This window comes from Candidatus Methanoprimaticola sp. MG2 (assembly GCF_047501175.1).
Lineage (GTDB): Archaea > Thermoplasmatota > Thermoplasmata > Methanomassiliicoccales > Methanomethylophilaceae > Methanoprimaticola.
On the sequence record NZ_JBEQWH010000003.1, the window covers coordinates 172,728 to 230,398 of the forward strand.

A 57,671-nucleotide genomic window follows, 5' to 3' on the forward strand; every position below is an offset into this window, starting at 1 on the left:
GACAGTATCATCAGCACTTGCACCGACATCCTTGGTATAGGACACGGTGGTGGAAGCAGAACCGCTGACATCCATCTTGTTCGTGTACTGGGTCGCCTTCTCTCCTCCGATGGTGATGGTCTTCGAAGAGATGGACTCGGTAATCACAAGCTTCCCTGTGAATGCCGCACTATCGAGTGTTGCAGCACCGGTAACCTCGAGGGACGCTCCGTCAATCACGAAGTAATTGGCATTCTCGTCCTTGATCTTCATGGCAGTGTTCCCATCTCCGGATTTGCCGGCCTTAAGGATCGCCCCCTTATCCGTGACCTGAATGTAATTCCAGTCAGGACTGACTTCAGTTCCAGAGTTAACGAACTTGAAGGAATCGATGTTCAGGACCGCGCCATTGGCATACATCCCGATCTGGACCTCTCCGTTCCCAGCTGCCTCGGCCTTGGAATTGTCGATAGTGATTACTCCCTTGTTGACGATCACTGCGTCATCGAAGGATCCGTTGACGGTGAGATCGCCGTAAACGGTCATGATTCCCTCGTCCTTGAAGATCGCTCCGGTCTTGGAGACGGTCATCGATCCTACGACCGCGAAGCCGTCCACATAGTTGCCGTACAGACCATCGATAGGTGTGCAGACGAGATCGAGCTTCCCATCGAGGTTGAAGGTCCCGTCGATGGTGGCGGATGCCTTGTAATTCTTGGAATTAGCGATCTTCCCGATCTGAAGGGTCGCGTCCTTGGCAACGGTGACGGTTCCATCGACATCGAGGATCGCATCGTTGGATCCGTCTCCGGCTCCGGCAATGATGAGGGTTCCCTCGACGACGAGGGTTCCGTAGACCGTCAGCTTTCCGTTGATCGTGATCTCATTGGCCTTGGAGATGGTCCAGGTCTTCCCCTCGGGAATGACGAGCTCCTGGAGTGCTCCGTAGGTCCTGCTTCCGGAGGTCTTTCCGGAGATCTCCTCGACGCTCATCGTCCCGGTGATCGTCGCGGTGGACACCTTACATCCGACATCTCCGTTGGTGTTGACGAAGGATCCTCCTCCGATAATCTCAGCGTTCTCCCCATAAATAGCTCCAGTGTTCTCGAAAGTTGCATTGGGAGCAATGACATAATTTCCAGCAGCACCAGTCGTGGTGGTTTCTGCAGTGAGGTAGAGCTCTCCCGCATTGGTGAACTCAGTAATCCTCTTACTTGAAACATCTTCCACGGTCAGAGCACTGAGGTACATGACGCCATTATTGATGACGTAGTTTCTTATCGCGTCATCAGAGGAACCAACAACAGTGATTTCATCGTTGATGGAGGTAGATTTTCCGAAGGTTCCGTTGTTCTCGAAAATCCCTGAAACCACGATAATCCCGCCATAAACGGTTCCCTCGTTCGTGAATTTGGATCCTGCATTGACAGTAATAGTCTTCTCATTCAGATTCAGTTCCACTCCCTCTGGAAGAGTGAAGTTTTCTGCGATATCGAAATCAACCCCTGCGGTGAACTCGGTCACCCCCATTGCAAGTAGATTCTTTATCTGAGCGATCGAACTGACCCCTGTAGCCACATCCGTCGGCATTGAAGGGACATTTGCAGGCGTGGTGATTGAACCAACACTCACATTCGTGTCTCCAGAGAGCTTCTCTCCTGCAACAACGGAAGTTTGAGGTCCATTTGTTATGGTTGTGCTAGAACCTGAATTGACAACGACAGCTCCAACATTCGAGGACGTAAGAGTACCAACTGTCACAGTTCCATTGTTGACGAGACCTGCAGACCCTCCGACAACAACAGTTGCAGAAGTCGCATCAAGATTGGCCCCAGCTGCAACTACAACAACCCCTTTGATGCTAAGGCTCCCCTCGACAGAAATGGATCCACCAATTGTAAGCTCTCCGGACTCAACAGTCACGTCTTTAAGCTTAGCTGTTCCAGCAACCTGCTTGATTGCACTCGCAACCTCGGTCGCTGATCCAGACCCGGAGATGGTCTTAAGATTTCCATCGATAACGATGGATCCTTCGGAAATCGTGAACTTGTTGTTCTCTACTGCAATCCCATTGATATGAACTTCATTTTCCGAACCAATGGAGACATTCGTATTATTCAGAACAAGATTCATCTTGGTATTGTTATCAGTGGATGTGAGAATTGCTTTCCCAGAATTCGCATCGATGGTGCATCCTGTCATGGTCAGTGATGCGACCCCAGCATATCCTCCTGCGTTATCTCCAACAAGGACTGCACTCATGGGGGCCTCGTTTCCCTGAGACCAGTTCGCATTGTCATAACTACTGGCAGTAGATCCAGTGTACCCATTGGTGAAAGTGATATCAGTGTCCGTTACAGTCGCAGTTCCACAACGAACGTAAAGAGACTGCCTCTCTCCTTTGATCGTAGAATCAGTGATATTGAGTTTCGCATTGGGAATATTGATGATGACAGTACAGTTGTCCTTGTCATTGTTTGTATATCCGGTCCCAGAAAGAGTAGATTTAGTCACATTTATCGTGAGTGTGTTATCTTTGGATTCACCGTTGTTAGTACCGATGGCGTATGTCCCCCCGATGATATTACAATTGGTAATATCAACCCTAGAGGCATCTCCATTGGGGAAAACAGCGGCCCCATTGGTGGTAAAATCCACATCATTCAGAACCAGAGAACCATTTTTCTCAATACTGAATGCAGATATGGTTCCATTTTTAAATCCAGACCAGTTGATAGTCCCGTTAGACAGGGTAAGTACCGCAGTATTCGTAGCCTCAGAAACAATTTTCATAGTGTAACCGCCTGTAGCGGTTACCTTGTACCCAGCAAGGTCAATGCTAACTGTTTGATCGACAACAGCGTTGGTTGTAAAATTCACATTAGCAATGTCATCCGTCAATACATAATTTCCACCATCGCCTGTGAGGGCGTTGATGAATCCACTCGAATCTTTAATCTGTATAAGATTCGAACTATCAGCATCGCTGTCCTCAGCCACCGCCGGGATCGCTGCGAACACCGCGAACGCGATCGCCAGTACGGCAAATGCTGAAAGCAGCTTTGCTTTCTTCATTCCAATTGTTTTCATGCGTATTCCTCCGGATCTCTCCGGTGTCGCACGCAGGCACTCATCCCACTCCGATCGGTTATCTCGTGCAGTACGGCCTACTCCGCACACAGTATATAGCCGGAACATCCGGAGATTCCCCGGACGTGGATGAAAGAACGGTGATTACATCCACACCGTTCGAATCAGACGTCGGATAATGGACAGAAATATCCATCACATACGTACAAGCTCAGGGACGACGACCTCGATCCATCCCCATGTCCGAGACGTACCTCGAGAGCACCCTCCCCGCCACGTCCCTGTCCGCGAACTCCACATCCCCTATGGACGCCACGGGCATCACCCCGAACAGGGAGTTCGTGAGGAAGCACCCCTCGAACCCGCGCAGGTCCTCCATGCGGACCGTCTCCTCGGACACGTCGAACCTCTCCATCACGTACCCCCTCACGGTCCCCGGGAGCAGCCCGCAGGATGCCCTCGGGGTGACGATCCTCCCGTCGCGCACGAAGAACACGTTGGACACCGAGCACTCGCATATCTCCCCGCGGCCGTTCAGGAACAGGACCTCGTCGAACCCGTCCGACCTGGCCGCGGACCTCTCCGAGTCCAGGGTCCCGCGCAGGGTGGTCTTCATCCCCACCACGAGGGAGCCCTCGTCCCTCCTGACGTCGGACACGGCGACCCTGAACCCCCGTACGCGGTCCCCATCGGTGTACGGGATCGGACGGTCCGAGAAGGACACACCCCTCGAGGACACCTCCACCCTGAGGGCACGGCCGTCCAGGCTGCCGTCGGCCACCCTCTCCCGCACATCCTCCGCGCTCACCGTCCGGCTTATCCCCAGCATCCCGGCCGCGGACGTCATCCTCCCGAGATGCTCCTCTAGCATCAGGCAGTCCCCGCCGTGCACGCGCATCGTCTCGAACACGCCGACGTCCGAGAGGTCCTCCCCCAGCGCCCTCATCATCGCCTTCGACTTCAGGGTGGTCTCCTCGTACTCCGACAAGGGGTCGGACTCGTAGGTTATCCCTCCCCCGACGCCGACCATGTACCTCCCGTCCAGATGCACCATGGTGCGTATCGCGATGCTCAAGACCGTCCTGTCCCTGGAGAACCATCCGATCGAGCCGGTGTACACCCCGCGGCCGCTCCTCTCCAGAGCGTCTATCGCGGTCATGCACGCGACCTTCGGGGCCCCGGTCACGGACCCTCCCGGGAACATGCAGGACACGATGTCCCCCAGCCGGACGTCCTCCCTGACGTCCCCGGCTATGTCCGATACCGTGTGGAACACGGTCGGATGCTCCTCCGGGACGCGGAACCCGCGGACCTCCACCGACCCGGGCCTGCAGAAGCGGTTCATGTCGTTCCTCTCCATGTCCGTGACCATCAGCAGCTCGGAGAACTCCTTCCCCGACCCCAGCAGCCCCTCCAGCCCCTCCTTATCCATCTCCGGGTCGCCGGTCCTCGGGCATGTCCCCTTTATCGGACGGGTGACCGCCCTCCCGCCGTCGATGTCCAGGAGGAGCTCCATGGACGATGATATCACCTGTATCCCGCAGAGGTCCAGGTACGCCCCGAACGGGGACGGGCTGAAGCGTCTCAGACGGAGGAACGCGTCGAACGGGTCGGTGTCCGAGGAGACCTCCAGCATGCGGGCGATGTTCACGATGTAGAACTCCCCCTCCCCCATCATGTCCCGGGCCCTCTCCACGGCGTCGATGAACCCTTCCTTCGAGGTGTCGCCGGTGATGCGGTAACCTCTCCCGCAGGGAGCCGGGGGCTCCCCTGCGGGATCCAACAGCATCCTCGCCAGGGACTCCTCCTCCACAACGGGCATGACGCGCCCCTTGCACGTGACGGACACCTCCTCGGAGACCAGGTCCTGCACGATCAGTACGTCGAAGTCCGCCAGCACGAACCCCGGCACCCCGGGCATGCGGCCCTTCAGGGCGATGCCGTTCTCCATGGCCCCCTCGTCGTACGAGATGTATCCCATGAGCGTACCGTCGCCGATCTCATTCAAGCACTCCCTATATGTGCACGAGTCGGGGGTGTGAACCCTGTACGGAACCATGCCTATGACGGACCTCCTGCCGAGGTCGCACTCCATGGACGAGTCCAGGAACACCGTGTCCCTCCTGTCCATCCTCGAGTAGACATCGATCAGGCGCACCTGTCCGCCTCCCTCAGGAAGTTCCCGACGATCCTCTCCCCGTGCTCGGTGAGGAACGACTCCGGATGGAACTGCACGCCGTACACCGGGTGTCCCGGCAATGACACCGCCATGACGTCCCCGCGGCCGTCCCTGGCCTCCACCCTGAGCGGCGACCCCTCCGGGACCATGGCGCATAGCGAGTTGTACCTCACCGCGGAGAATCCCTGGGGCACGCCCTCGAAGAGGCCCCTGCCGCTGTGCTCCACGCTGACGAGCTTGCCGTGCATCGGACCGCCGCCCCTCGCGATCCCCGCCCCGTGGGACGCGCAGATGGTCTGATGTCCCAGGCAGACGCCCAGGACGGGGACGGAGTCCCGGTATGCCGAGTACAGCCCCCAGGACCCGCGTCCCGGGTACGGCCTGCCCGGTCCGGGGGAGAGGACGACGGCCTCCACATCCCGGGGGGACACCTGCAGACACCTGTCCTCCGGAACCGTCAACACATCGTGTCCGGAGGACGCGATCATCGCCGATAGGTTATGGACGAATGAGTCTCCGCAGTCGGCAACGAGTATCATGCCCGGACATCGGCCGTGCGGTATTAATGGATGGGTGCTGGACGTGCCCGGAAATATGTACCAAATTAGTTTCAATAAGATTTTATCGACTTCTCAACATTTCGGCGACGAAAACGGAAGCGACCGTCGCATCCGGTCGCCGATGGTTTCACCCAGCGGCCCGGCCGGGCGGTCGGGTCGCACCCCCATATGGTTCTGCGACCTGTCCGGATCCTCCCGACGGCGTCCGTACGTGTAGCGAAGACGACGGTCAGCTATTGCTGTAGGTGTAGTCTCGCCCGCGTTCAGCTATGTCTATAGGTGTAATGAACAGGATCTTAGCTATTGCCATAGGTGTAATCTCGGTCCGAATCAGCTTTGGAATCGGTGTAATCATATAGCAATCATTTTCATAATAGATATCGTTTCACACGATGTGTCCGACAGACCCGTGTTCAAACGAAAGATCTATTCCCAGATGCTATCCTGGAAATCCGAGTGCAACGGGACACGCGCCCTTCTCATAGAAGGAGCCCATCATGTCGGAAAAACCACTATGGTCCTCGACTTCGCATCCAGGGAGTATGAATCATACCTCTATATCGATTTCACCAAGGCGGACAAGATCACCCGTGACATCTTCATGACCTACAGCGAAGACTACGACGCCCTCTTCCAACGCCTACAGCTGAAATACCGTACCTCCCTCGTCAAACGTGGGAGTGTCATCATATTCGACGAGGTCCAGGCATTCCCCGAGGCCCGCCAGATGATCAAGCACCTGGTCGCCGACGGTCGCTACGACTACATAGAGACGGGATCGCTGATCTCGATCAGACAGAACGTCGACAAGATACTCATACCGTCGGAGGAACGGAGGATACGCATGCACCCCATGGACTTCGAGGAGTTCCTGTGGGCACAGGGCGACGATGTCACCGTACCGCTCCTGAGACAGGCGTTCGAATCTCGCACACCCCTGGGACACGAGCTCCATAAGATGGTCATGTCACGCTATGCCACATACATGCTCGTCGGCGGCATGCCCCAGGCGGTCGAGACGCTGATAGGGACGAACGACTACTCCAAGGTCGAAGCTACGAAGAGGGACATCCTCGACCTGTACGCGGAGGACATGTCGAAGATAGACCGCGATCAGACGGCCAAGGCCCGTAACATATTCCTGAACATACCCGGGATGCTGTCAAAGCACGAGAAGAGCTTCTCCCCCTCGTCCATCAGGACGAACTCCCGGACCCGCGAGTACATGAACGCGGTCACATGGCTCAGGGAGTCCAGGATCGTCAACGTCTGCCTCAGGTGTACGGACCCTGGACCCGCGCTCGGCCTGAGCGTGGACGAGATGTCCTTCAAGCTGTACATGCTGGACACCGGACTCCTGTTCACATCCTCGTTCCAGATCATCGACGAGGACTGGGACGAAGTGTATGAACAGTTCCTCGGAGGCAGGTATGGACTGAACAAGGGGATGTTCATGGAGAACATGGTGGCCCAGACGCTCGTGGCCTCCGGCCATCCGCTCTACTTCTGCAGATTCAGGACCAAGGGCTCGGACAAGTCACATGAGGTGGATTTCCTGATGTCCTCCGCGAGATCCGTCGTCCCGATCGAGTGCAAATCCGGCCAGAACTCCACACAGCATGCCTCGCTGGACCGTTTCATGGAGAAGTACTCGGAATGGGTGGGGCCCGCCTATGTGGTGCACATGAAGGACCTTCGTACGGAAGGGGGCGTGACCTATGTCCCGATATACATGTCGATGTTCCTGTGAGTCCCGAGAGGCAGGGATGCGATGCGTCTCGACCCGTTCAGGATTTTATTGGTGTATTCACCAATGAATTTTTTTATTGGTCTGAATACCAATTATTCATCACAATTAAATACGCACCACCCCATCACGACATCATGAGACGGTTCATCGGAAGGGAGAAGGAGCTCTCCATCCTCGAGGACATATGGTCCAGGGACGGCATCGGAACGTGTGCAGTCTACGGCCGTCGCCAGATCGGGAAGTCCACCCTTCTCGACAGGTTCTCCGAAGGAAAGCGCACCCTGAAGATGCAGTTCAGCAGATCCTCTCCCTACGAGAACCTCGTCCGCATGAGGTTCGACCTGTCGGAGTTCCTCAATCGCGACATACCGGAACTGGACTCCATGACGGAGGCCATGCTCATGATCGCGGACGCATGCAGGATGGAGAGGACACTGCTCATACTCGATGAGTTCCCATATCTGGAGGAGGACTTCCCTCAGACATCCTCGATACTCCAACGCCTGATAGACGTGGACCTTAGAGGGACCGACACGATGGTCGTCATATGCGGCTCGTCGATATCGTCCATGCGCAGCATGACCGAGGACATGTCCAGTCCCCTCTACGGCAGGTTCACGGACCGTCTGAAGGTGGGTCCGCTGTCATTCCCGGAGTGCCGGAAGTTCCACCCCGACATGGACCCGATGGACACCCTCAGGCTCTACATGACCCTAGGCGGCGTCCCGAAGTACCATGAGATGGCGGATCGCGACAGCTACGAGGGGTGCATCAGGGAATGCTTCATCGACCGCATCAGGGACCTGAGTGCCGAGGGGGCATCGATGATAACGAATGAGCTGTCCCCTGGCTCCCATTACACCTCCATAGTCTCGTGCATAGCCGACGGCTCCGTCAAACAGAGCGTGATAGCGGACAAGCTCGGCATAGACAGGGGGGACTGCAAGAGACGCCTGGACAGGCTGGAGTCCATCGACCTGGTCGGGAGGAGGTCCCCCATGCTGAACGCCCCCGCCCAGCCATCATACGCGATACTCGATCCCATGGTGGACTTCCACTACAGCGTACTCCGCAGACATGAGAACGTCCTGAACGGTCCGGCGTCCTCCGACATGAAATACGAGGACATCAGGCAGGACATCGCCACCTTCCTGGGAAGGAGGTTCGAGGCCATATGCGGGGAATGGCTCGACAGGAACATGGAGGTGAAGAGGCGCGGGACGTGGTGGGGACGCGTGAACGGCGAGGATGTCGACATAGACATCGTCGCGACGGTGTACGACGGACCGTCGAGGACCCGCACCGTCCTGGCCGAGTGCAAGTTCCGTAACAGGCCCATGGGGTTCGATGCACTGAACTCCCTGGAGGAAAGGGCGAAAGCGGCCCATGCGGACGAGAACATGAGTTTCGTCCTGTTCTCGGGATCCGGATTCACCGAGAGGCTGTCCGAGTACGCCGAGGACCATGACGTGATGCTGGTCGGCCCGGAGGAGCTGCTGACCGGGCTGGATGGGTCATGATATTACGGTCTTGTAACCGATAAGCAATTTTGTTAAATCGATGACACCGTTCAGGACATATGAGAATCAAGATATCATAATAGGCACCTTGCCGAACCTCGAATTTGCACTGAACGGCTTTGCCATCATCACAGGACAGGGAAGAGCACCCTCCTGAAGGTCCTCCATTCCATGTTCCGACCATCTTGTGATATCAGATTCAGTGAAGAAATGGAATCGACCGATCGATCAGGAAATCGTCCGAACCTATCGCCCGAACACGACAACGTTACCGCCTCCGGGCACTGACTATCTTAATTCAACAAAATCCCCGAAAGGGAGGTCATGTTTGGAATGATACGGATCTCTCCAAATCAGATCATCTGGAGGTATCGGGATCCACAACGTCTTTTATCTGACGGTCTGCGGCCTCGAGCATTTTTGCGATCGCCCTCCCTTTGTCCGTGAGCCACCATGTGATGACCTTGCGCGACTTGGACTTCGGATCCGGCATTGCACATTCTGCCAGGCCATTGTCTGCCAACATTATCAGGATGTCCTTGTAACCATAACCGCGCTTCGTGATCGCACGCAACTCAGACTCGATCACAGACTCCCTCCCGTACATATATATCAGGATATCGATGGTATGCTTCTTCTCCAGAATTCTGACGCCGTAGATCTGGCTTTTTTCGGGATGGACATCTTCGGCGGACACACGGGTATGTTGTCGGATGAATCAATGATAATTTTGTAAAGATAATTTACATTAGTAAGAAAAGATTACTACATATAGTTCTTAAGACCATACTTATTCGATTATGACCATGCGAATGGAATGATCGGAAAGCTAAGCCCACATTGCGGTGTTTCACATGAAAAGGAACATATTGGAATGCTATCCGTGCTCGCGTCACGGGGCTAAGCAGCTCATGGCGGCCTTGACCATGACCGTAGCGGTCTTCGGCTGTCTCGTGTTCGCACCCATTAGTGAAAATGAAGGGGCAAACTCGAGCAGCTTGGTGGAGGTCGACACGGAGGATGAGCTCAAAGCCATTGCAACACGTGTGAATGGAGGCGACACCATGGCCGGAATAACGGTCAGACTGACCGCCGACATAACACTGACCGAGGCCTGGGTGCCGATAGGCAACAATGCCAGAACAATCATTGACAAAGATGCCAAAGGCATCAAGTGTTTCGAGGGTGTATTTGATGGTAATAATAGGACTATCCATAACCTGAAGAATACAGGGTATACTCCCGAGGATAGTTCTTTGAAAGACAAAGAAGAATACTTGTATGGACTATTCGGATTCATCAACAACGCCGTGATAAAGAATGTTCATCTAACAGGCGTTGAGATCGATACAGACACTGAGGACAAATTTGGAGACGGGGTCGGAGGAATTGTCGGATATGCCTTCGGAGATACCGTAATCTCTGGTGTGACTGTGAGCGGTTCCATCAAGGCATCGGATGGTGCTGGAGGAATTGTCGGAAGAGCATACGGAACGTCCATAGCCGTGTACAATTCGACGAATAATGCCGATGTAAGTCACAGCGCCTCGAATGGAAAATGTGGCGGAATTGTTGGGATTGCTTCCCAGGAAGTAAAATCCGTGATAATAGAAAATTCCACCAACACGGGCAACATCACTGGCTACAATGTAGGCGGCATCATAGGGTATCTCGGATCCAATAATAGTACGACTTGTTCAGTATCAATCTCAGACTGTGAGAATACTGGGAAGGTAGAGACTGTCGATAACCCCACTCAATCAGCATATGCGGGAGGACTGATCGGTTATGATCAAGGGAGTGAATCCAAAACAGTAAGGGTCGATAGTTTCACCAACTCAGGCACCATAATCAGCCATGGCTATTCCGCAGGAGGGCTTATCGGGATCGTTGGCAGCAAAGTCGTGATTGTAGACTCCGTGAATTCGGCCGATGTCACTGGAAAGCCCAATGCAGGAGGTATCGTCGGGAGCTCCAATGGGGATGTATCGTTCACGAACTGCTCCGTGGAAGGAACAGTCACCGTCAGTGCCAATGACATCGTGGGCGGAATAATCGGAAATGCAGGCGGAAGCTCCTGTGTGATAACATCCTGTTCAGTCTCACCGGAGATCGGATTGGATACTGAATCGGATAGGTTGGTCTCCACTGATGAGAAGAATACGTCAAACCAGGACACCGTGTGGAATGGAGCCGTACGCGGTATAGCCGTCGGAATGGCAAGGGAGACGAGACTGATCGTCGACAGTATGACGGATGAGGGATTCGAACCTGGGAAATACGAGCTTGTGGCAGACATCTACAGCAACGGAGGAACGAGCGAAAGCTACACCCTGCGCAACTGCACCACTGAAGGCATGATGACCTGGATGAACAACTCAGGGTCCATAAACCTCATACTCATCGGATCCTCGATCGGGGAAATCGTTCAGAATGGGAGAAGTCTCAAGATAACGTCGGATGCAACATCAACAGTGAACAATCTGGTAGCAGGAGCGAAGTATGACCACGATGTCATGATGAGTTCCGACTACAAGACCAAAATAAACAACGCATCCATCAAAATAGCATCGGGATCTGTACTGAATGTCGGATCATACGAGATATTCAATGAAGGAAGCGAGGATTGGAAGTTCTCCGGATCGTTCTGTGGCGAAGATGCCACAGCGTCGATCATCATGACGGAGAATGGTGAGACCATCTTGAAGTCCTGGAACCCGACAAGCAATGAGTGGGGATCGGGATCCACAGGCCTCAATGGAACCGGAGTTGAAGATGACCCCATCATCATAGGTTCGTACGAAGACCTACAAAAACTCCGTGAAAACGTGAACAATGGCTACAGCTACGCAGGACTCTATATCAGACTTGATACGAACATCACGATTACCGACGGAACCTGGACCCCCATAGGGACTGTGGATAAGCCGTTCTCCGGTCGTTTCGATGGTAACGGACATACCATCTCCGGATTGGCCATACCCAGTTCCACCGGGGGGAATGTGGATGTCTACCTCGGCCTCTTCGGATGCGTCAAGGGACAGCCTAACATGTACTATGACAGTACCGAGAAGTTGTACGACGACTCGGGATTCAGAGGGTCGATTTCCGAGGACGACTACTCTGCGGTCATCAAGGATCTGACCCTCAGCGGATTCAAGATCACCGCAAGCGGATCGAAGGTAGGGGCCCTCGCAGGAGAGACCTGGGATGCATACATCTCCAACATCTCCGTCGATGGAGAGTCCTCGATCGTGGGAACGAACTCGATCGGAGGGATCATCGGACGCGGTTACGGAACATACATCACGAATTGCGACACTGCCAAAGATGTCAATGTGTCCACTGGAAATAATGAGACAGATGAGGTGTACAACATAGGAGGTATCGCTGGATCCCTGCGTGCCTCCCCCAAAGAAGGGCCGTATCTGTCCGCGGTGGTCGGATGTACCAACAATGCTGTTGTTGACGCATATCTGAGTGCCGGCGGCATGGCAGGGATTGTCGGACAGATACCATCCGGGGATCCGATCGTCATCTACGACTGTCACAACACAGGAGCAATAACGATCACCGGGCATGGTACCGTAGATGATGCATACACAGCCGTTGCCGGCGGTATAGCCGGACAGAATCCAGGCGATAGGACCAATGTGATCGCCAACTGTAGCAATTCCGGAAAGGTATCCGGAGGGTCAGAAGGGTCACCGGTGGGTGCCCTGGCAGGAATCGCCAACTACTACACAGGATCCGTGATCGACTGCAGCAATTCCGGAGAGATCTCCGGCCATGCACATTTCTCCGCAGGCATTGTAGGGCATGGTGGCAACGTCGAGGTCATCAGCTGTGAGAACTCTGGAGGGATCTCCAACAGCTACAGTGGAGGATTCTGCTCCACACACTGTGCCGGAACGACCACGACGACGTATCGTGACATGGTATTCGAGGACATCAGCGAACTGGAAAGTTCATTGGTAAAGGCTGCAAAGAAGTCAAGTGAGCTGGTGAACCAGGGTGCATCCCTATACCTGGAGAATGTCACTGTCCAGGATGACTCCGGGACCTTGCAACTTCCTCAATTCCTGTCCGTCCTGATATCGGACGAATCCCTATGCGAGAAGTTGACGATCTCCGGAGATCGCTCATCATCGAACAACATCTCCGTGGGGATACCAGAATGCGATGTCACGGTCGCATCGGATGCCGCATTCGGTGACAATGGTAGAGTCACAATCACATCGGATGGGATGGTTCTCAGGAATAACTCCACCATAGGGCAGGTCATCGTGAATGGCGATGATGTCACGGTGTACAATCAGGGAACGGTCACGGGCCTGACGAGCATTGACGGCAGGACCGCCCAGGCCGGGGACAGGCTCGTCGTGTACAACGGGACCGAGTCCTACAGGGATGCGAAGATGAGCTATATCCAGGTACAAGGGATCGACAACAGGATCTACAACTACGGTACCATCGATAGGAGTGGCACAGGCCATGCGCTCAGCTTCGGCTCTGCCAGCCCTGTCGATGGAAGGAACGATACCACGGTGATCTTCGATAACTTCGGGACCGTCATCGGCGGAAGCACCAACGGAAATTACGTGATATACGCTCCAGGCGCCACACACATCGCTCTGACCAACCATGAGGGATCCGTCATGAAGCAAGGACAGGGAGGCAACTGGTACATCTTCTACGGATTGGACGGATACCCTAGAACAACAGGAACCCCATCCGAGAAGGGAGTCTTCGATTTCAGATACCGTCATGGGACGGTACAGGACCCCTCTGGTACTGCCGTGACCCCCATCGAGAATAATTTCGTCGGAGTTGGGGACACCGACCGCAAGATCAACATAATCGCACAGTACGAGGTGGTGTTCAGGGACGGATCCGGAAGGAACATCGACGTGATCGTCGATTCCGGATCGACCGTGCCCTCATCCTCCATACCTACGTTCGCCAAGACCGGATACACGATGACCGGATGGACTTCGAATGGGGGTGTCTGGACTGTCACGACACCTGTGACCGCGAACATGACGATAGATGCGACCTGGAGGATGGATGCACCTACCGTCGAGACGGATAGCTCCTATGGGACCGATATCCCCGAGGGCGGCCATACCACCCTGACCGCGACCGCATCCCATACTCTGAATGCCACATTCTCATACCAATGGTCGAAGGATGGTGTGGAACTACCGAACGCGACCCAGAGCACCTTGGAGGTCTCGTCCTCGGGGTCGTACAGCGTGAGCGTCACGGCAACGTACGGCTCGGATTCCTCGTCCGCGACCGGCCCTGTCATCGCAGTGACCGTGTTCGAACCGGAGAAGCCGTTGCCTACGGACAAGATAGACGAGTCCGGGGATTCGAAGACCCTCGAAGGAGACTCAGAGATCATCATCGAATCCACGGACAAGCATGAGGATGTGACCATAAACGCGGAGATCGGAGAAGTGAAACTGACCGTTCAGGGAAGCTCCGAGAAGGGATATGTACGTTTCAAGGCAGAGGTCTTGACCGACCCCGAGTCCGTACTTCCATCCGCCGAAGCGGGAATCGACATCGAGATCAAGAATTTTGACATAGACGATGAGAAGGGAATGATCGTCTCCATCCCTGTCATCGTATCGTCCAATAAGGATGTTGAAGCGATCCTCGTATACTATCTGGATGAGATCAACGATGAACTCGTCCCCATCGGAAATGGTACCCTCTCCAATGGCGAGATATCGTTCTGGACGAATCACAACACGATATACGTCATCGACATACAGTATGAGGAGACCACATTCATCCCATTGCCCGATCGTGGTGATGGGGGCGTGGAGGTCATCCCGCCCGAGCAGCCCTCGAACGATGATGAGAGCGCCAAGGTCCTCGCATGCGCCGCCGCTGCAGTGTTTGCCGCGATCCTTGCCGTGTACATCATGTACGACTTCAAGAAGAAGTGACCCACCTACATCGGGCGGAGACCACAGAGCCGCCCGATCAAACATCTTCGATATTTTCACATGATTCCAAGCAGCATGGTAATTCAAATACTGACGATAGAGAGGCAATCAAGACTCGAGATCCGGTGTATGGACCGGAGCAGGTGTCCAAAGGACCAGGGCCTGATGTTAACGCAACCATCCCTGATCCTTCGGATTGTCCGACCTATCATCGAACCACTGAAGCAAGACCTATCATGGTCGCCGTCGGCGGTCGGCCTCGTCTGCCGTGACCCTGATGTCCGTGGTGGCGGAGAAGAACACGTCCGCGGACGAGTTCAGGGCGGTCTCCATGGAGTCCTGGATCACACCGATGATGAACCCGATCGCGACCATCTGCATGGCGACGTCCCCGTCGATGCCCAGGAACGAGCATGCCATGGGGATCAGCAGCAGGGACCCTCCGGCGACCCCCGACGCGCCGCATGCCGCGACCGCCGCTATTATGCACAGCGGGGCGGCCATCAGGATCGGGACGTCCATGCCCAGGGAGAACGCGGCGCACAGGGTCATCACGGTTATCGTGATCGCCGCCCCGTTCATATTTATCGTCGCCCCCAGTGGAATCGACACGGAGCAGAAGTCCATGTTGAGCCCGAGCCTCCTGCACAGGTCCAGGTTGACGGGTATGTTGGCCGCGGAGGACCTCGTGAAGAACGCGGTGACCGCACTGGTGCGTAGGCACTCATACAGCAGGGGATAGGGGTTGCGCCTCATGGCCAGCGCCGAGATGACAGGATTGGTGACGAACATCACGACGGCCATGCATGCGACCAGCAGCACGATGAGCATGCCGTAGTCGGCGAACACCTCCAGCCCGTTCGTGGACACCGTCTCGTAGACGAGCCCGAGTATCCCGATGGGAGCGAACTCGATGATCACGACCACCGCCTTGACGACTATGTCCGAGACGTTGGTCATGACCCTCACCGTGGCCTCGTTCGCCACGGTGCGCATGACCATGCCGATCAGGACCGCCCAGAACAGGATGCACAGGTAGTTCCCCTCGATCAGCGCGGTGACCGGGTTGGAGACCATGCCTATCAGGAGCCCGGATATCAGCTCGGCTATCCCCTCGCCGTCGTACTCCCCTCCGGGCGGGATGTCGAGGTCGACCGTCACGGGGAACGCGTACGAGAACACGGTGGCGACGACGGTCGCGACGATGGTGCTCCCCACGTACAGCATGAGGACCATCCTGAACCTCCTGCCGTGACCGCTGACCTGCTTCGACAGCGAGCTCATCACCAGCAGCATGACCAGGATCGGGGCTATGGCCTTCAGCGCCCCGACGAACATGGACCCCAGTGTGGAGAGGAACGGTATCCCCGGCAGGGTAAGCGCGAGAACGGCACCGATCGCCAGTCCCGCGACGATCCTTATCACCAGGTTGACGGATGTCCACCTCTCGTAGAGGTCTCTCAGGCCCATGTCCCGGAGAGATGGGACGGACATAAAAAGGGTCCTGTCCCATCGGCGGTCCGGAACGTGTTTGGTCGGGGGACAGGCCCCCGACATGTGGTTCGGGTCAGCGCTTCCTGAACGCGGAGACCAGGAGCATCGCGCTGAGCAGCATCAGTATGACCGACCCGGCCACCAGGACCGGTCCGGAGTCCGTCTCGGGCTCCGGGACGTACTCGTAGATCATGTATCCGTTGGCGTAGATCAGGAGGTCCTCCGACAGGAGCGAGAAGCTCAGGTCCCTGTCGCAGTACCAGAGGTCCGCACGGTCGCCCTCGCTGAGCTCGGTCTTCAGGAAGAGCACGATGTGCTCGTCGATCTTCTTGAAGGACTCCGGACCGACGACTATGGAGTTCCTGTCCGCACCGGTCAGCGTGATGTGGTCCGGCACCATCGGCCTCCCGGCGGTCACCATGTGGTTGGCCCCGCTGACGCGGGTGTCCTTGTAGCCGGTGACGGGGAGGCTCGGGTTCTTCTCCTCCACGGTGCCGGCCGTCCTGTACGACTCGATCCTGAAGTCCACGGAGTTGTTGGATATCGCGGAGAGCCCGTCGACCTTGACCCACACGGTCCTGTCCTCCGGCTCGGGGTACAGCGTACCGTCGAACGACTCCCACCCGTCTGTGACGCTGCCTACGTACACGCCGAATCCCAGCACGTTGCCGTCGACCGTGTACCAGTTGTTCTGCCACTTGACCTGCAGCCTGTACCCGTCGGCGTTCATGTCCGGGCGATCGTTGAGCCCCGGGAGGGTGACCTGCAGGCATATCGAATCGTTCGTCGGGTTGTAGGGGTCGTCCTCGTCGGTGCCGTCGGGGATGTACACGTCAGGGGTGATGGACGCGAGCTTCGCGGCGGACGTGTGGTTGGTCACCGTGTATCCGACATGGACGTACTCGTTGACGTTCCCGTGCTCGTCCGTGAGCTGGCGCATCTCCGCCCATATGCTCCCGGTCATCGTGTACTGCGAGAGGACGCTCTTGGCCTCGTTGACGTTGCCCAGGTAGTTGACCTGCATGCCGTTGTAGAGGTCGGACGAGAACGCCATCCCGCTGAGGTCCGTGCTGGTCGTTGTCCTGGTCCCTCCGAGCTGCATCGACCCGCCTATATTCACGATGCCGAAGAACAGGCTGGCCTGGATGGAGACGTCGACGTATCCTCCGCCGGCGTACGCCTCCCCGGTGGACTTGCTCAGGTCCACCTCCTGGTGGACTGTCGCGCTGTTCCCCGCGCCCTTGTAGTAGACGTCCCTCTGCTGCAGGGGGTCGGTAGGCTTGCCGGTGTAGGTGGTTACGTCCCCCTCCTCGACGCCGTAGGACGGTATCGTCGGGAGATCGACGAAATCGGAGGACAGGTCGGCCATCAGACCGTTGTAGTTGGTGATGAACTCGTTGTACTCCTCCCTGTCGAACATGGTCTGGACGGGATCGCGGTACGTGGGCACGTACTGGTACGACTCAGTGTATCCCGTGCCGGACGGGACGTACACCTTGTAGAAGTACATGTCAGTCGGGATGACGTACGCGGCCACGGTGTCGTGGGACGAGGTGTACGACGATGAGAACTGCAGCGTGTTCGACGATGAGAACGTCTTGTCATGGCTCATCATGACCGCGGCCTCCGCCTTCACTATCGCATCCAGCCCTCCGGAGGGGCCTATCTCGAAGTGGCAGGTGGAGTCCACCGACTCCGTGTGTGAGTCGTACTTGGTGAAGCTCGTCTTGCCGATCGCGTCGGCGCCTCCGAGCAGTATATCGGCGAGGTCCATGTCGTACGGGACGGCCTCGAGGACGGCGATCACGGTGGGGTCCGTGTAGGTGAAGAGCCTCGCCATGTAGTCCACATAGTAGGTGTCGTTGTCATAGTTCCCGACGAACGCCCTCCCGACGTTGTACAGCCCCCATCCGCGGAGGTCGCGGTACGGCTCCGTCAGGTTCACGCTGTACAGGTGGGCGCACTCGGGGTTGTCCGAGTACGAGTAGACCACGAACACCCACTCGGTGTCCCCGTTGTCGAAGTTGGACTGGAGGTCCGCGGCGTAGAACACCATGAAGTCGTCCCTGGCGCTGTAGTTCTCGGGGTCCTGGTTCAGTATGGACCCGATGTTCACGGCGTGACAGGCGACGTTGTTGTTGTCCATGACCTTGCCCAGCTCGCTGACCTTCTTGTACACCTTGAACGAACCGTCCCTGTACTCGTAGAACCACTTGTCGAAGTAGGCCTGGTCGTGGGTCCTGCCGTTCTCCGGACCGCTCATGCTCCCGCCGTACAGCGGGACGGTCCAGTTGCACCAGTTCGGGGACCTGCAGAGGCCCGACGGGTTGTCGCTGTTGTCCGTGAGGAATATCGACGTGTCGGCCAGGTCGTGGCCGTTCATCGCGTAGTGCTTGCTGAAGTCCTTGTTGTCCTGCAGGTAGCGGGTGGATGCCGTGCCATTGTCGTCGCCCAGGATGGTGAGCCCCCTGGGATTGACCGACGAGGACATCTCGGAGTACTCCAGATAGGTGAGGTAGAGCTCTCCCGCGGAGTGGTTCCAGTTCTTCGTGTAGGAGACGTCGGTGTTGGTGTTGTCCCACAGGAACCCTCCGACGACGATCTCGGTCCTCCCGTCGTTGTCGATGTCGGCGCATGCCACGGATGTCATGACGGAATCGAGCATGGAGCTGCTGTTCTTGGGATCGTGGACGGTCATCCTGACCCACTTGGCGGTAGCGCCCATGCTGTCGCCGTAGTTGACGACCCCTATGTCGGTGAACTCGCTGTTCCCGGCGATCCCGTCCTTGTAGTATCCCCTTGCCACGACCAGCTCGTCGACGCCGTCGTCATCCACGTCCCCGGAGGACATGGACACGGGCGTGAACAGCGTGTTGTGGTATCCGGAGTACGACGGCACGGGCGTGGACGAGCGCAGCTCCAGCTGGAGCGTGCTCTGGTCCAGCGAGAACACGAGGATGTTCGTGATGTGGTGGACCGCGATGTCCTCGTTCCCGTCTCCGTCGAAGTCGCCGACCGCGTAGTCGAGGATGTTCGTCGACTGGATCGACGTCACGATGTTGATCTGGTCCAGGGGATACGGGCCCGTCCCTCCGGCCGCATCGACGGAGACGACCGACGAATCGACGCCGTTCATGACCGCGAGCTTCAGTTCCCCCGTACCGTTGTCGTAGTACAGGTTGCAGTACCAGTCCTGCTTGGCGAACCCGCTCTCGTCCCACCTGGTCCCGGGCGCCCTGTGTGCGTCCGCGTTGTTCTGCGTCAGAGCGGCGGCGAACGAGATGGAGTGGTTGGAATCCGTGTTGATGTTCGTGTGGTCCACACGGATGTTCTCCCCGGAACTGACCTCATGGACCTCGTATGTGGAATCGGCCCCTCCGTACCAGTAGACGAGTTCCAACGGGGATATCCCCACCGGGTTGTTGCCTATCGGATCGTCTATGTCCGAGGGTGCGGCGTCCTTTATGCCGAACACCGATTCGAGATATTCGGACTGCATCGTGTACGACCCGTCGCCATTGTCCACGAGGGCCAATGCCGGTAGGTCACTCCCCTCCACGTCCGCCGCCGTGTATGCGGCCTGCGCAGCATCGGCGGTGGAAATGTCGGAGAGCGGCATGACTGTGACGACCATCATAAGCGCGACGGCCGTCGCCAGTAACATTCTCCCCTTCATGGAAAGAAATCGGTTTATGTTCTTAAATCAACCCTCCTAAAACCGTATGTTCCAGAGGTATCGGAATCCATATGAAGAGACCTTCCAGTCGGATGTCCGAGCGAGGATCGTCGACCATCGGCGGCGGATCCACCCCCAGACATCGCGATCCGGACCGTTCGCATCATGCTCTGACCCGATGGACCTCGGATGCGTCCGCCGCGGACACATACAGGTGCTGAGATATGGAATGGTGGCATCCCCTCCGGGGGATGCCGTTTGTGTCACGCGGAACGGGTGGCCTCCCTGAGCTCCGTCTCCGAGAGACCTGCCATCCCGGCCACCTTCTCCGGGTCCAGGCCCATTGCCTGCGCCAGGCGCGTCCCGTATCCGGGATCGGCCCTGTAGCAGTGTGCGGCGTGGCGATACTTGATGTTCTCCGTCACGGAGGCCATGTTCCTTGCGGTGTTGTCTATGAGCGCGGCCCTTCCCTCGTCGGTCATCAGCCTGTAGAGGTCCCCGGGCTGGCGGAACACATCGTCATCCCTGTCGTCCAGGGGGTCGTAGCGCTGCATGTCGCCGTCGATGCGGAGGGGCGGCTCCTCCTCGCCGTTGTTCGCCCACTCACCGTAGCTGTTGGGGATGTACGCCTTCCTCGACCCGTAGTTGCCGTCGACCCTCATCTGACCGTCGCGGTGGTACGAGTTCACGGGACACTTCGGGGCGTTGACCGGGATGAGGTTGTGGTTCACACCGAGCCTGTACCTCTGTGCATCGCCGTACGCGAACACCCTTCCCTGGAGCAGCTTGTCGGGCGAGAGGCCGAGACCGGGGACGAGGTTGGTCGGTGCAAACGCGGCCTGCTCCACGTCCGCGAAGTAGTTCTCGGGATTGCGGTTGAGCTCCAGCACCCCGACCTCGATGAGCGGGAACTCGCCGTGCGGCCAGACCTTCGTTATGTCGAAGGGGTTCTCGTGATAATCGCGGGCCTGCTCCTCGGTCATCACCTGTATGTACATCGTCCATCTCGGGAACTCGCCCCTCTCGATGGCATCGAACAGGTCGTGCTGGTTGCTCTCCCTGTCCCTCCCGATGACCTCCTCCGCCTCCGCATCCGTCAGGTTCCTGATCCCCTGCTGCGTCCTCAGGGTGTACTTGACCCATGTGCGGACGCCTTCGGAGTTGATCATGCTGTACGTATGGCTCCCGAACCCGTGCATGTGCCTGTACGATGCGGGTATGCCGCGGTCGGACATCACTATGGTGACCTGGTGCAGCGCCTCCGAGATCATCGTCCAGAAGTCCCAGTTGTTCTGCGCGGAGCGCATGTTCGTCCTGGGGTCCCTCTTGACCGCATGGTTGAGGTCGGGGAACCTGAGCGGGTCCCTTATGAAGAACACGGGAGTGTTGTTCCCCACCAGGTCCCAGTTGCCCTCGTCGGTGTAGAACTTCATGGCGAACCCGCGTATGTCCCTCTCGGCGTCGGCGGCTCCCCTCTCCCCCGCGACGGTGGAGAACCTGACGAAGACGTCGGTCTCCTTGCCGACCTCGGAGAAGAGGCTCGCCTTCGTGAAGCGGGTTATGTCGTTGGTGACCGTGAACCTGCCGAACGCCCCGGACCCTTTGGCATGCATGCGCCTCTCCGGGATGACCTCCCTGTCGAAATGGGCCATCTTCTCCAGGAACCATGCATCCTGGAGCATCATCGGACCCCTGGGTCCGGCCGTCAACGAGTTCTCTGCATTGGGCACCGGTGCGCCATTCTTGCTTGTAAGGTTCCTTTGAGAATCCATGGATGGGGACCGTGATACTCGCTTTAAATACTATGTACTCAGGATGGGTTTTTAAACCCCCGATACGGAGAAGGATGAGGGGATGTCCGGGGATGTCCCGGATCCCCCTCGTGATGGTTTGTCAGACCGACAGGACGGGGACCTTGGAGGCCAGCTCCTGGTCCGTCTTCCCGACGATCCACCAGAACGGCACAGCCGCGGACTTGCAGTCGTCCCCGGTCGACGTCGCCGCGAAGTACCTGACGTCCGAGAACACGGACTCCAGGACCCTCACGAACCCTCCCTGTCCGTTGTCCATGAGGAACTTCCTCACGTCCGAGCTCGCAAGGGACGGGGACAGCACGTCGTTGTGGGTGGCGACAACGGCGAACGGTATCCTGGACACGGCCCCGGGACCGACACCGTTGATCTGATTGAACGTACTGTGGAACGATTCGAACACGTCCATGGGCGACGACCCCCTCCCGTTCTCCAGCGCGATGGGATCGAACGCGAACACTATCCCGTCCGAGTACCTGTAGTACTCCTGGAACAGCGTCTTGCCCTCCTTCGGCTCGAACTCGGTGCCGGATATGTCGTTGAAGATCAGCTCGCGGTCGGACATGTCCCTCGACCTGAGAAAGAGGCACTCGGAGTCCAGTTCGCCCGAGGCGGTCCTGGCCACCACGTCCTTGGCCGCGACGGCGTTCCTGTCCACCCCGGAAGTGGCGGCGTCCACGGCGACGTCCCTGGTCCTGGCGACCTGCGATATCGTGCCGACCGCGGCCAGCATCAGGGTGGTCTTCCCGGCGCCCTGGGCGCCCACGAGGGCGATGGATATCGGGACGGCCTCCCTGGTCTCGATCTCCTGCTCGCAGAACGGGCAGACCGTCACCAGCTCCCTCCTCATGCCGTGCGTGCACGGTATGTCGTGCCCGTTCTCGCAGGTGTGGACCTTGTACCCGTACTCGTTGGGGACGGGGTAGTCCAGTATCAGCCCGCACTTGCACCTTACCTTGGGACTCGAGAAGTTCCTCTTGCACTTGGGGCACACGGCGGACCCGGCCCCGCTGTTCTGCTCCCTCCTGGCGGCGGAGCGGACCTTGGAGCCGATGACCGCCTTCATCACGAGGAACGGGAGCAACATAAACACCGTTATCATGACGGACCATACCGCATAGAACGGGAGCAGCACAATCGGGACTATCGCGAGAGGCTTGCTCTTGTCCCAGCATGTGCCGATGAGCCCCCATGGGGCCCCGAGCCCGCGGACGACCGACCCGGGCCTCTTGACCCACAGGTACTCGGCGGGGTTGGTGTCACTCCTGACCGACATGGACCAGGGGGTCATCATGCCGACCGCGGACATGACGAATCCCAGCAGGACGATGACGAGGGATATCATCTTGTCGTCCCCGAAGAGCGCCACGAATCCTGCGTAGAGCTCCACTATCCTGTCGATCCCAGCGACCTGAGACAGGTCTATTCCCAGCTCCCCTCCGTGTGGGGCGAAGAGGTAGATGGAGACCGGACCTCCGTCCAAGATCTCCATAATCGTGAGTACGAGCGAGAGCGCTGCGTACGCGAGTGCAATCCCGAAGACGACTCCCACGGTCGTCTTGTTGGTCCCATTCATTGCGTGCGTATGCACACACGCGGATATAAGGAAAATGCCGACGGCGATAGCAGGACCCGCGGGGCGGGTGTCCCGACGGCGCCCTGTGTTGAATGCGGCTGGCTCTATCCGGCATATGGGCCGTGCCACCTCGCTCAATCACGGAGCGATGTTATCGGGATGACGTGGACGCCGTCCTCACGCCTGTATGCCGCCGGCGCCATGCCGCAGATGACAGCGAGGATGGAAGGGGGCCTCGCCCTCGGCTTCCCCGGGACATGGTTCGCCTCGTCGTCCAGAAGGATGTCGCGCAACCTCGCCAGCTTGGCCGCGGCATCATCGATCTGATTGGTCCCCAGCTTTATCTCGAACGCGCCCCATGACCCGTCGGGCATCTCGACGACCGCATCGATCTCGTTGCCCCTCCCGTCCCTGTAGTGGTACAGCTTTCCCCCGTTGACCGACGCATATATCTGGAGGTCCCGCTCGCATAGCGCCTCGAACATCAGACCGAAGGTCACCAGATCGCCCAGGAGCTCCCTCTTCGAGAGTCTCAGCGCCGCTATGGCGAGGGCCGGGTCCGTGAGATGTCTCTTCGGCATCTTCCCGACCTTCATGGACGACCTCACATTGGGATCGAAGGCGGGCTGGTTCTCCGTCAGGAACATACGGTCGAAGAGCTCTGCATAGTTCGACACGGTTGTGGGGGACATGACCTCGTCGTCATACTCCCTGAGGTCACGTGATATCGTGGTGTTCGACGCGACGGTGCTCTCGTTACGTGCCAGTGACCTCATCAGCATCTTCGCCCGGGTCCTGTCCTTGGAAGGGTCCACCCTCTTCACGTCATCCTCGCAGATGGCATCCGGATACCTCGATACGGCCAGGACCGCATTCTCCACGCTCAGGGACAGGTTTCCGGGCCATCCGCCGCGCATGGTCAGGTCGATCAACCTGTCCATGGAAGGATCGGACATGGGAGTGTTCCTGAACCCCCCCTCGAACAGGGCACTCAGCGATACGGAGCCGTCGGAATCGCCGGACTCGAACAGCGACATGGTCCTCATGCGCACCTTGCAGATCCTGCCGAAACCGGAATGACGGACGATCCCTGCTGCATCCTCCTCTCCCGTGGTCTCGTTGGCCACGGACGACCCGCAGAGGATGTACAGGCCCTTCGCCGTCGTATCATCGACGCTTCTGCGGACACCGTCCCAAATGGAAGGGACCAGCTGCCACTCGTCGATGAGATGCGGCCTCTCCCCGTCCAATGCGTACATCGGGTCCACCCTCGCCATGGTGAGATTGGAGTAGTTGTTCGCCATGTCGTCAAGAGCGAAGATGCTGTTAGCATGGTTTGACGCGGTCCATGTCTTCCCACAGAACTTCGTCCCTTCGATGCATACCGCTCCGTAAGCACCCATAAGCCTCGAAATGCAGGGATCTATCAAGCGTGGAATGTATCCATCCTTCGTCAAAACCATGATCTTCAGGATAGGATCGTTTGGATGATATTTCAATTTTGGGATTTTCTTTATGTCACATAAAGGATTTCCGTAGTCTCACATAAAGGATTTCCGTAATATCATATAGATATATTCCACGGACCACCCCGATCGGAACCAAACGATCCGGGGTCGACTATTGGATAGAACAGACCGTGATGGAAAAATGGGTCTTAGGTTTATATTGTGTATTTCTTATAACATCCAGTGGTGGAATGATTGATTCCAAATGGATTAGAGCGACCCTACTCGTCGCGATCGCACTGACGGCAGTGTGTCTGGGTAGTACCGCGATTGCTTCAGACACAGAAGCAAACACTACGGAGACGAATCCAGGTGAAACTGAGATCCCCGTAGAGAGTGTTAAAATCAGCAAAGATTCTCTGAAACTATATGTCGGTGACTCCGATCAACTGACCGCGGATGTTAGTCCCTATAATGCCAGCAACAGCACTGTAACATGGAGTTCCAGTAAATCATCCGTAGCCACTGTCTCATCAAGCGGCCTTGTAAAAGCAGTAGGCGACGGGACTGCTACAATCACCGCATCCGCGGGAGGAAAATCTGATACATGCACCGTCACTGTCACACAGGTCACCCTGACCCTCGACCGGAGCGAGATCACAACGATCACCGGACATCAACCCGAGGTGAAGATAACGGTGACCCCGAGAGACCTACTAAACGATGTCTCTGTATCCGTCGCATCCTCCGGCATAGCATCGGCATACCTGTATGGCGACACATGCACCATCTCCGGAGACAGGGAGGGACAGACCACGGTCACGTTCAAGCTGAAGAACGTCACGAAGACGTGCAGCATCGATGTGCTCGCCGGATCGTGTTATGCATACGACAACTCCAGCAGCAAACGCGTGAATATCGATATCGAAGAGAAGCTGGGCGTGAATGTCCTGGGCGAATCGGAATACGACAACGGGACGATCAAAGGAAGCGTAAAAGCGACCGTGTCGTCATCCTCCGTGAAGGACGGGACCATAGCCGCAGCTTCCCAGAACCAACTGATCAGATGCATAAATGCCGTGGAGAGCGTTGCAGGCTGGGCACCGACGACGATAGAGATCGACTACGGGACCAGCTCCACAGTGACCGTACCCGCGACACTGATGAAGAGCATCGCCGATGCGGGAATGTCCCTGGAGACATCGTCTACGACGGGAGGTGTGTCCCTTGGCTCCTCGACCATGGGAAAGATGCCCGGTTCCGACTGGTCGTACTCCATAGTCAAGGTCGATAACGATACCGGGCTGGAAGGCGCCACAGTGTATGTGATCACGATGAAGGCCGGGTCCAACACCATGACGTCATTCCCCGGAAGCGCGAAGGTCAGACTGCCCTACGAACTGGGGGACGGGATGACGGCATTCGGGGTGAAGGCATACACGGTGGACGGCAAAGGCACCACGAGTGCGGCTGTCACATCATACGATTCCATCAACGAACTGGTGGAGTTGAGCACAAACTCCGTGACGAAGTTCGCCGTCACCTATGACGGTGAGGAGGGCGGGTCCAACGAGACGTCCTCCCTCGGATACGTGGCGATCGCGGTACTGGCCGTACTGTCCGTGCTGGCCGTGATATTCTCATACAGATATCTGAGGATGTGAATACGTCGAAAACGATTTGATAAACTTCTTGCGGGGCGAAGCAACCCCGCATAATTTTAAGATTGATAGTCTATATAACTCACAATGTCAAGACAGATAGACATGACCTGGGGAAGCAACAGCAGCAACGGGTATCCGCAGGAGCTGTTGAAGAACATAAGACCGGACGATGATGTCGTAGCTTTCATCAGGATCCAGAGCAGCGATGTCGGGTGCCTGAAGAAGAAACCCAAGAAAGGGAGTGCGGTAAACACATACTTCCTGGCCATAACCAGGGAGCGCGTCGTCGGAACGGCGGAGACCAAATCGGATGGAGTGAAGACCGGCCTCTTCTCCAAAGCGAGCAACCTTGGCAGCGTAACTTTCAACATACCGCTCGTGAAGATCACATCTATCGAGACATCCGGACAAACATCCCAGGAGAAGGGATGTCTGTCCAAGAAGAACCATGCAAAATACAAGCTGACCATCAACGCACAGGGTGACGAGATCACGATCTACACCGGCGTCGACAGCAGTGTGAATGACGAATTCGTCAGATCATTCCTCGAGATCAGTGATTACTTTTGATCAGAACGATCCCTGTTCTCGAAGGCATCTCCGATGCGCCCAGCGGCGTGAGGAGAGTGCCCAGGGCCTATTACGGCGAGGAGGTCCGCGTACCGCTACTGAACCGTGTACCGATCGTCCTGATCGAATGGTACCAGAGGCGCACCGTGGATCGCCCCCACATGTGCACATGCTATCCGACATGCTCGGAATACTCGCGCATCGCGTTCATGAGGTACGGGCTGTTCCCGGCGATCTTCATGACGATAGAGCGCCTGAGAGAGTGCACGTACTACGATAACGACTGGCCCAGGGAGAACAGGCCTTGAGGTGATGATATGACAGACATGGTGTTGCTGAAGTGCGAGTACTGCGGAGGCACCCTCGAACACAAGGAGGGTGACCTGTGGTGCTGCCAGAACTGCGGGACCACCACGATGGTCAGCAGGACGCCCGAGACCCGCACCGATAATGGAAGTGCCGCCCCTCAGCAGGGCTTCATGATGACCGTAGGTCACAACGGGGAGAGCTCCGAATATAAGGTCAAGACCAAGGCCGAGTTCGAGATCGGATTCGACCGCAGAGCGACCATGGCCGACCCCAATCCGACCATCGTCACCCTCCACGTCGACGGAAGAAGACGCGCGACGTACGAAGGGCTCGCAAGGACGAGATCCGGAAGGGCGGTGTTCGAGACCGACGACGGCATGGTGATCGCATACACGGAAGGGAAGGCATGCATCGTGAGGTCCGGAGAACAGATCTACGATGAGGACGACGCCTGCGGGGAGTATGTCGTGGGCGGCCTTTCCGTTATGATACAGCCCGGCAACCGTTCGGGAGAATGATAAGATGACTGAAGAACCAGCGATAGAAGCGATAGGCCTTACGAAACAGTACGGCTCCTTCACCGCGATATCCAACGTCTCCCTCCGCGTGGAGAAAGGGGATTACATGGGACTCCTCGGCCCGAACGGGGCGGGGAAGAGCACGACCCTGAAGGTCATGACCGGCCTGATCCTTCCGACATCCGGTACGGTGAAGATAGAGGGTGTCGACATCAAGAACCATCGCAAGGCGATGGCACACGTGGGATGCGTCATCGAGACGCCGGAGCCGTACCCGTCCTGGACCCCCGCGGAGATGCTGGAGTACGTGGGCCGCATCTACGGCCTCGACTCCAGGGAGATCGCCATCCGCTCCAGGGACGTGCTGGAGATCATGAAGATGTGGGAATGGAGGGACAAGAGCGTCGGAGGATTCTCCAAGGGTATGAGACAGAGGGTCGTCCTGGCACAGGCCCTCCTGCCCAACCCGCGCACGATAATATTGGACGAGCCCACCTCAGGGTTGGATCCCAGGGGGATGATCGAGGTGAGACAGGCACTGTCCGCGATGAAGTCCAAGGACAGGTCACTGCTCATCAGCACCCACATCCTGAAGGAGGTGTCAGAGCTCTGCGGGTCCGTCACCATGATAAGGGACGGCCGGGTGATGGCGTCCGGACACGTGTCCGAGCTCATCAACGGCGTCGGAGGGAGCAGGAGCGTCATGCTGAACATAAGGTCCAGGAGACCGTTCACCCCTGACATCGTCAGGGACATCGGCGGATGCAGCGGGGTCGTGTCGGTCGACTGTGCCGGCGAGTGCGAGGTCCATGTGAAGTTCTCCGGGACCTCGGAGGAGCAGGAGCACCTGGTGGGCCTGGTGTACTCGTCCGGACTGGGCATAATGTCGGTCTCCGAGAAGGGGGCGGACCTGGAGTCGCTCTACATGGAGCTCACGAAAGGAGATGATGTCAGATGAGCCTCTTTCGCAAGAAGGGTGACGAGGAGCCGAAGAAGACCTTCGAGGACGACTACTGGGCGTCCGACCGGGATTCCGAGGACGCCCCCATCATCGAACCCCAGACCGCACATGAACCTGCGCGTGCAGAACCCCGCCGCGCCCAGCCCGACAGGCCCAGAAAGGTGTACGACGAGCTGGCCACCCCGGTGAAGGTCAGGAACAGGACGCCCCAGGACGACAGGAACATCGTCACCCCTGTCAGATCGGCTCCGAGACAATCCGCCGCACCGGTCGCAGGTGCCGCAGTGATCGGCGAGAGTAATGCCGGACCCGATACCGAGAGCGGCCCCGAGGAGGAGTGGCGCGGAGGGACATGGGCCGACTCCGACTACAGCATGACCGACGAGGAGGCACACAGGGACAGGGTGTACGAGCCTCCGAGCTTCCTCACCCAGACATTGACCGTGATGTTCGCACAGATGAAGACGTTCTCGAAACGCAGGAACCTGATCACGATCATCATCGCGATAGCTCTGATCCCCGGGATCTGCTTCGTCGTACCGGAGTTCGTGGATTCCATCGCTAAGTCATGGGGACTGTACATGTCCAACGCCTATGTGGGACTTCTACTGGCATTCCTCCCCCTGTCCCTGGCATTCTTCACCGCGATGCAATGCGGGAAACAGGTCCCGGACGAGTTCAAGGAGAGGACCGCCTACATGAGCATACCTCTCCCCATGCACCGCCTCTCGTTCTACTTCGGGAAGTACCTTGCAGGATTCGTATACTGCGTCGCAGTGTACCTGCTGGCCTATGGTGTCGCGATAGCCTGTGCCTCCGTGAAGTTCGATGAGTTCTACACTGACATCATGCTGACATCGATCCTGGCGACGATCGTCGCAGTGCTCGTATACTCGTCCACGGCATTCTGTCTCGGATGCTTCCTCAGGAGGGGATCCGTGTTGCTACCGATAATCCTCAACGTCGTGGTGTTCCCGATGCTGTTCATCTTGATGGCTGTACGCTTCGACTCCCTGGAGTTCCTGGCGATGCCCGTGTTCCTGCCGGACGTGGTCATACAGTCCATGGGGAGCTCCGTATCGATGTCCATGACCGGTATGCTCACCCTATTCTCGGGCGGACAGGTAGGATATGGCGACATCGGGACCATGTGCGTGTATGGGATCATCTGGACTATAGGATTCCTGGCCCTCGGGGCATTCCGTATGACAAGGAGGGAGATGTGATGAATTGCAAGACTATCGGAATATGCACACTTCTAGTGATATCTGTCGCATTAATCTCCCCTGTAATGTATGAAGAATCAGACGCGTATGTCATCGAAAGGCTACACAAACCACTATATGTCGCCGAAATGATGAATGCCGATCCGAACAACATATTCAATTCGGATAATATCGTCGTAGTAGAAGGGAGTGCCAATCACAAGAAAATGCTCGAATACATCCAAGACCCTATGCATACAGACATCGTAGATGATGATTCGGACATCCTTTCTTCCAACATTGGAAAGAAGATATACATCTACAATCACAACCCAAGCATATCGTACAGAGACAGCAACTACCAGTACCATGGTCTGGAAGTAAATCACGTATTGGATGAGAAAACCCTGAAGTTCTTCGTAGAATCTGGAAAAGAATTCAGATTGAACATCCTCAGCATAGACGGTTACGACAGAAGTGATGTACAGATTGTCTGCAATGGGAACGTCGAAAGGGTGAGTGAAGGGAAGTTGATTGAGAAGACCTTTGAGATCAACGTCTCCGTCGTCGTGGAATCCACAAGCTACTACACGGACATCGCATATGACGCAAGCGGATTCAGCGAGCCAAACGGTTCGTCCACCCTGTTCATAGTGGCATGCATCCTGGTGGCAGCCGCCATACTGGCGATAATGATCCTGGCCGGACTCCATCCCAAATGGGAAAAGTGAGACCGTAAACGGGCGGGCCATTCGGCCACGCCCATTTCATCGGCCCCTCCGGGGCCGGGGAAACCGTTTCAGATCTTGTTCAGGGCCTGGTCCAGGTCCGCTATGATGTCCTCGACGTTCTCGCACCCTATGGAGAGGCGGATCGTGGAGGGCTTGATCCCCGATGCGAGGAGCTCCTCCTCGGTCATCTGGGAATGGGTGGTGCTCGCAGGATGGATCACCAGCGACTTCATGTCCGCGACGTTCGCCAGGAGGGAGAACAGCCTGACGGAGTCCGCGAAGCGCTTGGCGCCCTCCCTTCCGCCCACGGTCTCGATTGTGAATATGGATCCGGCCCCAGACGGGAAGTACCTCTCGTACAGCGCATGGTCGGGATTGTCCGGAAGCATCGGATGGTTAACCCTCTCCACCTTCGGGTGGCCCTCGAGGAACTCCACGACCCTCTGCATGTTGTACACATGGCGCTCGACCCTCAGGGACAGGGTCTCGAGGCTCTGCATGAGGGCGAACGAGTTGACCGGCGAGATGCATGCCCCCATGTCCCTCAGTATGATCGCCCTGACGCGGGTGCAGAACGGACAGTCAGGGGCATCCTTGGCGAAGGATATCCCGTGATAGCTCGGGTCCGCCTCGACCATCCACGGGAACCTCCCGGACCCCTCCCAATCGAACCTCCCGTTCTCCGCGATCACGCCGCCGAGCACGATGCCGTGGCCTCCTATGAACTTCGTCGCCGACTCTATGACGAGGTCCGCGCCGTGGTCCAAGGGTCTGAAGAGATAGGGCGTGGCGAACGTGTTGTCCACGACGAGCGGGACACCGTGGGAATGGCACATCTCCGCCAGGGCGTCGATGTCGATCAGGTTGGCGTTCGGATTGCCGATGGTCTCGATGAACACCATCTTCGTGTTCTCGCGTATCGCGTCCTCGAAGTTCCCGACGGTCCCGGGCCTGGTGGGGTCTATGAACGTGCAGTCCACCGCATGGGACTTCAGCGTGTGCTCGAAGTAGTTGAAGGTCCCGCCGTAGATCGTGTTGGATGACACGATGTGGTCCCCCGCCCTGCACAGATTCTCCACCGTGTATGCGATGGCCGCCGCCCCGGAGGCGACGGCGATGGCCGCAGTGGCGCCTTCGAGCGCAGCGATCCTCCTCTCTAAGGCATCCGTGGTAGGGTTCGTCAGACGGGAGTAGATGTTCCCCGGCTTCCTCAGCGCGAAGACGTCCGCCGCCGCATCGCAGTCGTCGAAGACGAAGGAGGTCGTGAGGTACACCGGCGTGGCGCGCGCACCGGTGACCGGGTCGGGCCGCTCCTGGCCCGCGTGGAGCATAACGGTCTCGAACCTCTCGCCCTTGGGGTTGAGGGGTCCTGCAGGGATGTTGGTCTCTTCTCTGAAACCCATCATATCACTGCCACTCAATCCATGGCGCCGTATTTCTACAATTCCATCGGTCGACGCCCATATGCATGTGCCCCGATTAGAAGGACTTTCAAAGTCCTACTAAAAATAGAAGGACTTCCGAAGTCCTACTAATTCTAAGGATAGAAACATTCCCGGATGGGTTTTATTCGGTAACCTTCCTCGATGAATCTGGCCTATCGAAGAGGGGCGGGAGCGGCCCCGCCCCGTGATCACTCGTACTGGAGCTTGATCCCCAGGGTCTTCTCGTAGTATGCCGGGTTCCAGTACCTTCCGCGGTTCACGGTGGCCTCGCCGAACTCGATCGCCCTCTTGGGACACATCTGGATGCACCCCATGCACAGGGAGCACTTCTCCTCGTCCCAGACCGGCCTCCTGTGATAGAACACGATGACCCGCTCCGGGCATATCTCGGCGCATATCTTGCATTCTATGCACCGGTCCGTGAGGGTGAACGGTTCGGTCACACGCACCTCGTCATACTTCTTGTAGAGTTCGCGCCAGTCCATGTCGCTCCTGTGGACGCACCTGTCCCCGACATCCCCTGCCTTCAGCGATGCGATGATGCCTTCCACCTCGGCATCGGATGCCTTGAGGATCTCGGCGGCCTGCTCCTTGGTGGGCATGTCGAACGCGAACACCGCATTGTCGGGCATCAGGACATCGTACGACACATCGACGCTCAGACGCGGCCCCAACTCCTCGCGGAGCATCTCGCAGGCGCCTCCGGACTCCCCTCCGCATGTCGTGATGCAGAAGACCCTGCCCGGGTTAGAGACCTTGACGTTCCTTGCGAACTCGAGAACCATGCGGGGAAGCCCGCCGTAGTATGTCGGGAATATGAAGCCGACATCCTCGCCCTTCGCATCGAAGCCGTAGCGCTTGTACCTGACCGACGACGCCACGTCCACCAGACCGATGCCCATTGCTTCGGACACGCGCAGTGCGACGGAGTATGAGTTTCCCGTTCCCGAGAAGATGAATATCATGCACATTCGTTGGATTCGTGGGATATAAAAGGAATACGTCGAACATTAACAACGTTAATATCCCTTAACCGCTGGACTATTGAGACTTATGTCTTAACTTATGTCTTAACTTATGTCTTAACTTATGTCTTAACTTATGTTTCAACATAAGTTAGAAAATGCATACTGTTCCAGACCAAATCTGGACCCCACATTGGCATGATGTCTCGGCATCCCTTGTGACGATCCATGGATGTCGAACTGTCTGGATCATCGTCCTATGCGTCGGAGGCCGGTGCGGCATCAATCACACTTAATATACGGTCCCGCCAATCACCCGGTCATGAAATCAGTACGTGCATCGCACATCCTGGTACCCAATCAGAAGGACGCCCAGGGCATCATGGACCGCCTGGACAAGGGCGAGGACTTCGCCGCCCTCGCGAAGAGGTTCTCCAAGTGCCCCTCCAAGTCCAAGGGAGGCGACCTCGGATGGTTCGCGAAGGGACAGATGGTCAAGCCCTTCGAGGACGCATGCTTCAACGGGAAGACCGGGGACGTGGTACTCGTCCAGACCGAGTTCGGCTACCACGTGATCAAGATCACAGGCCAGAAATGATGATCGACGGGGTGGGATCCCCACCCCTAAACTGTTTCACGATTCTGTTCAACTGGATATCTTCTTCAGGTTGTACGCACCGTACATCTTGAGAAGTCCCATCACTGCGAGCATGACACCGATGACTATCATGACGACATCGGCAGTGTCATCGAGGTTCAGCAGCGCTAGGATCCCCAGGACCACGAGCACGGCACTGAAGACGATGTTGATCAGCTTGGTACCGGATGCCATCGCGAATCCCGACCCGGAACTGAGAAGGGACACGAGACCGACGATGATCAGGGAAAGTGCCAGGAGGATCATCAGAAGGTCCTCGAAGAAGTTGGGGCAGACTATCAGGGCCAGTCCGAAGACCGCCGCGATAACTCCGATCGCTATGTTGAGCGTGAACTTGGACTTCATTCCCTCGACGATCGCGATGATCCCGTACAGCAGGGTGAACACTCCCGCGATGATCAGGATCCATTTGAGACTCTCATCCTGGAACACTGCCAGAAGTATGCCTACGACCAGCATCAGTGCACCGATGATGAGTGAATCTTTCCAGGGGTTGAACTTTTCAACAACAACCTCCATAAAATCACCTGTGGTCGCGATGATTATCGCAGGACTTAAAGATGTTGATTACAGGGATCTGCTGCCGCGGACGATAGCCGGGACCTGATGGCATAGGTCCTGTCCGTAGAGAACGTCGGCATCCGGGTTGGATGCTACCAGTGACTCGTCTATGTCCCGCCAGTGATCGAACAGTATCACATCGGGATCCTCCGCTACCTCCTCGGGATACAGATAGACCCTGAGTCCCTTGGACCTTGCTATCTCCGCCACCCTGATCACGAGATTCTCCCTGCCGAACCTCCTGGGTCCGGTGAGGGTCCCCAACGAACGGTCGGAGAGGAACGTGTCCGCCCGGTCAGGGAATGTCGAGGGGTCCTCCTTCGGAGTGACGAAACAATCCATGAGGGGTCATCATCAGAATCGGGTAAAAGGTTTGGGAAGATGTTTGTTCCTATTCGATGCAAACGGGCGAGCCCGCTTACATTCCCATGCCCTTCTTGACCTCTCCGTCGAACATGTACAGGAGCATGAACAGGAAGACGACTGCGTAGCAGACAGAGGTAATGAAGGATATGATGATGGTCAGTGCCTCTCCAGAGCCGAAGGATCCGAAGATTCCAACGAAGTTGAGGACAAAGAGAACCAGGAAGACGATGGTCAGGATGATCCAGAGGATCTTGTCGATGGTGGTCTCCTTTCCGTCGGTGATCTTCTTTCCGGCCCAGATGACGATGATTCCGAGAATCACCATGATGAGACTGTCCCAGAAGGAGATCTCTCCGATGATTCCGCCGATGGCGGCGAAGATGTTGACGATGACGGTGGTAACTCCAACAACGAGGACGTATGATCCGAGGATGTTGAGTTTTCCAGTGAGCTCTTCCTTACGAACGCTGTTTCCATACTTGAAGTAGAGAATAGCGGCCAGAATAGCTCCGATGGCGGCGATGACAGCTCCCACTATGTTGGTCCAACCCTCTTCGGAGAAGGCTCCAACAAGCTGCACCAGAGCCGCGATGATGAACAGAATTCCGATAACGGTGAACGCTGTTCCCACGAGTTTCTGATTGTCTACAAAGGACATGGTATATTCACCTCACATACGGATTTGGTTGCCAGTACTTAAAGGTTGAGCGCGTACCATCAGGTTTATACGATGTGTATGGATTCAGTATTTAAAACTTGTTGCGTACACTCGAAAAATGCATAATCTGGCATTTTTATGCTCAAATCAGCGAGTTACACCCATTATATACCCTGTACTTGGTCACGATATCATGATGAACATTACCTCGTGCCCCGCGGAAGCGGACCCGCGCGACCGTGTGGCAGGATTCGTCTCCGACAGGGGCGTAGGGTCCATCGGAGGACTCCGCACCGACGGACTGGATTTCCTCAAGGACATCGTCATCAAGGAGATCTCCGAACAGGAACCGGACTCCGTCATGATATACCTGGACAGGGACTTCCTCTGCGACCACGGCATAGACTTCGGGAGAGACCTGACCAAGGTCATGGACTCCATGACGTCCGAAGGGAAGAGGGTGAACTGGATCGTGATGCAGGACCTCCCCGTGATGGACTGGCAGAAGAGCCTGGATGTTCTGAAGGGCAGGGACACGCAGGTGTACTTCTTCACGACCGCCTGCAGACAGGTCCCCTGCTGCTTCAAACTCATCGGGTGACGGGAACCTCCCTGAAAGAACAACTGATGGTCGGGGCCGGCGCCTCACAGGCGCCCGTCCCCGACGGAGTTTCACTCAGGGAACTCGGCCCTGATCGCCTTGAGCATGTCGGTGAACGTCGTCTTCTCCGGGACTATGTCCGGAGCGAACCCGAGCTCGGTGAGCCTCTTCTTGGTGGGTATGCCGATGGCCGCCACCTTCACGCTGTGAAGGTACTCGTCGCCCCTCTCCTTCCCGAACTGCTTCTCGACAGCTGCGATGAACATGGATGCGGACATGGGCGAGGTGAACGCCATCACGTCGATCCTTCCGCTCTTGAGCTCCATCATCATGTGGAGCAGGGCGTTCCCCATCCCCGCCTCCTTCAGACGGTACGCGGCGATGTCGACCAGTTCGGCACCCGCGTCCATCATCCCGTCCGAGAGAACGTCCGACCCGCTGTCGGACCTGACGAGGATCACGCGCTTGCCCCCGACCTCGTCGCGCATCATGTCGACGATGCCGTATGACGAGTAGTCCTCGGGCACGGCGGACGGCGTTATCCCGACCGCCTCCAGCTTTCCGGTGGTCGCGGGACCGATCGACACGACCTTCGCATCCCCCACGATCCCGGGAAGACGGTCCCCGTAGCGCGTCTGGCACTCCTCCACCGCGGTGGACGAGCAGAAGACCACTATGCTCTCGGGCGTGACGGACTCCTCGAACCTGGCGAACTGCTGGTCCTCTCCAGGGAGGATCTCCAGGGAGGGTGCGGCATACACCGTGAACCCCATGTCCTCGGCCTCCTTGACGGAGTCCTTCAGCCTCTTGGACGGCCTTGTGAATCCCAGGACGGTCATATCAGATCACCGAGCCTGTCCCTGACAGTAGCGACCTCCCCGATCACCATGATGCCGGGAGGCTCGAGAGCCTTCTCCCTTATCGTCTGCTCGAGCTTCGAGACGGTGGTGGTCTCGACCCTCTGGTCCGGCGTGGATCCCTTGGAGATCACTGCCGCGGGCATGTCCGGGGACATGCCTCCCTCGATGAGCTCCTTGGAGATCTTCCCCGCGTTGCCGAGGCCCATGAGGATCACGAGCGTCCCGTGCCCGTTGACGAGCGACCTCCAGTCGATCCTGTCCTCCTCGCGGTCCGCCTTCTCGTGACCGGTGATGAACGTGACCAGCGAAGCGTAGTCCCTGTGAGTGACCGGGATGCCGGCGAGCTCCGGGACGGATATCGAGGACGACACCCCCGGGACGACATGGACCTCCGCCCCTGCCTTCCTGAGCTCCTCGGCCTCCTCCGCTCCGCGCCCGAACAGGAACGGGTCCCCGCCCTTGAGACGGACGACTAGCTTCCCCTCCGCGGCGTACTTCACCAGCAGCTCGTTGGTCTGCCACTGGCTCAGATGGTGGTCCCTCGCCCTCTTCCCTGCATCGATGAGCTCCGCCCCGTCCTTGCACTCCTTGAGGAGGTCGGGGTTGGACAGCGCGTCGTACATGACGACGTCGGCCTTCCTGAGAAGCTCCATTCCTTTGATCGTGAACAGTCCCGGGTCTCCGGGCCCGGCCCCTACCAGATAGACCTTTCCTGTCATAGTATCGAATCCCTCTTCGCGGTGAGGTACTCGGCGATGTCGAGCAGCTCATCCATCACGTAATCCACGGGGATGTCCTTCGAGACATGCCTCGGTTTCTCGGAATAGCCGTAGGAGACGGCGTCCACATGGATCGTGTCCCCGTTCAGCTTTGCGTTTATGCCCACAGGCGAGGAGCATCCCGCCCCCATGAGCTTCATTATGCCGCGCTCCGCCCCTGCCATGAGACGGGACGCCCTGCTGTCGATCCTCAGGAGCTTCTCCCTCATCTCGCCGTCGTCCTTCCTGCACTCCACGGCGATGATCCCCTGCGCGGGCGCGGGGATGAACACGGAATCGTCCAGTACATGCATCTCGCGCTGTATGCCCATCCTGTCCAGGCCGGCCTTGGCGAGTATGATCGCATCGAAGTCGCCCGCATCCAGACGCGCCAGGCGGGTGTGTATGTTCCCCCTGAGGGGCTCGATCACCAGGTCCGGACGGAGCTCCCTGAGGATGCTCTCCCTCCTGACCGAGGCCGTCCCGACCTTCGCCCCCTTCGGGAGGTCCTCCAGCGGGCACGGGAGTATCACGTCGCGGGGGTCGTCGCGCTCGAACATGGCCCCGATCACGAGGTCCTTGTCCATGTCGATCGGGATGTCCTTGAGGGAGTTGACCGAGCAGTCGATCTCCCCCCTCAGCATCGCATCGTCGAGCTCGCGGACGAACGCGCCCGTCGCCGGGAGCTCGTCGAGCCTCGACTTCAGGTCTATGTCCCCCAGCGCCTTTATCCCTATGACCTCGCACGCGTCGCCGGGATTGGCCTCCGCCATCCTCTGCACGAATATCTCCGTCTGGCGCATGGCCAGCTTCGACTCTCTGGATCCTACCTTCACTGTCTCACCGACTCCATGAACCCTGTGAAAACGGTCTCCAGCCTGGAGATCGCATCGTCATCGTGCGCTATGGACACGAAGCAGTCCTCCAGCGCGGAGGGCGCCAGGTACACTCCGTTGTCCAGGGCGTACCTGAACATCCTGCCGAACATCTGACGGTCGGCCTTCTCCGCATCGGACCCGTTCCTCACCTCGGTAGGTCCGAAGTACACCGCGAACATGGACCCGACCGAGTTCACGCATCCCTGGACGCCGTTGTCCCGCATTGAGTCGCGGATCGCGCCGACGAGACGGTCGCTCCTGTCCTCCAGCTTCCTGTAGTTGTCATCGGACTCCATGAGCCCGATCTGTGCCAGACCGGCCGCCGCGGAGACCGGGTTCCCTGCGAACGTCCCTGCGACGTAGACAGGACCCTGCGGTGCCACGAGCTCCATGATCTCCCTCTTCCCGCAGAACGCCCCGGCCGGGAACCCGCCTCCGATGACCTTCCCGAGGGTGGTCATATCCGGGGTGACCCCGTAGCGCTTCTGGGCGCCTCCGTCCGAGAGGCGGAACCCGTTGATGACCTCGTCGAAGATCAGGACCACATCGTTCTCGGAGGTGATCTTCCTGACCTCCTCCAGGTATCCCTTCTCGGGGGGCACCACTCCGACGTTGCCCAATGCGGGCTCCATGATGACGCATGCGATGTCCCTGTCCTTCTCGAGGAGGTCGCTCATCATCTGCGCATCGTTGTATTCGACGGTGCGGGTGTACTGGGTGGCCCCCTGGGGGACGCCCTTGGAGGAGGGCATCCCCTCGGCGGAACCGGACCCGGCCTTCACCAGGACGGCATCGTGGGCGCCGTGGAACCCTCCGTTCATCTTGACGACGCCGTTCCTCCCGGTGAATCCGCGGGCCGTGCGGATGGCGTGCATCGTCGCCTCCGTACCGGAGCATGACAGGCGAGCCATGTCGGCGGAGGGGAGGTTCGTCGTGAGCTTCCTCAGGAGCTCCAGCTCCGGTTCGGACGGGGCCCCGTACACGGTCCCCTTCGAGAGCTGCTCCCTGACCGCGTCCATGACGACAGGGTGGGAGTGCCCGGTGATGAGGGGGCCGTAGGCCATGCACAGGTCTATGTACTCGTTGCCGTCGACATCCGTGACGATGCATCCCTCCCCCTTCGATATGAACAGGGGGTTTGGCTCGAACTTCCTCACAGGGCTGCTGACCCCGCCCGGCGTGATGCGGGACGATTCTGAGTACAATCTCGCGGATCCGTCCATGGTATCAAAGCATCCTCGCCATGTCCTCGGCGAAATATGTGATTATTATGTCCGCCCCGGCACGCTTGATGCCGACGAGCGATTCCTTCATTATGCGCTCCTCGTCGACCCATCCGTTCGCCGCGGCGGCCTTGATCATCGAGAACTCTCCCGACACCTGGTACGCCGCGAGGGGCAGGTCGAACGTGTTGGCGGCGTCCCTTATGATGTCCAGGTAGGGTCCCGCGGGCTTGACCATGATCATGTCCGCACCCTCGGCGATGTCGAACTCGATCTCGCGCATCGCCTCCTTCCTGTTGCCCCATGCCATCTGGTATCCGGCACGGTCCCCCTGTCCGGGTGCCGACTCGGCGATGTCCCTGAACGGCCCGTAGTACGCGGACTGGTACTTGGCGCTGTACGCCATTATGGGCACTCCCTTGAACCCCGCATCGTCGAGGGCCGTGCGGATGGCGGCGACCTGGCCGTCCATCATCCCGCTGGGTGCGATTATGTCCGCACCGGCCTCCGCCTGGGATACGGCGGTCTTGGCGTAGAGCTCGATGGTCTCGTCGTTCTTGACGCATCCGCATCCGTCCAGGAGTCCGCAGTGACCGTGGTCGGTGTACTCGCACAGGCAGAGGTCGGCGATCACCAGAAGGTCTGAGTTCTCCTTCAGGCCCTCGATGGCCTTCTGGACCACTCCATCCCTCTCGTATGCGCCGGACCCGACCGCATCCTTATGGGAGGGCACGCCGAACACGAGGACGGAGCTGACCCCGCTCTCCTGTATGCCGCTGGCGATCCCGTCGTACCCGCTCAGGGGGTGCGTGGGGATGCCGGGCATCGAATCCGTGTATTTGGTGTCAGATATGTTCGCGTCGAAGAACATCGGCAGAACCAGTTCGTCGGGATGGATGCGGGTCTCGCACACGAGGTTTCTGATCTTCTTGTCCTGCCTCAGCCTCCTGAGGCGCACTTCGGGGTACATCATTGCGAATCCTCCAGTCCGAAAAGCTCGGCCGCGGCGTTGCATGTCTCCATGCGGTCGTCGCGGGAGGCCTCTCTCAAATTCTTGTAAAGTTCGGCGGTGATCTTGCTGACCATCGCCCTTGAAAGGTCATCCAGAAGCTCCGAGGTCTCCGTGGAGCCCATGCGGGAGCGTGCCGTCTCGAGCTCGTGCTCGCGGATCCCCGCGAGCTTCAGGCCGATCTGCCTGATGATCTCGTTCGCGTACTGCTCCTTCTGCTCCGCGGCGATCTTCGCGAGCTCCTCGGTTATTATCTTCTCCGCCGAGGCTATCTCCGTCTTGCGGCGCTCGACGTTCTTCATCGCTATGGACTCGAGGGAGTCCATGTTCTCGAGTTTTACGTTGGGGATGTCCGACACCGCGTCCTCGGTGTTGCGGGGGATGCTGACATCGATGATCAGCAGGGGCCTGTCCGGCCTGGTGGCCATCGCCTCCGATACGTGGGAGCACTTCAGGACCGCATGCGGGGCCCCGGTCGCCACCAGGACGACATCGGAATCGGACACGGCATCGGTCATGCGCGCCATGCTCACGGCCTTCCCCCCGAGCTCGTCGGCGAGCTCGATGGCACGGCTGTACGTACGGTTGGAGACGATGACGGTCCCGAGGTTCTTGCCCACCAGGTTCTTCGCGATGACGGACGCTATGTCGCCCGCACCGAGGATGGTGACCCCTTTGCCTCCGAGGTCCCCTATCCTGCTCTCGGCGAGCTCCACGGCCGCCGATCCCACGGACACGGCACCCTTGTTGAGGGCGGTCTCGGTCCTGACCCTCTTCCCGACGGCCATCGCCTTGTCGAAGAGGCGGGTGAGCATCCCATTGACGTGCCCGGCCGCCTTCGCCGCTATATAGGACTCGCGTACCTGGTGCTGGATCTGGTCCTCGCCCACGATAAGGGAGTCCAATCCGCATACCACACGGAATAGGTGACGGATCGAATCCTTGTCCTCCAGTATGTACGAGATGTTCGTGGAGGGGACGATCGTCCTGATCATGGAATCGAAATAGGATTTGACCGCGACATTGTCCGTCGTGGCGGCGTACACCTCGAAGCGGTTGCAGGTCCTGACCACCACGTACTCCCTGACAACGGTCATCGTGGGCAGACGCCTGGCGGCCTCCTCCTCGAGGCTGGGGACCACGTCGTTCAGGGCCGCGGTTCCTCCCGCGGACGTGTGGGTCACATGCATGCTGACTATCATTCCAATCCGCCCCTCCTCAATGCCAGGCCCCTAGCCTCCACGGACCTCCCCTCCCTGAGGAGATCCCAGATCTCGGCATCGGCCAGGACGTTCGCGAGGAACTCGGCCCTCTTGGGCTGGGTGTCTATCCTGTCGCGGATGTCCTTCCTCAGCTCCACCAGCAGAGCCAGCATCTCGTCGTACGAGGGATCGAGCATCTCGTCGATCCTCTCGATCACGTAAGGGGGGAACGCGGGAACCCTTCCCTCGGAGGACACGCACACCGTCCATCCGTCGCGATGGATGGTCGACGGTATCAGCACGTCGCCGCCGCCGTGGGCCGAGTTGGTCATTATTCCGCGGGACATGGACGTGTCGCGGATCATATCATTGAGCGAATGGACGGACGTCGCCGCGACCACGATGTCGGAACCCTCGATGTACCTCAGGACATTGTCCCTGTCGATGCTGTCTATGAACACCTCCTCGGCAATGTCTCTCAGCTCGGGCATGACCTCCTCGGCGACCACCCTGATCCTGAACCCGTCGAAATGACGGCACTTGCGCAGAGCCACCCTCCCTCCGCCGAACACCGTCACGAGACGGTTCCGGGGCGAAAGCAGGATGGGGGACATCTCAATCGTTTCCACTCGCTCACTCCGGTCGTGGATTGAATTGGTTATATTTTATTGTCATCTGCATCCAACTGCGTAATCGTGTTACTCATGCGTCCAAAACATGTTAAAACACCCTTAAAACCGCATATCGGCCCCTGTCACCTTCAAATACGGCCCACCTGAATCCATCGTCCATGGAGTTCAATGCCGACCCCGGGATCATGGAAGAGAACGGTCAGATCTGGTTCCCATGCGACTACGCTAGGATAAGGTGGTGGGCCACGGAGGGGAAGTGCGCCATCGTCAGACCGGGGCTCCCGCCGTCCCGTTCGGCGGAGCTCGGGTTCGACCGGGACGTCTTCTGGACCTACGTCGGACACCTGCCCAAGGAGACCTGCGACAGGATATTCGCGGAATGGGTCGTGGGAAGGCCCGACCTGGGGATCGCCGTCACCGCTTCCAAGCTGGAGGTGGCCCTCAACGGGTATTACGAGCTCCTCGGAGGGACCGACCTGGGGGCCGGTTCGAATCTGACAGACCTCATGGGACAGGGCGAGATGCGGGCCGCCCGCGAGCAGTTCTCCTCGAGGAGCCCGTCATTCTCCATCCTATCGACCAAGGAGCGCGCACCGTTCGTCACCGATTCCCCGGACGGACTGTCGTCCATCGCCGAGACCTGCGAGAACATAGGCCCGATGAAGAGGTCCATATACTACAAGGGCTGACACCGCCCGGGACCTGGGGTTAACGGGAGTTCCAACTCCCGCCCCCGTCCGCCATTATCTTAACTGCGTGGATCCGATTCGGCCGTCATGATGTCCAACGACGCGGCCGTATCCATCGGGGACGGCGTATACTGGATAGGCGGCGATGACCGCACAGCGACCATATTCGAGGGGGCGTTCCCCATACCCGAAGGGGTCTCGTACAACTCCTACCTGATCTCGTCCAAGGACACCACGTGCCTCCTGGACACCGTCGACGCCTCCATAGCGTCGAAGTTCTGGAAGAACCTCCGCACCACCATGGGCGACAGGAAGCTCGACTACCTGGTGATCAACCACATGGAGCCGGACCACGGGGCATGCATAACCCAGGTCCTGGAGGCGTGGCCGGACGTGACCGTCGTCGGCAACTCGAAGACGTTCACCATGCTGGAGAACTTCTACCACGTGGTCCCGAAGAACAGGATGGAGGTGAAGGAGGGGGACACGCTGACCATCGGCGACCATGTGCTGAAGTTCTACTTCGCGGTGATGGTCCATTGGCCGGAGGTCATGTTCACCTACGACGAGACCACGAGGATGCTCTTCTGCGCGGATGCCTTCGGAACGTTCAAGGCGATGTCCGGCGCCCTCTACGCGGACGAGATGGACTTCGACAGGGACTACCTCGAGGAGGCCAGGAGATACTACTCCAACATCGTCGGGAAGTACGGGTCCAAGGTCCAGGCGGTCCTCGGGAAGCTGAAGGACGTCCCCATCGAGATGCTCTGCCCCCTCCACGGACCGATATGGAGGAGGGACCTCGGATACATAATCGGGAAGTACGACCTCTGGAGCAGGTACGAGCCTGAGGACAAAGGGGTCATGATCGCATACACCTCCGTGTACGGGAACACCGGAGTGGTCGCCGAGAAGCTCGCCCACCTCCTGAAGGAGCGCGGGGTGTCCAACGTCGTGGTGCACAGCATGACCACGGAGCACACGTCCTATGCGGTGTCCGATGCGTTCAGGTTCTCCAACATAGTGTTCGCCGCGACCACGTACAACAACAACCTCCATCCGACAATGTCCGCCACCCTCGAGGACATGGAGAACATGGCCGTCCAGAACAGGAGGTACTCGGTCATCGGGAACGGGTCCTGGGCGCCTCAGGCCGACCGCCTCATCGAGGAGCGCGTGTCGAAGATGAAGGACATGACCAAGGTCGGGGAGACGCTGGTCATCAAGTCATCCCTCGCACCGGAGCAGATCCCGGAGCTGGAGAAGCTCGCCGACGACATCGCCGCTTCGATGCGGTGATGGGAAACGCGGGGAGACCCGCACCTTCCTTCTCTTCAGAACATAAGCACATTGCTACAGAAGCACCCCCGGAACATGCATCATCGTGTTGGAGGTGATACAGGGCCGAGGGGTAACAGGTTTCGAAAAGGTTTCTTTAGGTCCGTCACTCGTCGTCGGACCCGGACCTGACCTTCACGGCCATGCCCTTCTTCATCGACCCCATCTCGAACGCGGTGAGGAACGCCCTCCCGGTCGCCACGGGCCTGTCATCGGGATCGGTGACTATGACCTCCTCCATCGGCCTGATGTCGGGGTCGCACTCCAGCACGAACTGGCTGAACGCGTTCCTTCCCTCGGAGACGAACGGGACGGCATCGGCCATGACCTTGACCCTCATGTAGGGGGCCGGCACCGCCCCCACGATCCTCTTCGCGCCCTCCATCCTGAGGGTGTAGAACCCGTCCCCGGCCCTCATGGAGAGGACGTGCTCCCCATCGGAGATCACGTTGCGTATCTTGCCGGTCTTCTTCGAGGTCACGAGCTCGATCCTTCCCCTGAAGAGGGCATCCGCGGCCTCGATGCCGAACTGGTAGCGGGCGACCGCCTTCGCACGGATTAGGTCCGCATTCACGTCCTCCCCATCGACATCGGGGACCTGATCGTACTCGATGGACTCCTTGAACTTGGACATCAGGAAGTCCTGGGCGAGCGTCTCGATGGCCTCGGTCGTCTCCCTGTCCGCAATCTCCGGGAACAGGGACTGGGCTAGAGGGTACATCTCGTCGAGCTCGGCAGGGACGGGACCCCACGGGGACATGACGACCGGCGTGTATCCCGCACGCCTCGCCTTCGCGAACTCCTCAGCGTAAGGTCTGCTGTACGGCTTCCCGGACGATTCCGGGAACACGGCCGCCTTGTCGGTCTCGGGGATGTAGCGCTCGTTGAGCCTCCTCATGTACCTGAGGTATCCCGGCCTCGACCTGGACTCGGGCCCGGTGTAGAACACGGCGCCCTCGCGACTGATCGGGTCGTAGATCTCCATCAAGTCCTGCCACTCCCTCAGCCTCCTGAGGCCGTCGAGCAGGGCGGGATGGGAACGGCACCTGATCTCGGCGAGCTCCCAGAGCCTTCCCTCCTTGAGATACCTCTTGACGAGGGCGAGCTCCTGGGTGATCTGGTAGAGGTTGTGCTCCGCGATCAGCTTGGTGCGCTCCTTGGGCTTCATCTTCCTGAGGTCCTGGAGCGTGTGTCCCCTACATGCGGGGCATCCGCAGTCGAGGGTCTGCATGTCCTGGAGGCGGAAGGTCCCGTCGAGGAACATCATCCTGTCGTCCCTGGCGAACTTCGCATAGGATGCGGAGTCGAAGAGGTCGCACCCCATCAGCGTGGCCAATGCGAGGATCATGGGGTGCCCGGCACCGAACAGATGGACCGGACGGGAGGGGTTGAGCCCCTTCTTGGAGGCCATCACGACGTCCACGAGCTCGGCGTACCTGTACTGCTCCATCAGGGGGACGACGCCTCCGACGGGGTGGACGTCTACGTCCATGGATGCCATGGCCGATGCGCTGTACTCCCTCAGGTCGGTGTAGACCGATCCCTGGACGACACCGTTTATCATCATGTCGCCCTTCATCTCGCAGGCCTTCTGCGTCCTCTCCAGGGTGGTCTCCAGCGAGTGCTTGGTCTTCTCATAGGACCAGTCCGGTTCGGTGAACACGTCCAGAACGGTGCCTATGTCCGTCCCTATGGACTTCTGGAACTCGACGATCTCCTCGTTCGTGACCTCGACCTCGCCGTACATGTGGCTCTGGAAGGTCCCCGAGTCGGTCATGATGACGCCCGGGAAATCGAGCATCTCGTGGAGCCCGACGGCCTGGGCGGTCTCCTTCAGGTCCTTGTTGTTCCTGATGATGTACGAGTTGGTGATCAGGGCGTTGAATCCGAACGTGTCGTGGAGCTCCCTGGGAGGGACCGTGCAGATCTTCGGGTTTACGACGGGGAGAAGGGCGGGGGTCTCGACGACCTTGTCGCCGACGGTGAATTTGCCTATCCTGGCGAGCCCGTCCCTCCGGATTATCTCAAACATGACGGTTCCGATAGCAGGGACCTTATTAAACGTGGCTGTCGGAGCCGCGCGGGCATGCCCGCAGGTATCGGGGCCCCGCAGAGGGGGCCCCGTGGAGAAGCGGTCAGTTGATGACGTCGATCTGGTTCTTGTTCTCGTCAGCGAAGACCTTGGCTATGGCGTTCTTCATGATGGTGTCCGGGACGTCCTCGACCCATTCCCTCTTCCAGTCCAGGGTGGGCCTTCCGAACTTGATCATGGTCGTCGATCCGAAGTCGCAGGACTCCTCCGCCTCGAGCATCTTGATCTGGAGCCCGTCGATGATTTCCGGGATCGCGCGCCCGTTGATCCTGACATCCCTCGCACCGTCCGTGACGGTCTCCTTGAATGCGCAGGAGATGTCCCCCATCTGCATCTCGAAGATCAGGTCGCGGATGTACTGGGCCATGACGGCGTTCGTCCTCCTTCTGATCGTGGGGTCTGAGGGATCCTCTTCCGGATGCATGTACTCGATGTTGATCATCGCCATGCACCGACATAGGTCAACGCCGTTAAAACATGTCGGTCGACCCCGTGCCGGTTATATCCCCTCCGGACCATGACCCTGTGATGAGGGGAGGCTGGTTCGCATTTGCATTGGCCCTTTCCGTCACTGTCCTACTGCTCTCCGCTTCGGCGACGGCCGACACGGAGGACGACGGGGCGGTGTCGGATCCGATGGTGTACAGCATAAACTACCACACCAACGGAGGAGAGATCCCCGACGGGTATGCGGACCGCTACGTCTCCGGGACGTACATGAAGCTCCCGATCCCGAAGCTGGAGGGCAAGTACTTCGCCGGATGGTGCACCGAATCGGCCCTCACCAACCCCATGGGCGGGATCACCGAGAGGACCAGGGGACATCTGAACCTCTACGCCAAATGGATCGACGGCGACATCTCGGGGACCGGATGGACCATGGACGTCAAGGGCAGCTACCACAGCTCCTCGGTACTGCACACGGTCGCCGGCACGGTGGACCTGGGCTACGAGAGCGTGCTCGGCGACTCGGTCCTGTTCCGCGAGAGGAACCACATCACATACTCCTGGCCGGACGGCAGCTCCCTCGACGATTCCGACAGCGCATCATGGACCGGTCGCATAACGGACGGGTGGAGGTTCGTCCGCTCGGAGCCCTTCGACGACCGCCGCGTGTCCGTGTGGGAGTCGGACGGGGACACGATGTGGCTGGAGGACGAGCTGATCCCCGTGAAGATAGTCTCCACGTTCCCGGGAGGGAAGATAACTCAGACCACGGTGTCCGTGTACGGGTTCTCGCCCCAGAAGCACTTCTACCCCGACGTTTCCGCGGAGTATCCCATATCGGTCGGACCCGTCGGGAAGACGAGGGTCGGCGACGACCTCACGCTGACCGCGAATGGCCCGGACTTCGAGGGATGGTACCTCAACGGCAGACCGGTCTCGACATCCCGGACGTTCACGTTCCTGCATCCGTCTCCGACCGACTCCATAGCGGCGAAGACGTCCCATGGGTTCACGGTTGTGGAGTCTGGCACGGACGTCAACGGCCTCGGATTCCACGGCGCGGTGTTCCACGATGACGATGGCAACCGCCTCAACGGCCTGCGCGACCTCGATGCGGGCCTGTACCACGGGTCCATCAAGAGGGACGGCGTCAGGATCACGATAGATTTCGTGGTGGAGGAGAGGCGCACGTTCTCGCTCGAGTGGGAGTTCGAGGGCGTCTCGTACGAAATATCCGCGGAGATGCTCTTCAGCGACATGTACGCCCACACCTATGACAACCCCCATCTCCCGAGGTTCAGTCAGCGCACCCAGGCGTTCGTGGAGACGTTCTACACCCCGGACGAGCCGGCACTTAAGGACATCCATTCCGCCCTGGAGAGATACGGGAAGGACATGGGCCGCGTCCAATATGCGGAGTTCGTACTAAGGTTCGTCCAGACCGTCCCCTATCTCCTCGACGAGGACACGCGCGATGACGACGAGTTCTGGAAGTTCCCGATAGAGACCCTGTGGGACGGGGGCGGGGATTGCGAGGACACCACGTTCCTGTACGGGACGCTCATGGGGATGTCCGGATACAGGACGGCGTTCCTGCTGTTCAAGGACCACGCCATGCCGGCCATAGACCTGGACGCCCCCGGCTACGTATCGAGCATAGACGGGTACGGGTTCCTGCTCTGCGAGACCGTCAGCACGGCGTTCTCCATAGGGGAGTCGACGGCGGACCATCATCCCGAGGATACGATATTCTCGTGTCGCATAGAGAGCGTCCGATGATAGGTTAATACCTGGATCGGTGATTCGCGCCTCATGGAGATCAGACCGTCGGCCCTGATGGCCAAGGTTAGGCAGACGGTGCCGCTTGTGCACCACATCACCAACTATGTCACCGTGAACGACTGCGCGAACATCTGCATCTGCGCGGGCGGTTCCCCGGTGATGACCGATGCGGCACCGGACGTCCCGGACATGGTATCGATCGCATCGGCCACCGTCCTCAACATGGGCACCCTGAACCCCAGGACGGTCGAGTCCATGTTCCTTGCGGCGAAGGCCGCCAGGGTCAAAGGGGTCCCGATTATCCTGGACCCGGTGGGGGCAGGGGCCACCGCATACCGCACGGACACCGCCAGGGAGCTCATGAGCTTCGGACCGAGCGTGATAAAGGGTAACGCGGGGGAGATCGGCATCCTATCCGGGATGGGAGGGGAGGTCAAGGGCGTGGACTCCAAGGGGTCCATGGACCAGGCGGAATCCACCAGGTCGCTTGCGGAGCGCATGGGATGCATAGTCGCGTCCACCGGGGAGACCGACTACGTGTCGGACGGGAGGGTCGTGATGAGGCTGTCCAACGGGAGCGCCCTCCTCGAGAAGGTGTCCGGGACCGGATGCATGGTTTCATCCGTCATAGGATGCTATGTGGGGGCATGCGGGGCATCCGTCGAATCGGTCGCGTCGGCGATAACCGTCATGAACGTCTCGTCGGAGATCGCCGCAGGGAACTGCAGGGGCCCGGGAACTTTCAAGCCCGCACTCCTCGATGCGATGGACTCCCTCGACGCAGAGACGCTAGACTCCATGGCAAAGTGGGACGACGCATGATAGACCGCATCCTGGAACGCAACAGGAAGTTCGTGGAATCGAAATCGTACCATGAGTACACGGCCACGAAGATCCCGAAGTTCAAGACCGCCCTGGTGTCCTGCATGGATGCCAGGCTCGTGCACCTGCTCCCGGCGGCCCTGGGCCTCGAGGACGGGGACGTGGTCCTCATACAGAATGCAGGAGGAAGGCTCACCGACCCGTACGGGGAGACAATGAGGGCGCTCCTGGTGGCCATATACGAGCTGGGCGTGGAGGACGTGGTATTCATAGGCCACACCGACTGCGGGGCTCAGAAGATCAGCGCCGAGGGGATGATCGGACACATGCTCCAGCGCGGAGTCCCCAAGGAGACCATAGAGAGATTGGAGAAGGAGGAGGACCTCGATGGATGGCTCGCGGGATTCGTATCCTCGGAGGATGCCGTGACATCCTCGATAAGACTGCTGAGCAACCACCCGCTCCATCCGGAATCGGTGCACATCCACGGGTTCGTCATAGACATCGTGACCGGCGAGCTCACCAGGGTACGGCGATCAGAGCATCTTCAGACCGCCGGTCACCCTGTCGATCTCCGATTCGGGTGCCGGCCCTATGCCGACGCACGTGGACGACCCGGGGGCGATCTGTGTCCTGCCCGCATCGGTCACCATCACGGTGTACAGCCCGCGACTCCTGGCCTCGTTCATGTAGCGGACCATCTCCTCCATGTTCGCCACCTTGAGAACGACCTTCTTCTGACCGCCGTTCATCCACTGCGTGAACGCCTTGCGGTCCTTGTTCTCCGCCCTGATGGCACACTCCACGGACGCGTGACCGACCTGTGCGGCGATCTTTCCCTTTCCCATGTCGAGATCGGTCCTCACCAGTACCACGAGCTTATAGTCCTCTCCAGGGCCGAAGAATCCGAGTGCCATGCGACCTCGATTGCAGTTCAGTATTTAAAATTGGCACATGACCGCACCATGGTCGCCCTCCACCCTGGTGCCGCAATATGTGAACCCGTCATCGTATCCGTACAGATCGGGCATCATGCCGATGCCTCTGAACGGTGTGACGTCACAGGCCATCATCCTCTGTCCATCGAGGTCGAACTGCAGCACCGAGTAACCATCCACGACATCCGTCGAGGCGAGCACCTTCCCGATGGCGACGGACCACAGGTCCGGCAGCTTCACCAGACCGACCGAGTACCCTGCGGACTTCAGCATGGATGCGGCGAGCACCGCTATGTCCCCGGAATCGCCCGCGCCCCAGTACAGGGTCTGAAGGGGGGTGGCCCAGTACGTGGTCTCGCCGTATGTTATGAGGTCGCTCTGCTCCATGGTGTACTCGGATATCAGCTCCAGAAGGCACCGGGCATAGTCGGACGATGTCCTGGATATCCCCGGGAAGGCCGCTGAGTACGACGACCACACCTTGTACTCGAAGTTCGCGACCGCATCGGGATCCACGAACAGCGCGGCATTGGACAGCAGGTCCGAGCCCCTGTCCCCACGGACCTCGGCGGAAGGGTCGGGCTCCGGGACCGTGTACGTCACCGAGAGGGTCTTCCCGGAATGCTCCCATACGTACTCCACTGTCCTGTCCCCGTGGTACATCAGATGTCCGGAGTACACGATGGTCTTCGGGTCATCGCTCGTCTCCGGGTCTTCGGTACAGTAGACCGTCACGGTCCAATGGCCCACCGACGGTTCGATCCAGGTGATCATCCCCAGCTCGTTGGTCTTCGTCCAGCTGAACCCGAGCGTATCGTTCCTGAAATCCCATCTGAACGTCCCGTATCCATCGATCAGGCCCTCGTCCAGACCTATGACCGGACGGCCCTGGTCGTCCAGATATGCGACGAGGGTGCCATCATCGAATCCGCCGGACAGGACTATGTATCCGCCGTCCGGCAGCACCAGGGACCCCTCAGGAGGTCCGACCGGCTCCGGGACCTCGTTGGTCGTGCCGGCCGGGATGGCCGACAGGACCACCATCAGGACGGAGATCAACGCAACAAAGATTATCCCCGCGGAGACACCGTGGCGGACCCTGCGGTCCAGCTTCCGGACGAAGCTCCTGTGCCTCCTGACCTTGGAGGTCATGTCCGCCCCGCATTGCGGACAGAACGGGGCCTGTCCCACGTTCGATCCGCAATTCGGGCACTTCATGGGAGTGTAAGGTGTTTTGGCATCACATGATGCCTACGTACTCGTAGCTCAGGACCACGTCCTGGGTGATCGCGACGCTGATGAAACGGTCAAGTCCCATGACGACGTCCGACGACCTTCCGTCCTTCTCCATCAGGATCTTCACGGGCCCGTCGGTGCTCACGAACTTCATGGACAAGGCATCGGTCTTGGCGACCTGGAGGGAATCCTCCACATAGTACCCGTTGACCTCGAACGCTCCCTCGAGGGTGACCGTGACGCTGTTGGAAGGCGTCCTCTTGGACCTCGCATCGGGCATGTCCCATGCGTCGACGCATACCATGTCGTAGTAGACCCCGTCGATGCCGTCCAGGGCGACGTAGCTCCCCTCTGCGGCCGATATCTGGACCCATGCGTGCTCGGATGCCCACAGGCCGCCGGTGGCCTCGGCATACTCGTCGCTGGGGACGTATCCCCCGAACGAGTAGGCATAGGCCTCGGAAACGCTGCGTCCGAAGTCGTATATCGAGACGTCCAGACCGTTGCTGGCATCGACCTCCTTCAGGGCGGTGATGTCCAGGTCGGAGGTCATGTTGATCGTGTAGACCCCGCCGTCGCTCCCGTACAACGAATCTAGCGAATACGCCTTCCCGTCCACGACGACGCCGTATGTCTCCGCACCGGCCGTGACGACGAACGATATGGGCTGGTCGGCCTTCACGGCATACGGCAGGTCGTAGGCGATGCCGTCCGAGTCGCAGAGGACGAAACCATCGTCGGCGTCGAGCATGTACGTCTCCGCGGACGCGGTGTTCTCCCCGGACCCTCCCATGGCCAGCACGACGACCATCGCCGCGAAGACGACCATCGCCATGCCTGTGATGTACCTGACGGTCCTCAGGGGTCTGCCGTCCGCCTTGGCGCTCCTGTTGCGGAGCGCATCGCGGACCGAGGATGTCCTCTTCTTCACCGCCGGTGCGGGTTGTGACAGGGCCTCCGCCTCCATCTCGGCGATGGGGGTCATGCTCAGTGACGGGTAGATCTCCTTGAACGAGACCTTCATGTCCTCGGGGGTCTCCTCGGACACCCTCACGAATATCCCGGAGGATGCCATCTCCAGCCCCTGATGGGCCATTCCCTTGAGGAAGGTCATCGCAGGCGCGGTCACGGGAGCGTCCCCGCTCCTGGATATGCCGATGGTCAGCGGATACACGGAGACGACGCTGAGGGACAGGTCCACGATCTTCGCGATCTCGGACATCTTCCCGAAGTACGAGTCGAAGTTCTTGGGGCCGTCGTGTCCGGCGGCCCTCATGTACTTGGCCCCGAGCACGATCATCATGTAGTCGGTGTCGAAGCCGAGCTCCCTCAGGGACGCGAGGAGATACAGGAGGTAGCCCTCGATGAACCCGTTGTCCGCGGACGCGGCCTTTATGGCGTTCCTGGTGGGGGTGGTGTCACGGTCGTACTTGCGGACCCTCTTCATGAGTATCGCGCAGTTCATCCCGTAGTACATGGCCCCGGACTCGGAGTAGAATACGGACGCGACGCCCTCCTCCACCATCCTGAGGAGGTTGGTGGTCACGGTGGACCTGGGCATCCCGACCATGTTGACGACGTCCGTGACGCACAGCGGCCTCTCGTATATCGTCTCGACCAGCTTGCACTGGATGTCGTTCATCAGCAGTGCGACCCTCCCGTCGATGTCCACGATCATGAACTTCTCGGGCTCGTCGATCTGGGGGAGGGAATTGTTGAGGTACGGGAGGGGCTCGGGCTCCTTCCTCTCGAACGTGACCTTGTACCTTACGGACTCCTCGTTGCTGAAGTCCTCGATGGACGCGACCGCGAAGACCTTCCCGGTGGCGTTCTCCATCATGCGACGGATCATCATCGCGAGCATGTCCATCTTGGTCCTCATGGTCCTGTTGCCCTCGAGCACGAGCGTCGGGGGGTTAATGGAGAACACGCTCATCCTGAACCCGGTGACCGCGTTGAAGCGGTCCTTGATCATGGGCATGGCGTTGTCGAGCGTCGCGTCACCGATGGACGACTTGAAGGAGTCGGCGAGATCCTCTGCATACCTCTGACGGAGCTGGCTGTGGTCCATGCCGATCTCGTTGGTGTAGCTCTCCAGCATGTTGGCGACGCTCGCAAGGCCCGTGTAGTAGGCATCGGGGTTGCGGAACGCCTCCTCGGACTCCTTGATGACCTCGGAAGAGGGCTTCACGGCCCCGATAATCTTCGATGCGAGGTTCGAATAGTAGACCTCCTTCTTCGAAGGGTCGGGCTTGGACCTGACTATGACGCCCTGGTCGACCATCTTCTCGAGTATGAAGTGAAGGGACGAGGACGGGGTCTGCAACGCCTCCGCTATGTCTATGGGGCGCTGTTTCCCGTTGCAGAGAAAATCGTACACTGCGACCTGCTGCGGGTCCGTCAGGGCGACGACCCCCTTCTCGGTCAGTACGACCGCGAAGTCGCGCAGGTAGTCCTGTTCTGTACGCATAACCCTCCCTACGCCTCCTCCTTATAATAAGTATGGGCGTCGTAGTTCGAAGGAGGTGTTAGCTCAGAGCTCTTCGACCACATGAGGACGGACCTTGAGTATGAGGTCGCGGAGCTCATGGGCCGCGGCCGCGGGATCGTCCTGTGCAACGACCGCGGACACCACTGCGGCGGAATCCGCACCAGCGCGGATCACGTCCTGGATGTTGCCGCGGTTTATCCCGCCGATCGCGACAACGGGGACGTCGAACTCCTGCGTTATCTGGAACACCACGTCGAGGCCTATCGCCTGGACCGCGTCCGCCTTCGTCGCCGTCGTGAATATGGACCCGACCCCGAGGTAATCGGCACCACCGCCTATGGCCTCCCTGGCCTGCTCGACGGTATGGACCGATACCCCGATGATCGCATCGTCCCCCATCATCCTGCGGGCGTCCTCCACCGGGATGTCCGATTGACCCAGATGCACGCCGTCGGCACCGCTCGCCATGGCTATGTCCACCCTGTCATTGACGAAGAAGAAACGGTTGTACTCCTCTGCGGCCCTGGCGATCTCCTTCGCCTGAGCCAGCATCGACCTGCCGTCCGCGTTCTTCATCCTGAGCTGCACCGCGTCGGCACCGCCCTCGTAGGCGAGGCGGGCGATCTCGGCATCCGTGCGTCCCCTGGAAAGGTCTGAGTCGGTCACGACATATAGGTCGAACATGACATCCCGGATGGCATCCACATATATCCGCTTGTAGGAACGCAACGCTTATGTCGAAAGGCGCAGACTCACCCGACGACATGAGCATCCTATACCGCTACGGCTCGACATGGTACGTCAACATGACCAACAGGTGCCCCTGCAGATGCACGTTCTGCGTCAGGAACCATACGCCCCGCCTAGGGGATGCTGACAGCCTCTGGCTCATTGCAGAACCGACCGTGGAGGAGGTCATGGCGGAGATAAGGGCCAGGGCCTCCGACGCCAAGGAGATAGTGTTCTGCGGATACGGCGAGCCCACCGAGAGGCTGGATGACCTGGTCGAGATCGCGGGCCGCATAAGGGCCGAGACCGACGCCAGGATACGCCTGGACACCAACGGGCTCGGATGCCTGATAAACGGCAGGGACATCGTGCCCGACCTCTCGAAGGCCTTGGACGCGATCTCGATCAGCCTCAACGCATGCTGCCCCGAAGAGTACGTCGACCTGTGCAGACCGGAGTTCGGGGAGGCATCGTACGACGCCCTCCTGCGGTTCATCGAGGGCGTCAGAGGCTCGATACCCGACGTCACGGTATCGGTGGTCGGAGGGACCATACCCCCGGAGTCCGAGGAGAGATGCCGTCTCATGGCCGAATCATGGGGTGTTTCATTCAGGGTCAGACGAACGGGCACTGGCTCTGAACGGGCCGTCTGAGGATGCTATCGAACCCTTTAATTATAAAGAGGATATCGGTGGCTTTCGATATCAGATGACTGGCGAAGGCATTAGGAAGAAGAGAGACCCGATTTTCTCGGTCTGCTTCGTCGTTTTCGTCGTTGCATGCGTAGGTGTCCTCGGCACTTACGTGGACGAACACTACATTCAGACCGACGACACTAAGGTCGCCTACGGCGATAAGGTGATGGTGGACTACACCGGAGCCTACTACGCATACTACGGAGAGGATGGCGCCGTTGTCTTCGACACGAGCTACGCCAGCATCGGGGACAATGACGACATCGTCAAAGCGAACGAGTGGACCTCCAAGAGCAGCTACTCCGACTTCGAGGTCACCGTCGGAAGCGGAAAGGCCCTCGAGATGTTCGAGAACAGCCTGATCGGACACAAGGTAGGGGACAAGTTCAAGGTCGAGATCCCCGTCGGAGAGGGATACCTCGCACCCGGAGAGGAACAGACCGCATCCAAGGACATCACGGTCCCCAGGATCCAGGTCCTGACCAAGGCCCAGTTCGATGCCATATACGAGGACATCGACCTCAAATCCGGACAGACCGCAATCACGAGCGCGTACGGATGGCCCGCGACCGCCACGTTCAACGCCAACGACAACACCGTCACCATCGTCAACAACCCTGAGAACGGCGAGACCTACGAGTACATCGAGAACGAGGACAGCAAGTTCGGGAAGGTCACCTACAGCGTCACCGGGACCTCCGGGGACATAACGGCCACGATGAACATCACCGACACGACCTCCGTCGACGGCGGAATCCAGATGCTCAAGGTCGATGTGGACGGCAACCCGATCTACATCACGTCCGTCAGCAACGATGGATACACCTACAAGACCTGCGAAGAGAAGTGCAACATCACACTCTACTTCGAGATCGAGATCGTCTCCATCAACGCTTGAGCCGACCAAATCCAGAGCCGGGCATGTCCCGGCTCATCTTCTTTTTTTGATATCTCTTGAAAAATGGGCCCGGAGGCCCAGAGGTTTTCCCGATCAGAGGATCTGCTCGAGCTTGGACAACATGTCGGCCGTGTCCTTCGCGAGGATCCTGACGATGCGGTCCTTCTTGGAGCCCTTGTCGATGATGGCGTCCGGGACCCCGCGGACCTTCGACAGGGCCTTCCCGGTTGATTCCTGGAGCCTGTCCTTCACCATGTCCGCGAAGACTATCTTGAGCCCCACCTCCTCCATGATGTCGGGCATGTCGGCGGTGTATGCGAGACTCATGACGCACCTGATCTCGGGGTGGTTCTCCATGACCGCCAGGAGAACGTACGAGAGGCCCTCTGCTGTCCCGAACTTCGCGGGTCCGCCCTTGTGGATCATCCCGTTGTGGACGTAGAGCCTCCTGTCTATGGCGGCGATCTGCTCGGGGCCCGAGGCGTTCCTCATGGCCATGGCTATGTTCATGCCCTTCTTCGGGACGAACTCCTCCGGGACCACATCGAGGATCCTTGATGCGGCGGAGTCGAGGGCGTCCAGGATAAGGAATCCCTCGCTGTCCTCCTGCTTCACCATGGGGTTCACGATGAACTCACCACGACCCACAGAGTACTGGGTGGCTATGGCCTCCTGGATGAGCTCGCGGGACTTGAAC

The 57,671-nt window shown here is 58.7% G+C and carries 47 protein-coding genes and 2 pseudogenes (2 of these 49 cut by a window edge); 21 read left to right on the forward strand and 28 right to left on the reverse strand.

Translation table 11 applies throughout. The annotated features are described in order from the left end of the window. Positions 1-1,353 carry the start of a beta strand repeat-containing protein gene (locus V5D86_RS03360; RefSeq protein WP_414595284.1) on the reverse strand. The gene continues 2,544 nt to the left of window position 1, outside the view, so only the first 1,353 of its 3,897 coding nucleotides appear in the window; the start codon lies at positions 1,351-1,353; its stop codon lies off the left edge, out of view. A 316-nt stretch (positions 1,354-1,669) separates the two neighbouring features. On the opposite strand from V5D86_RS03360, the gene V5D86_RS03365 reads away from it, so the two are divergent. Next, a complete protein-coding gene (locus V5D86_RS03365; RefSeq protein WP_414595285.1) occupies positions 1,670-2,059 on the forward strand; it encodes a hypothetical protein in 390 nt (129 codons plus the stop codon). Between the two features lie 1,221 nt (positions 2,060-3,280). Here the strand turns inward: V5D86_RS03365 and V5D86_RS03370 are convergent. After that, a complete protein-coding gene (locus tag V5D86_RS03370) occupies positions 3,281-5,227 on the reverse strand; it encodes a bifunctional anthranilate synthase component I family protein/class IV aminotransferase (RefSeq protein WP_414595286.1) in 1,947 nt (648 codons plus the stop codon). After that, complete coding sequence (locus tag V5D86_RS03375; RefSeq protein WP_414595287.1) at positions 5,218-5,787, reverse strand: anthranilate synthase component II; 570 nt, start codon at positions 5,785-5,787, stop codon at positions 5,218-5,220. The genes V5D86_RS03370 and V5D86_RS03375 overlap by 10 nt, the downstream gene beginning before the upstream one ends. A gap of 457 nt (positions 5,788-6,244) precedes the next feature. Here V5D86_RS03375 and V5D86_RS03380 point away from each other — a divergent pair, with 457 nt between their 5' ends. Further along, on the forward strand, positions 6,245-7,558 hold the full coding sequence (locus V5D86_RS03380) for an ATP-binding protein (protein WP_414595288.1): 1,314 nt from the start codon (positions 6,245-6,247) through the stop codon (positions 7,556-7,558). 134 nt (positions 7,559-7,692) lie between these two features. Next, complete coding sequence (locus V5D86_RS03385) at positions 7,693-9,078, forward strand: ATP-binding protein (RefSeq protein ID WP_414595289.1); 1,386 nt, start codon at positions 7,693-7,695, stop codon at positions 9,076-9,078. A gap of 358 nt (positions 9,079-9,436) precedes the next feature. Here V5D86_RS03385 and V5D86_RS03390 read toward each other — a convergent pair whose 3' ends face one another. Further along, positions 9,437-9,775 carry a hypothetical protein gene (locus tag V5D86_RS03390; protein WP_414595290.1) on the reverse strand — a complete coding sequence of 113 codons (339 nt, stop codon included), beginning with the start codon at positions 9,773-9,775 and terminating at the stop codon, positions 9,437-9,439. Between the two features lie 1,207 nt (positions 9,776-10,982). Between V5D86_RS03390 and V5D86_RS03395 the strand changes: the two genes are divergently transcribed. Then, positions 10,983-15,038 carry a hypothetical protein gene (locus V5D86_RS03395; RefSeq protein ID WP_414595291.1) on the forward strand — a complete coding sequence of 1,352 codons (4,056 nt, stop codon included), beginning with the start codon at positions 10,983-10,985 and terminating at the stop codon, positions 15,036-15,038. A gap of 234 nt (positions 15,039-15,272) precedes the next feature. Here V5D86_RS03395 and sstT read toward each other — a convergent pair whose 3' ends face one another. From sstT to V5D86_RS03420, 5 genes are all read right to left on the reverse strand, one after another. Next, on the reverse strand, positions 15,273-16,508 hold the full coding sequence (sstT, locus tag V5D86_RS03400; RefSeq protein WP_414595292.1) for a serine/threonine transporter SstT: 1,236 nt from the start codon (positions 16,506-16,508) through the stop codon (positions 15,273-15,275). Between the two features lie 97 nt (positions 16,509-16,605). Further along, the gene (locus V5D86_RS03405) at positions 16,606-20,208 is read right to left on the reverse strand and encodes a hypothetical protein (RefSeq protein WP_414595293.1); all 3,603 of its coding nucleotides are present in this window, start codon (positions 20,206-20,208) and stop codon (positions 16,606-16,608) included. A gap of 263 nt (positions 20,209-20,471) precedes the next feature. Then, positions 20,472-21,980, reverse strand: a complete 1,509-nt coding sequence (locus tag V5D86_RS03410) for a catalase (RefSeq protein ID WP_414595294.1) — start codon at positions 21,978-21,980, stop codon at positions 20,472-20,474. Positions 21,981-22,101: 121 nt separating this feature from the next. Further along, positions 22,102-23,595 (reverse strand): TRAFAC clade GTPase domain-containing protein, encoded by a 1,494-nt coding sequence (locus V5D86_RS03415; protein WP_414595295.1) that lies wholly within the window; start codon positions 23,593-23,595, stop codon positions 22,102-22,104. A 134-nt stretch (positions 23,596-23,729) separates the two neighbouring features. After that, positions 23,730-24,998 (reverse strand): ATP-binding protein, encoded by a 1,269-nt coding sequence (locus V5D86_RS03420; protein ID WP_414595296.1) that lies wholly within the window; start codon positions 24,996-24,998, stop codon positions 23,730-23,732. Positions 24,999-25,294: 296 nt separating this feature from the next. Here V5D86_RS03420 and V5D86_RS03425 point away from each other — a divergent pair. From V5D86_RS03425 to V5D86_RS03460, 8 genes and pseudogenes are all read left to right on the forward strand, one after another. Then, a pseudogene (locus tag V5D86_RS03425) lies at positions 25,295-25,657 on the forward strand (Ig-like domain-containing protein); the annotation flags it as partial. A gap of 72 nt (positions 25,658-25,729) precedes the next feature. After that, on the forward strand, positions 25,730-26,707 hold the full coding sequence (locus V5D86_RS03430) for a hypothetical protein (protein WP_414595358.1): 978 nt from the start codon (positions 25,730-25,732) through the stop codon (positions 26,705-26,707). Between the two features lie 84 nt (positions 26,708-26,791). Next, positions 26,792-27,277, forward strand: a complete 486-nt coding sequence (locus tag V5D86_RS03435; RefSeq protein ID WP_414595297.1) for a hypothetical protein — start codon at positions 26,792-26,794, stop codon at positions 27,275-27,277. After that, positions 27,274-27,585, forward strand: coding sequence for a membrane protein insertion efficiency factor YidD (gene yidD / locus V5D86_RS03440; RefSeq protein ID WP_414595298.1), 312 nt, complete (start codon positions 27,274-27,276; stop codon positions 27,583-27,585). The genes V5D86_RS03435 and yidD overlap by 4 nt, the downstream gene beginning before the upstream one ends. 9 nt (positions 27,586-27,594) lie before the next feature. Continuing rightward, on the forward strand, positions 27,595-28,104 hold the full coding sequence (locus V5D86_RS03445) for a hypothetical protein (protein ID WP_414595299.1): 510 nt from the start codon (positions 27,595-27,597) through the stop codon (positions 28,102-28,104). A gap of 4 nt (positions 28,105-28,108) precedes the next feature. Beyond that, on the forward strand, positions 28,109-29,062 hold the full coding sequence (locus V5D86_RS03450; RefSeq protein WP_414595300.1) for an ABC transporter ATP-binding protein: 954 nt from the start codon (positions 28,109-28,111) through the stop codon (positions 29,060-29,062). Further along, the gene (locus V5D86_RS03455) at positions 29,059-30,291 is read left to right on the forward strand and encodes an ABC transporter permease (protein WP_414595301.1); all 1,233 of its coding nucleotides are present in this window, start codon (positions 29,059-29,061) and stop codon (positions 30,289-30,291) included. Before V5D86_RS03450 ends, V5D86_RS03455 begins: the two co-directional genes overlap by 4 nt. Then, complete coding sequence (locus tag V5D86_RS03460) at positions 30,291-31,001, forward strand: hypothetical protein (RefSeq protein ID WP_414595302.1); 711 nt, start codon at positions 30,291-30,293, stop codon at positions 30,999-31,001. The genes V5D86_RS03455 and V5D86_RS03460 overlap by 1 nt, the downstream gene beginning before the upstream one ends. A gap of 68 nt (positions 31,002-31,069) precedes the next feature. On the opposite strand, the gene V5D86_RS03465 is transcribed toward V5D86_RS03460, so the two are convergent. Then, the gene (locus V5D86_RS03465; RefSeq protein ID WP_414595357.1) at positions 31,070-32,404 is read right to left on the reverse strand and encodes an O-acetylhomoserine aminocarboxypropyltransferase/cysteine synthase family protein; all 1,335 of its coding nucleotides are present in this window, start codon (positions 32,402-32,404) and stop codon (positions 31,070-31,072) included. A 230-nt stretch (positions 32,405-32,634) separates the two neighbouring features. Then, positions 32,635-33,411, reverse strand: coding sequence for an EFR1 family ferrodoxin (locus V5D86_RS03470; protein ID WP_414595303.1), 777 nt, complete (start codon positions 33,409-33,411; stop codon positions 32,635-32,637). 322 nt (positions 33,412-33,733) lie between these two features. Here V5D86_RS03470 and V5D86_RS03475 point away from each other — a divergent pair, with 322 nt between their 5' ends. After that, positions 33,734-34,009, forward strand: coding sequence for a peptidylprolyl isomerase (locus tag V5D86_RS03475; protein ID WP_414595304.1), 276 nt, complete (start codon positions 33,734-33,736; stop codon positions 34,007-34,009). A gap of 48 nt (positions 34,010-34,057) precedes the next feature. Here the strand turns inward: V5D86_RS03475 and V5D86_RS03480 are convergent, their stop codons facing one another. The 3 genes from V5D86_RS03480 to V5D86_RS03490 form a co-directional block, all read right to left on the reverse strand. Further along, positions 34,058-34,588 carry a DUF308 domain-containing protein gene (locus tag V5D86_RS03480; RefSeq protein WP_414595305.1) on the reverse strand — a complete coding sequence of 177 codons (531 nt, stop codon included), beginning with the start codon at positions 34,586-34,588 and terminating at the stop codon, positions 34,058-34,060. A 48-nt stretch (positions 34,589-34,636) separates the two neighbouring features. Continuing rightward, a complete protein-coding gene (locus tag V5D86_RS03485; RefSeq protein WP_414595306.1) occupies positions 34,637-34,972 on the reverse strand; it encodes a hypothetical protein in 336 nt (111 codons plus the stop codon). Between the two features lie 76 nt (positions 34,973-35,048). Next, a complete protein-coding gene (locus V5D86_RS03490; protein ID WP_414595307.1) occupies positions 35,049-35,654 on the reverse strand; it encodes a hypothetical protein in 606 nt (201 codons plus the stop codon). A gap of 193 nt (positions 35,655-35,847) precedes the next feature. On the opposite strand from V5D86_RS03490, the gene V5D86_RS03495 reads away from it, so the two are divergent. After that, positions 35,848-36,255, forward strand: coding sequence for a hypothetical protein (locus tag V5D86_RS03495; protein ID WP_414595308.1), 408 nt, complete (start codon positions 35,848-35,850; stop codon positions 36,253-36,255). A gap of 71 nt (positions 36,256-36,326) precedes the next feature. On the opposite strand, the gene V5D86_RS03500 is transcribed toward V5D86_RS03495, so the two are convergent. From V5D86_RS03500 to V5D86_RS03530, 7 genes are read right to left on the reverse strand one after another with little or no spacing between them, the layout of a single operon-like run. After that, positions 36,327-37,094: a uroporphyrinogen-III synthase gene (locus V5D86_RS03500; RefSeq protein ID WP_414595309.1), complete on the reverse strand. Its 768-nt coding sequence runs from the start codon at positions 37,092-37,094 to the stop codon at positions 36,327-36,329. Beyond that, positions 37,091-37,834, reverse strand: coding sequence for a uroporphyrinogen-III C-methyltransferase (cobA, locus tag V5D86_RS03505; RefSeq protein WP_414595310.1), 744 nt, complete (start codon positions 37,832-37,834; stop codon positions 37,091-37,093). The genes V5D86_RS03500 and cobA overlap by 4 nt, the downstream gene beginning before the upstream one ends. Next, positions 37,831-38,709, reverse strand: coding sequence for a hydroxymethylbilane synthase (gene hemC / locus V5D86_RS03510; RefSeq protein WP_414595311.1), 879 nt, complete (start codon positions 38,707-38,709; stop codon positions 37,831-37,833). The genes cobA and hemC overlap by 4 nt, the downstream gene beginning before the upstream one ends. After that, the gene (locus V5D86_RS03515) at positions 38,706-39,974 is read right to left on the reverse strand and encodes an aspartate aminotransferase family protein (RefSeq protein ID WP_414595312.1); all 1,269 of its coding nucleotides are present in this window, start codon (positions 39,972-39,974) and stop codon (positions 38,706-38,708) included. The genes hemC and V5D86_RS03515 overlap by 4 nt, the downstream gene beginning before the upstream one ends. A gap of 4 nt (positions 39,975-39,978) precedes the next feature. Beyond that, a complete protein-coding gene (gene hemB / locus V5D86_RS03520; protein ID WP_414595313.1) occupies positions 39,979-40,947 on the reverse strand; it encodes a porphobilinogen synthase in 969 nt (322 codons plus the stop codon). Continuing rightward, positions 40,944-42,185 carry a glutamyl-tRNA reductase gene (gene hemA, locus V5D86_RS03525; protein ID WP_414595314.1) on the reverse strand — a complete coding sequence of 414 codons (1,242 nt, stop codon included), beginning with the start codon at positions 42,183-42,185 and terminating at the stop codon, positions 40,944-40,946. Before hemA ends, hemB begins: the two co-directional genes overlap by 4 nt. Continuing rightward, positions 42,182-42,814 carry a bifunctional precorrin-2 dehydrogenase/sirohydrochlorin ferrochelatase gene (locus V5D86_RS03530; RefSeq protein WP_414595315.1) on the reverse strand — a complete coding sequence of 211 codons (633 nt, stop codon included), beginning with the start codon at positions 42,812-42,814 and terminating at the stop codon, positions 42,182-42,184. The genes hemA and V5D86_RS03530 overlap by 4 nt, the downstream gene beginning before the upstream one ends. Positions 42,815-42,975: 161 nt before the next feature. Here V5D86_RS03530 and V5D86_RS03535 point away from each other — a divergent pair, with 161 nt between their 5' ends. Both V5D86_RS03535 and V5D86_RS03540 read left to right on the forward strand, forming a co-directional pair. Beyond that, complete coding sequence (locus V5D86_RS03535) at positions 42,976-43,506, forward strand: hypothetical protein (RefSeq protein WP_414595316.1); 531 nt, start codon at positions 42,976-42,978, stop codon at positions 43,504-43,506. Between the two features lie 87 nt (positions 43,507-43,593). Next, a complete protein-coding gene (locus V5D86_RS03540) occupies positions 43,594-44,805 on the forward strand; it encodes an FprA family A-type flavoprotein (protein WP_414595317.1) in 1,212 nt (403 codons plus the stop codon). Between the two features lie 145 nt (positions 44,806-44,950). Here V5D86_RS03540 and tgtA read toward each other — a convergent pair whose 3' ends face one another. Together tgtA and V5D86_RS03550 are read right to left on the reverse strand one after the other, a co-directional pair. Beyond that, complete coding sequence (gene tgtA, locus V5D86_RS03545; RefSeq protein WP_414595318.1) at positions 44,951-46,876, reverse strand: tRNA guanosine(15) transglycosylase TgtA; 1,926 nt, start codon at positions 46,874-46,876, stop codon at positions 44,951-44,953. A 103-nt stretch (positions 46,877-46,979) separates the two neighbouring features. Next, complete coding sequence (locus V5D86_RS03550) at positions 46,980-47,384, reverse strand: hypothetical protein (RefSeq protein ID WP_414595319.1); 405 nt, start codon at positions 47,382-47,384, stop codon at positions 46,980-46,982. Between the two features lie 80 nt (positions 47,385-47,464). Here V5D86_RS03550 and V5D86_RS03555 point away from each other — a divergent pair, with 80 nt between their 5' ends. The 3 genes and pseudogenes from V5D86_RS03555 to V5D86_RS03565 form a co-directional block, all read left to right on the forward strand. Beyond that, positions 47,465-49,162, forward strand: coding sequence for an InlB B-repeat-containing protein (locus V5D86_RS03555; RefSeq protein WP_414595320.1), 1,698 nt, complete (start codon positions 47,465-47,467; stop codon positions 49,160-49,162). Between the two features lie 33 nt (positions 49,163-49,195). Next, on the forward strand, positions 49,196-49,987 hold the full coding sequence (gene thiM, locus V5D86_RS03560; RefSeq protein ID WP_414595321.1) for a hydroxyethylthiazole kinase: 792 nt from the start codon (positions 49,196-49,198) through the stop codon (positions 49,985-49,987). Continuing rightward, positions 49,984-50,496, forward strand: a pseudogene (locus tag V5D86_RS03565) (beta-class carbonic anhydrase); the annotation flags it as partial. The gene thiM and the pseudogene V5D86_RS03565, both read left to right, overlap by 4 nt. A gap of 27 nt (positions 50,497-50,523) precedes the next feature. On the opposite strand, the gene pth2 reads toward V5D86_RS03565, so the two are convergent. From pth2 to thiE, 4 genes are all read right to left on the reverse strand, one after another. Next, the gene (gene pth2, locus V5D86_RS03570) at positions 50,524-50,904 is read right to left on the reverse strand and encodes a peptidyl-tRNA hydrolase Pth2 (protein WP_414595322.1); all 381 of its coding nucleotides are present in this window, start codon (positions 50,902-50,904) and stop codon (positions 50,524-50,526) included. A 24-nt stretch (positions 50,905-50,928) separates the two neighbouring features. Then, positions 50,929-52,143 carry a hypothetical protein gene (locus V5D86_RS03575; RefSeq protein ID WP_414595323.1) on the reverse strand — a complete coding sequence of 405 codons (1,215 nt, stop codon included), beginning with the start codon at positions 52,141-52,143 and terminating at the stop codon, positions 50,929-50,931. A 22-nt stretch (positions 52,144-52,165) separates the two neighbouring features. Beyond that, positions 52,166-54,631 (reverse strand): winged helix-turn-helix domain-containing protein, encoded by a 2,466-nt coding sequence (locus V5D86_RS03580; protein ID WP_414595324.1) that lies wholly within the window; start codon positions 54,629-54,631, stop codon positions 52,166-52,168. A gap of 63 nt (positions 54,632-54,694) precedes the next feature. Continuing rightward, on the reverse strand, positions 54,695-55,336 hold the full coding sequence (thiE, locus tag V5D86_RS03585; RefSeq protein WP_414595325.1) for a thiamine phosphate synthase: 642 nt from the start codon (positions 55,334-55,336) through the stop codon (positions 54,695-54,697). A gap of 80 nt (positions 55,337-55,416) precedes the next feature. On the opposite strand from thiE, the gene V5D86_RS03590 reads away from it, so the two are divergent. Further along, positions 55,417-56,034, forward strand: a complete 618-nt coding sequence (locus tag V5D86_RS03590; RefSeq protein WP_414595326.1) for a TatD family nuclease-associated radical SAM protein — start codon at positions 55,417-55,419, stop codon at positions 56,032-56,034. A gap of 55 nt (positions 56,035-56,089) precedes the next feature. Further along, a complete protein-coding gene (locus V5D86_RS03595) occupies positions 56,090-56,974 on the forward strand; it encodes an FKBP-type peptidyl-prolyl cis-trans isomerase (RefSeq protein ID WP_414595327.1) in 885 nt (294 codons plus the stop codon). 93 nt (positions 56,975-57,067) lie between these two features. Here V5D86_RS03595 and thiD read toward each other — a convergent pair whose 3' ends face one another. Continuing rightward, positions 57,068-57,671 carry the 3' end of a bifunctional hydroxymethylpyrimidine kinase/phosphomethylpyrimidine kinase gene (thiD, locus tag V5D86_RS03600; RefSeq protein WP_414595328.1) on the reverse strand. Its footprint extends 680 nt past the window's final position, so only the last 604 of its 1,284 coding nucleotides appear in the window; the start codon falls outside the window, past its right edge — the gene reads right to left on this strand; the stop codon is at positions 57,068-57,070.

Bases quoted from the DNA above. Each gene is read 5' to 3' on its own strand.
- V5D86_RS03500 (WP_414595309.1), bottom strand. From the start codon at position 37,094: ATGACCGTCCTGGGATTCACAAGGCCGTCCAAGAGGCTGAAGGACTCC.
- V5D86_RS03365 (WP_414595285.1), top strand. From the start codon at position 1,670: ATGGTTGTGCTAGAACCTGAATTGACAACGACAGCTCCAACATTCGAG.
- V5D86_RS03375 (WP_414595287.1), bottom strand. From the start codon at position 5,787: ATGATACTCGTTGCCGACTGCGGAGACTCATTCGTCCATAACCTATCG.
- V5D86_RS03445 (WP_414595299.1), top strand. From the start codon at position 27,595: ATGACAGACATGGTGTTGCTGAAGTGCGAGTACTGCGGAGGCACCCTC.
- V5D86_RS03575 (WP_414595323.1), bottom strand. From the start codon at position 52,143: ATGAAGTGCCCGAATTGCGGATCGAACGTGGGACAGGCCCCGTTCTGT.
- sstT (WP_414595292.1), bottom strand. From the start codon at position 16,508: ATGGGCCTGAGAGACCTCTACGAGAGGTGGACATCCGTCAACCTGGTG.
- V5D86_RS03465 (WP_414595357.1), bottom strand. From the start codon at position 32,404: ATGGGTTTCAGAGAAGAGACCAACATCCCTGCAGGACCCCTCAACCCC.
- V5D86_RS03495 (WP_414595308.1), top strand. From the start codon at position 35,848: ATGATGAACATTACCTCGTGCCCCGCGGAAGCGGACCCGCGCGACCGT.
- V5D86_RS03385 (WP_414595289.1), top strand. From the start codon at position 7,693: ATGAGACGGTTCATCGGAAGGGAGAAGGAGCTCTCCATCCTCGAGGAC.
- V5D86_RS03485 (WP_414595306.1), bottom strand. From the start codon at position 34,972: ATGGATTGTTTCGTCACTCCGAAGGAGGACCCCTCGACATTCCCTGAC.
- tgtA (WP_414595318.1), bottom strand. From the start codon at position 46,876: ATGTTTGAGATAATCCGGAGGGACGGGCTCGCCAGGATAGGCAAATTC.
- V5D86_RS03405 (WP_414595293.1), bottom strand. From the start codon at position 20,208: ATGAAGGGGAGAATGTTACTGGCGACGGCCGTCGCGCTTATGATGGTC.
- hemA (WP_414595314.1), bottom strand. From the start codon at position 42,185: ATGATAGTCAGCATGCATGTGACCCACACGTCCGCGGGAGGAACCGCG.
- thiE (WP_414595325.1), bottom strand. From the start codon at position 55,336: ATGTTCGACCTATATGTCGTGACCGACTCAGACCTTTCCAGGGGACGC.
- V5D86_RS03475 (WP_414595304.1), top strand. From the start codon at position 33,734: ATGAAATCAGTACGTGCATCGCACATCCTGGTACCCAATCAGAAGGAC.
- V5D86_RS03590 (WP_414595326.1), top strand. From the start codon at position 55,417: ATGAGCATCCTATACCGCTACGGCTCGACATGGTACGTCAACATGACC.
- V5D86_RS03550 (WP_414595319.1), bottom strand. From the start codon at position 47,384: ATGGCGATGATCAACATCGAGTACATGCATCCGGAAGAGGATCCCTCA.
- V5D86_RS03410 (WP_414595294.1), bottom strand. From the start codon at position 21,980: ATGGATTCTCAAAGGAACCTTACAAGCAAGAATGGCGCACCGGTGCCC.
- V5D86_RS03535 (WP_414595316.1), top strand. From the start codon at position 42,976: ATGGAGTTCAATGCCGACCCCGGGATCATGGAAGAGAACGGTCAGATC.
- V5D86_RS03415 (WP_414595295.1), bottom strand. From the start codon at position 23,595: ATGAATGGGACCAACAAGACGACCGTGGGAGTCGTCTTCGGGATTGCA.
- V5D86_RS03460 (WP_414595302.1), top strand. From the start codon at position 30,291: ATGAATTGCAAGACTATCGGAATATGCACACTTCTAGTGATATCTGTC.
- V5D86_RS03595 (WP_414595327.1), top strand. From the start codon at position 56,090: ATGACTGGCGAAGGCATTAGGAAGAAGAGAGACCCGATTTTCTCGGTC.
- cobA (WP_414595310.1), bottom strand. From the start codon at position 37,834: ATGACAGGAAAGGTCTATCTGGTAGGGGCCGGGCCCGGAGACCCGGGA.
- V5D86_RS03540 (WP_414595317.1), top strand. From the start codon at position 43,594: ATGATGTCCAACGACGCGGCCGTATCCATCGGGGACGGCGTATACTGG.
- V5D86_RS03470 (WP_414595303.1), bottom strand. From the start codon at position 33,411: ATGATATTCATCTTCTCGGGAACGGGAAACTCATACTCCGTCGCACTG.
- V5D86_RS03580 (WP_414595324.1), bottom strand. From the start codon at position 54,631: ATGCGTACAGAACAGGACTACCTGCGCGACTTCGCGGTCGTACTGACC.
- V5D86_RS03450 (WP_414595300.1), top strand. From the start codon at position 28,109: ATGACTGAAGAACCAGCGATAGAAGCGATAGGCCTTACGAAACAGTAC.
- V5D86_RS03490 (WP_414595307.1), bottom strand. From the start codon at position 35,654: ATGTCCTTTGTAGACAATCAGAAACTCGTGGGAACAGCGTTCACCGTT.
- V5D86_RS03480 (WP_414595305.1), bottom strand. From the start codon at position 34,588: ATGGAGGTTGTTGTTGAAAAGTTCAACCCCTGGAAAGATTCACTCATC.
- hemB (WP_414595313.1), bottom strand. From the start codon at position 40,947: ATGATGTACCCCGAAGTGCGCCTCAGGAGGCTGAGGCAGGACAAGAAG.
- V5D86_RS03455 (WP_414595301.1), top strand. From the start codon at position 29,059: ATGAGCCTCTTTCGCAAGAAGGGTGACGAGGAGCCGAAGAAGACCTTC.
- V5D86_RS03420 (WP_414595296.1), bottom strand. From the start codon at position 24,998: ATGGGTGCTTACGGAGCGGTATGCATCGAAGGGACGAAGTTCTGTGGG.
- pth2 (WP_414595322.1), bottom strand. From the start codon at position 50,904: ATGGCACTCGGATTCTTCGGCCCTGGAGAGGACTATAAGCTCGTGGTA.
- V5D86_RS03380 (WP_414595288.1), top strand. From the start codon at position 6,245: ATGCTATCCTGGAAATCCGAGTGCAACGGGACACGCGCCCTTCTCATA.
- thiM (WP_414595321.1), top strand. From the start codon at position 49,196: ATGGAGATCAGACCGTCGGCCCTGATGGCCAAGGTTAGGCAGACGGTG.
- V5D86_RS03555 (WP_414595320.1), top strand. From the start codon at position 47,465: ATGAGGGGAGGCTGGTTCGCATTTGCATTGGCCCTTTCCGTCACTGTC.
- V5D86_RS03435 (WP_414595297.1), top strand. From the start codon at position 26,792: ATGTCAAGACAGATAGACATGACCTGGGGAAGCAACAGCAGCAACGGG.
- V5D86_RS03515 (WP_414595312.1), bottom strand. From the start codon at position 39,974: ATGGACGGATCCGCGAGATTGTACTCAGAATCGTCCCGCATCACGCCG.